This window comes from Synergistaceae bacterium (assembly GCA_031272035.1).
Lineage (GTDB): Bacteria > Synergistota > Synergistia > Synergistales > Aminobacteriaceae > JAISSA01.
Genome location: JAISUO010000121.1, coordinates 1 through 50,407, shown reverse-complemented (window position 1 = coordinate 50,407; position 50,407 = coordinate 1). Strand labels below are relative to the sequence as shown.

The window sequence follows — 50,407 nt, the reverse complement described above, 5'->3', positions numbered from 1 at the left end:
GCATTGGAGGTGCCGGAAATGAATCAGGCAGTCGAAGCGTACCGCGCCACGGTGGTCAGGCCGGAATTCAAAGAACTGGAACGTTTGCGTTCGCTTGCGCGTCATAATGAAGCCTCGGCACTCGAACACGCCCGTCAGCAGGAACGCGCCAGGTGGGAGAGCGTTGTCGCCGACAAAGAGGCAGAGAACACCACGCTTCGCGCGCGTATTGCCGAACTGGAGGCGCAACTTGACGGAAACAAATAATCCAGCGTACCGCGCCACGATAGTCAGGCTGCATGAGGACATTATCACAGACGAATAACGGGCAGGCATACGAGGCTTGACAGTTTCCCCTGAGGAGTGATATAACCGGTATCGTTTTGTCAGGAAACGCGATGAAGGGACAAAGGGGCAGGAAATACGCGTTCCACAGAGAGAGGGGTTCACCGGCTGAAAGACCCCTTGGAGGGCGTCCATGTCTCACCGACCTGGAGCGGGCATCGAGCTTTTTGCGGCGCGTGGCTTCAAAAGGGTAAGATGCAGGGGAGCGCCCCGAACAGCGCATAACAAGGCGCCGTTCTTTCCGGTTGGAGCAGACCCGGAGGCAGAGAACGGAATTGGAGTGGAAACGCGGGATGAATGAATCTCGTCTCCTGAGAAATATGGGGGCGAGATTTTTTTTACTTCATATTTTCAAGTTATTTTCGATATTTTATCAATATTTATATTTTTAATTAAATGCGAAGTTTTGCTTAAATAATGCAGAGTTTTTATTTAAATGCCAGGTTTTTATTTAAATGTGGAAGGGATTGGGTTTCGCATGGGAATTCTCGCTCGTTACGCGCCTCTGTTGCCTCTGACGGCATCGACGCCTTCGGTGAACCTCGAAGAAGGAAACACGCCTTTGATTCCTCTGCCCCGCGTGGGTGAGCGGCTGGAAATCGAACTGTGGGGAAAATTCGAGGGCTGCAATCCTTCCGGTTCCTTTAAGGATCGAGGTATGGTCCTGGCTGTGGCCAAAGCTCTGGAGGCAGGGGCCAGGGCCCTGATCTGCGCCTCCACAGGAAACACGTCGGCCTCTGCCGCGGCCTATGCCGCCGCGGTCGGGCTTCCCTGTTACGTCCTGCTGCCCGCGGGCAGGGTCGCTCTGGGGAAACTGGCTCAGGCCCTCATCTACGGAGCCACGGTTATCGCGGTGCGGGGAAATTTTGACAAAGCTCTGGAGCTTGCCCGGGAAGCGGCCGAGATGCGGGGGTTTGCCATCGTCAATTCCGTCAATCCCTATCGCCTCATCGGACAGCGCACGGGGGCCTGGGAGGTCTGCGAAGTCCTGAAGGACGCGCCGGACTGGCACGCCATCCCCGTGGGCAACGCGGGCAATGTCAGCGCCTGCTGGGCGGGTTATACGGAATACCGCCGGCTGGGCAGAATATCGAAAACGCCGCGCATGATGGGCTTCCAGGCGGCGGGGGCCGCGCCTCTCGTCACGGGACAGCCCTGCCCGAACCCTGAAACGATTGCCACGGCCATACGCATAGGCAATCCCGTCAGCGCGGATCTTGCCCGAGAAGCGATTTCCGCCTCTGGAGGAGAATTCAACTCCGTCACGGACGACGAAATTCTCAGCGCCCAGCGACTGTTGGCCTCAAAGGGGGGAGTGTTCGCGGAACCCGCGTCCTGCGCTCCTCTGGCCGGCCTCGTAAAACTGAAGGAACTCGGCCGGCTTCCCCGAAACATCCGAGTGGTCATGGTCCTCACGGGGAACGGCCTGAAGGACCCGGATACGGCAATGAAGCAGGTGACCGCTCCTGTGGAGATCGGAGACACCCTCGACGAGCTCCTGCGGGTCCTGAAACCGGGAAGTCTGACGCGATGAACGGCCCGCTGATTTCCATTCGCGTTCCCGCGACCAGCGCGAACCTGGGCGCGGGCTTTGATTCCCTGGGCATGGCGCTGTCGCTTTACAACGTGTTCAACGTCATGAAGCTCCAGCCCTGCGGCTTGTTTTCCTGCGACGTGGTGGGCGAGGGGTTCAGCGAGAGCGAGCTGACCAGCGCCCGGAGCAACATGGTGATCCGAAGCTATATTCGGGCCTGTGAAATCTGGAACGTTTCACCGCGAGGCTTTGTGCTGGAATGTCACAACGTCATCCCCCTTTGCAGAGGGCTTGGGAGTTCCTCCACGGCGGTGGTGGCGGGGGTCGTTCTGGCCAACCTGATCTCGGGCCGTCATGCTCCGGAGTCCGAGCTGCTGCGGGTGATGACGGTCATTGAAGGACATCCGGACAACGTCGTGCCCTGCTACCTGGGTGGAATGACGGTCTGTTGCTGGGACGGCATGGATCTGCGTCATGTCAAACTTCCTCCGCTGCCGGAAGACATCCACGTCGTCGCCGCTGTTCCCGACGTTCAGGTTCGGACCCCCGATGCCCGCAACAGTTTGCCCCGTGAAGTTCCCTTTGGCGACGCCGTATTCAACCTTGGAAGAGCCGCGCTTCTCAGCGCCGCCTGGGCCACGGGACAGTGGGATCTGCTGTCCTGGGGAATGGAGGACCGGCTGCATCAGCCCTACCGATCCCGTCTTTTCCCCGGAGGCGAGGTGATTATGGACCGCGTCCGGTCGCTGCCGGGATGTTTCGGCGTGGCCATCAGCGGCTCCGGTCCCACCATCGTCGCCCTCGTCCGGGGCGCTCCCGGCTCCGTGGCCTCCACCCTGTGCCGTACCTTCTCGGAGTACGGCGTCACCTCCCGTTTCTTCGTCCTGCAGGGCTCCGCCGGAGGCTGCCGGTTTACGGTCCGGCGCCCTTCTTCAGAAGAGGAATCGGATTACCTGATCGCCATGTAAAATGAGTAAAATATGATGATAATGCAGGAAAGGACAGAAAAATCATGAAGGATTTGATTGTGCTGAATTCTCCATCAGCAAAGGAAAAGGTCGTGGAGGACGTTCGCAGCGATCACTCCGCGGCGCGTATTGTCCTGCTGGGTGTTCCCGACGTTCCGGGGGTGGCCGCGAAGGTTTTTTCCGCGCTGGCGGAGCAGCAGGTTGGAGCCGCCATGATCGTCCAGAACAACATGAGAGGCGGCATGACGGACATTGGCTTTCTGGTGCGAAAGGAACGCCTGGACGCCGCCATCGTCGTTTGCCGGAAGGTCGCGGCGGAGGTGGGAGCTCAGGGGGTCTCCTTCAACACGGAGGTGGCCCGGGTGTCCGTCTGCGGCCGGAATCTGGGGGACAATCCCGAGGTTCCCGCGAAAATGTTTTCCGCTCTGGCAAAAGCCGGAGTGAACATCGAAATGATCGTCTCCAATGCTCTGGACATCACCTGCGTCGTCGCCGAACCCAGCGCCTCGGCCGCTGTCGAAGCCCTGCAAAAGGCCTTTCCGGAGGATCTGGAGGTTTAGACCGCATGAAATCCCGCCCCGGGAGAAATGCGTTCCCGTAAAGTCATATTCTTCTGTTAATATAATCGCGTCAACGTGAAATTATCCCGGAGGAACGGGAAGCCTCTTCTTCCGGAGTGCAAAAGATTACAGGAGGTCGGCTTTATGGAGCCCAACAAGAAACGAACGCAGTTCTCTCTCGCCTATTTCATCCTGATGATCTTCATCATATGGATTTTCAACGACATGATTTTCCGTCCCTACATCGCCCAGGAACGTGAAGTTTCCTACAAAACCTTCCTGGACTTCCTTGCGAAGGGACAGGTGGAACGAGTCGCGCTGGGAACGGACAGAATCACGTTTACCCTGAAGGGCGGCCAGCCTGTCGCGCCGGGACAGCCGGCGTCGGTCCTCCAGTCCCACAACGTGGTTCGGGTGGAGGATCCGAAACTCGTCGATCGCCTGATGGAGGCGGGGGTCGATTTCGCGGAAGTGAAACAGACGGAGAACCTTCTGAACGCCCTCATGGGTTGGGTCGTGGCGTTTCTTCCCCTCTTCCTGATCTGGTACTTCCTGTACAGAAAAATGTCCGGCATGGGCAACAGCGTGCTCTCCTTCGGCAAGAACAACACCCAGGCGATACAGGGAGAGCTGACCGGCGTGAAGTTCGCGGATGTGGGAGGTGTCGGCGAGGCCGAGGTGGAGCTTCGGGAGATTATCGACTATCTCAAAACTCCGGCCCGCTTCAGCCGGCTGGGGGCCAAACTTCCCAAGGGAGTGCTCCTGGTGGGGCCTCCCGGAACGGGTAAAACCCTTCTGGCGAAAGCGACGGCAGGGGAGGCCGGTGTTCCGTTCTTCTCTCTCACCGGCTCCAGCTTCGTGGAGATGTTCGTCGGCGTCGGCGCGGCGAGGGTGCGGGACCTTTTCGACCAGGCGAAGAAAAAGGCTCCCTGCATTATTTTCATCGACGAAATCGACGCCATCGGTCAGGCCCGTTCCAATCTGGCGGCCATGAGCGGCAACAGTGAGCGGGAAAATACCCTGAATCAGCTTCTGGCCGAGATGGACGGCTTCAAAGCCAATACGGGAGTGGTGATCATGGCGGCCACGAACCGCCCGGAGATTCTGGACCAGGCCCTTGTGCGTCCCGGCCGGTTCGACCGGCAGGTGCAGGTGACGCTGCCCACGGAGGAAGGACGTCTGGGCATTCTCAAAATACACACCCGTGAGGTGCCGCTGGAGAACGAGGCCGACCTGGAGAACATCGCCAAAGTCACGCCGGGATTTTCCGGGGCGGAGCTCGCCAATATCGTCAACGAGGCATCCCTTCTGGCCGTTCGCCGGAACGCGGACAAGGTGGGGTTCCGTGATTTCGACATGGCGATCGAGCGGGTCGTCGCCGGACTTCAGAAGAAAACACCCCTGTCGCCGGAGGTGCGAAAGAAGGTCGCCTATCACGAAACGGGACACGCGCTCACGGCGTTCTATCTCACAGGCGCAGACCCCGTGCACAAGATAAGCATCATCCCCACGTCGAAGGGGGCCCTCGGTTACACGATGCAGCTTCCCACGGAAGATCAGTACCTGAGGGGAGAAAATGAGCTTCGCGCCAGGCTGGCTGTGATGCTGGGAGGCAGAGCGGCGGAGCTGCTCATTTTCGGCATAGCGACCACAGGGGCCGCCAACGACCTCGAAGTAGCCTCCATGCTTGCCCGCAGGATGGTGACGGAGTTTGGCATGTCGAAGAACCTGGGCCCCGTCCGGTACTCGAACCCGGAGGGGGCGTACCTTGCCACGCCGGCCTCGAACAGGAGCGACATCTCTCAGGAGACGACGGCCTCCATTGACAGAGAAATTCGCGATATTTTGACCCAGGCTCAGGAAAAATCCATGGAAATTCTGGAATCTCATCGGGTCGTGCTGGACAAAATCGCAAACGTCCTTCAGGAAAACGAAATCATCATGGGAGACGAAATGAAGCAAATTATCGAGTCAACGAAAAACTGATACCAGTTTGAAGTAAAAGTTTGAATTTGGACTTCTGATTTGCATTTTTGAGGTTGAAACGCCGCAGGAGAAAACGAAATTGAAAAATTTTCTCCGGCTGGTGTTTCAACCTTTTCATATTGAGCCGCGCCCCGCCGGAACCGAACTCCGCTGAATTTTTGATTTAAATTTTACCTGTCCTTTCACTGGAATTCTTTTCATTATTTTTACCGAAGCATTTAATTTAGTTCATTGCTTATAACTTTTGTACTTTAATAAACTAATATGCATAAAATATATTGATAGAGTAGATTTATAAATATAAATACGAAGAAATACTGTTGTTTTAAAAGAAATGTATGTTAAAAATTTGATCAGAATTTCCGAAACAGAGAAATCAGGCAAAAAAATTCCGGAAGGAAAATTCCGAAAAGTTGCCGGCACGGAAGTGGAATGTCTGCGCATCGCTCATCCTGATTTTTTAAAGGTGAAACTGGACGGAAGGCGCTTCGCCATGAGGTGTTTTCCGTTTCAGAACAGTAAAGGGGAGATTTCGTTTTCTCTCCGAAATAAGGAGGTCGCAGCTTTGAACGATAATAGCGTGCAACAACGGGAGCATTGGGGCAGTCGTATAGGTTTTATTCTCGCTGCAGCGGGATCGGCAATTGGTTTGGGCAATATCTGGCGTTTCCCCTATCTGGTGGGGAAAAACGGCGGCGCTGCCTTTGTTCTGGTCTATCTGATCATCACTGTTTTCATAGGGCTTCCCGTCGTTCTCGTGGAGTTTGCCGTCGGTCGCGCGGCACAGAAGGCGCCGGTGGCCGCTTTCAGCGCCATTGGAGCTCATCCCTTCTGGTCTTTGATCGGCTGGCTGGGAACCATTGCCGGAGGCTTTCTGACGCTTTCCTTTTATAACGTGGTTGGAGGCTGGACGATCAAGTACATGATCGAGAGCCTGGGCGTTCTCATGCCCGTCGCCGCATCGGGGGGAACCAGCGAGTTCTTCGGCGCGTTCGTGGGATATTCCTGGCAGGTTGTGCTGTTCCAGGCTGTTTTTATGATTTTGACCATGCTGATCGTGCTGGGAGGTATCGGAAAAGGAATTGAGAGGGCCTGCAAGGTCATGATGCCGACGCTTTTCGTGATCCTTCTCGTTCTGATTGTCCGTTCCGTCACCCTGCCGGGAGCCGAGGCGGGAATCGAGTTCTACCTGAAACCCGACTTCAGCAAACTGACCGGAGCAACGATGCTGGACGCGCTGGGGCAAAGTTTCTTCTCACTGTCCCTGGGCCTGGGCGTCATGATCACCTACGGAAGTTACCTCGGCAGGGAGGAACGTATTCCCTCGGCGGCCGTGTGGACGGCTTCTCTGGATACTCTTGTGGCTCTTTTGGCGGGACTGGCCATTTTCCCCGCGGTTTTCGCCATGGGGCTGGAGCCGGCCCAGGGGGCGGGGCTTTCCTTCGTGACGCTGCCGGCGGTGTTCGCTAAAATGCCCGCTGGTATGCTCTTCTCGTTCCTCTTTTTCCTGCTTCTGTTTTTTGCTGCCGTGACGTCGTCCATGTCTCTCATGGAGGTGGCGACGGCCTTTGCCATGGAACGATTCGGCCTGAAGCGCTCCAAAGCCGCCATCAGCATGGGAATTATCATTCTGCTGCTGGGCGTTCCGTCCGCCCTCTCCCTGAGCGGCAGCCCGGCTATTCATGGCAAGATTTTCTTCGACGCCGTGGAATATGTCTGCAACAATATCCTTCTGCCTCTCGGTTCTCTGCTGGCCTGTATCTTTGTGGGATGGATCTGGCTCGACAAAGCCTGCAGCGAGCTGACCAACGAAGGAAAAATCTCATTTGGGCTGATGAAGGCTTGGATCTGGTGTGTGCGTATTCTTTCCCCTCTGGCCATTCTTTATATTTTCGCAACAGGCCTGAAATGGTAGAAGGTCTGAAATACCTGAAGGATTTGAATCTGAGCTGATTTGGAGCCGGTGGTGGAGATCGGGCTGTGTTTGTCTCCATCGCCGGCTCTTTGTATGGTAAACTATGCCATAGCTGAAATTGAGAAGGGTCGAGGATTGAGATGACGTTTCGGCAGGGGCAACATGGAAACCGCTGGAGATTCCCGCGGGGAAAATTTTCTGGCGGCGGCCTGTTGGTGGCGGTGGTCGTTGCCGTTTCGGTCTGCGCTTCCCTCAGAGCCTGTGCCGAAGATCTTCTCAAAACCGAAATCATCGCCCGTTTTGCGGAGGAGAAACCCCGTTTCTGGGGCATGGACCTGGAAGGGATAACCACGCGCCTTCCCACCGAAGAAAAAATTCTGGCCCTCACTTTCGACGCCTGCGACGGACGCCCCGATGGTTATGACCAGGAATTGATCGAGTTTCTGATAAAAAACAAAATTCCAGCAACGCTCTTTGTCAGCGGGCAATGGATCGAAGCCCATAAAGACGTCTTTTCAATGCTGGCCGCCAATCCCCTTTTTGAGATCGGCAGCCACGGAATGCGACACAGGCCCCTGTCTGTTACGGGGAGATTCGCTTATAACCTTCGGGGAACGGAGAGCGTCGCCGCGGCTTTCGACGAGGTCGAGGAGGGCGTGAGTAAAATAGAAACCCTGACGGGGCGGCGTCCGGCATTTTTCCGCGCGGGAGGCGCTCATTACGATGACGTGGCGGTTCGTCTCGTGAAAACCCTGGGCTGTAAAATCGCGGGATTTTCACTCAACGGCGACTTCGGGGCCACGGCCTCGGCCGATCAGGTCGAAAAAACGTTTCGCTCCGCCAGAGGCGGAGAAATCGTTCTCATGCACATGAATCGCCCTGGTTCGGGGACGCTGCCCGGGCTGAAACGCTCCTTGCCCTTTTTGCGGGAGCGGGACTTTCGATTTGTCAGACTGTCAGAATGTTTTACTGAGAAAGAGGCAGAGTGATTTGGCCATTGTCCTGTTCAAGCTTGTTCTGATTCCGTCTCTGGTGGCAGTTCTGACGCTGATTTCAAGACGCTGGGGGCCGGATGTGGGCGGCTGGTTCGTGGGACTTCCCCTGATTTCCGGTCCGGTGTCCGCCTTTCTCCTGATGGAACGGGGCAGGGATTTTGCCCTTGCTTCAGCGCGCAGCACGCTCCACGGGATTATTGCCGTGGCTGCTTTCAGTCTCGCTTATGAACGCGTTTCCCGTTTTTGTCGATGGCCACTGACCGTCGTCGCGGGATTGACGGCGTATTTTGCGGTTGTCGCGCTGTTTTCAGGAGCGTCGCTACCCTTCGGAGTGTCGCTGTTTCTGGTCCTGAGCGTCATCGCCTTCGGCTGTCGCGCCCTGCCCGCCTGCACCGAAGCGGTGTCCACCGCGGCGGCTCCTTCCTGGGATTTGCCCTTCCGCATGATCGCCGCCACGGCTATCGTCGTCGTCCTGACCGCCGTATCGAGCTTTCTGGGTCCTCAATTGAGCGGCCTTCTTTCAACTTTTCCCGTCTCGATCTCAGTCATGTCGACTTTTTCGCACCGTCTGTACGGGCGTCTGGCCGTTTGCCGGCTGGAACGAGGAGTCCTCGTCGGCTCTTACTCCTGCGTCGGTTTTTATGTCGTCGCCGTTTTGACCCTCCCGACCTGGCATCCCGCGGTTATCTATTCACTGGCCACGGCCTGCGCTTTGGGGATAAACATTTTTGTTTTTTACGCGATGTCGGGAAAATGGAACAGGGAACGCCGGCATCCGTGAAAATTCAGCTTTCTTAAATTCAGTTTTCTTCCAAAAATCGACGCCAGAATTTTTTTAAACGGGCGGCGATATTTTGTTCATACCCCAGCGAGCCGGGATAGTAGTAGCGACGGGGTGACTCCATATACTGCTGGGGCAGCCAGTGGCGGGGGTCGTCGTGAGGGTAGAGGTATCCGCTTCCATCGGGTTTCAGGTGATGGGGAACGGCCTGGAGCACGCCCTTTTCGATTTCGGCGGAGGCCCGATCCACCGCGAGGTAAGCGCTGTTGCTCTTGGGGGCGGCAGCCAGATAGATCACGGCTTCGGAGAGGATGATTCGGGCCTCCGGCAGGCCGGTCATGTCGGCGGCAAAGGTGGCGGCCGCGGCGATTTGAAGGGCCGCGGGATCCGCAAGACCGATGTCCTCCGCCGCGGAGATCAGGATCCGGCGGCAGATGAACCGAATGTCCTCGCCTCCGGCCAGAAGGCGGGCCAGCCAGTAGACCGCGGCGTCGGGGTCGGAGCCGCGAATGCTCTTGATCATGGCGGAGATGATCGAATAGTGGTCGTCTCCTTTTCTGTCAAAACGGACACTGGCGCTTCCCACGGTCTGTTCGACGGCCTCGGAGGTGAGAGTGGTTCCTCCGGTCGCGGCTATGAAGGAAACCGAGGCTTCGAGGCGGGTCAGGGCCTGTCGCACGTCCCCACCGGAGGCGGTCGCGATGCCCAGCAGAATTTCGTCCGACGCCCGAACCTCCAGATCGCCCAGCCCCCGTGTTTTGTCCTCCATCGCCCGGCGCAGAAGAGGTAGAAGTTCCTCCGGCGTCAGAGGTTTCAGGTCGAAGATGATCATGCGGGAAAGCAGGGTTTTGTTGATTTCGTAACGGGGATTTTCCGTGGTCGTCCCAATGAGAATCAGGTCTCCCTTTTCTACGGAAGGGAGCAGGACGTTCTGCTGGGAGCTGTTGAAATGATACAGTTCATCGATGAAAGCCAGAGCCGACGTCCCTCCGCCCATGATCTTCAGGCGTTTTGCCTCCTCCACCAGATCCCGAAGCTCCGCCACTTTCGCCGTGACCGCGTTGATTTCCAGAAGGCTGCGTTGAGTGGCCCTGGCGATCAGACGCACCAGCGTGGTCTTTCCCACCCCCGGCGGTCCGTACAGAACACAACTGGGCACCCGACCCGTTTCGATCAGCCTGCGAAGGGGGGCGTTTTCGCCCATCAGATGGGGCTGTCCGCAGTACTCCTCCAGGGTCAGGGGGCGCATTCTTTCGGCGAGGGGCGTCTCGGAAAGGATCATTATGTTTTTGCCGTCCACTTCAGAGAGTCGATGAAAAAATTTTCAAGTTCCGCGCCTTGAAGCGACGGAGGAACCTCCTGGACGCGATGGGAGGGCTCTCGATCCTGAGTTTCCGGAGGGACGAACTGCACACAGGGCCAGTGGGCCGCCATAAGGTCCTCCAAAAGGGGAGACAGGGGCATGTCGATGGCCTGGGCGGGAAATGTGGAGTCCTTCCAGTCGGAGAGGCCCAGCTTTGCCTCCTCGGGGATGCTGAAACGAAAGGCCCCCAGCCTGGCCAGGGTACGAACCTGCAGGCAAACTCCATCCGCTCCGCTCAGCCGGTAGATATTTCGGGCGGCCGCTTTGAGGTGTTCCGTTCCGTATTTTCGCGTCAGGTCATGATACTCCCAGGGGACCAGAGGCGAGGGATGGGCAAGGGCATGGGCAAATTCTTCGACCGTGGGCCAGGCGGCGTCGGCCAGATGGGACCATTCCGTTTCCCCTCGCTGGACCAGAACGGCTCGAATGGCAGCGCGGCGCGCCCCTAAAATGTCGTAGATGAAATCTCCCGTCATGACGCAGTCGGCCAGGCGGACCTTCATCTTTTTTGCCGCCAGGGCCAGAGCTTCGGGCGCGGGTTTCACGTGGGGATCTTCCCGGCTGAGCAGAACGGGAGGAAGCGTTATTCCGCATCGCTCCGCCGCCAGCAGGATGGAATCCCGGCAGTTTCTCGATACCACCGCCCAGGGTTTGCCGGAATCGTTGAGCCAGGCGATGAGGTCCCGGGCGCCCTTCACGGGCACGGCCTTTTCCGCGCCCTCCATTTCAATTCTGCGAATCTCCGCCTTCACTTCGTCTCGGACGGACTCCGGCAGCCGGTCCGCGGCCTCGATCAGAGGGACGATTTTCCCCTCGAAATATTTTTGACGCAGAGGGCCGAAGTCCAACCGGGTGTCGGCCAGCACCCCGTCCCAGTCGAGAATGAAAGCCCCCGAACACGCGGGGTGCCAGAAGGGCGGAGAAATAGTCTGCTGCATTTGGAGTCCTCCTCGATTCGGGTGATACCGTCAGTTTCCCCGTACAACTTTTCGAGCGCCTTTTTTGACGAACCAGTCTCGCGCAGGGTCGGGAATGTCCCCTGCAGGACGATGCCGTTTTCCTTTTTTCAGAAGGAGTATAACGCTCTTTTACCCGGAAGATAAAGCGTAAAGAAGTGGATTTTCTCATATTCTCCGTCTTTTGAGGCCTGAAATTGAATCGACCGCTGTTCATTTGCCCGCGGGAAACGTGTACAATAAGAAAGATATGTCATTTGGAGGGAATTATGATGTGTTTGGCTGTGCCCTATACGATAGTGGAAATTTTCGATGATGGATCGGCCCGGGCTGAATCCGGCGGCGTCGAAGTTGAAATTCGCCTGGACCTGATCGAAGATCCGGCGGTGGGGGATACCGTCCTTGTTCACGCCGGTTTCGCGATTCAGAAGCTGGACAGGGGAGAATCCGAGGAAATGATCGCCCTCTGGAAGGAGCTCAATGAAGCGGCGGAGGCCTCCGTTGCCCGAGTCTGACCTGAAAGCGCCCCGTGAGGGGCCAGCGAATATCGAAGCCCTGCGGGGAAAACTGAGCGAATATCTGGAGTGTGCGGGGCGTCCTCTCACGTTTATGGAGGTCTGCGGCACCCATACCGTGGCCATTTTTCGATCGGGGCTGCGTTCCCTGCTGCCGGAGGGGCTTCGTGTGCTTTCCGGGCCGGGCTGTCCGGTCTGCGTCACCGATCAGTCGGAGATCGACATGGCCCTGTCTCTGGCGAAAAGGGACTGCGTCGTTCTCACTTATGGCGACATGCTGCGGGTTCCCGGCTCTTCCGGATCCCTGCTGAAGATGAAGGGAGAGGGGGCGGCGGTGGAGGTCGTGACGTCAGCCATCCAGTCCATGGAGATCGCCCGAAAAAATCCGGAGCGGGAGGTGGTCTTTCTCGGAGTCGGCTTCGAAACCACGGCCCCCGCGACGGCTGTGACCCTGCAGCAGGCCCGTCGAAACGGCCTCGATAATTTTTCCGTTCTCTGTCTGCACAAAACGGTTCCGGCGGCCCTGTCCGCCCTTTGTTCCAATCCTGACCTGAGAATCGACGGATTTATTCTGCCCGGACACGTGACGGTGGTCACCGGGCTCGACGAATACGCCTTTCTGACGAAAAAACTTCGCAGAGCCGCCGCTGTCGCCGGGTTCGAGCCGGAGGAAATTCTGGCCTGCATGACAGACCTTGCCAGACAGGTGGCCGAACGGGATTTTCGCCTGAGCGTCTGGCGGCTGAAGGACGTCCCCATTGAGGGAAATCCAGCCGCCCGCCGGATTCTGTCGGAGGTGTTCGAGCCCTGCGACGCCCGATGGAGGGGGCTGGGAGTCATTGCCGGTTCCGGCTGTCGCATCGCGGAGCCTTACGGGGAGTTCGACGCCGTGAGAAAATTCGGTCTCGACCCCGCCGAAGATGTCGTCGATAACGGATGTCGCTGCGGCGAAGTGCTTTCAGGACTGATTTCGCCGCCTGAATGTGAACTTTTCGGCAGGGTCTGTACGCCCCTTGCCCCGGTGGGGCCCTGCATGGTTTCCAGTGAAGGGACGTGTGGAGCGTGGTACAGGTATCATCAATGAAGGAGGACGCCGTAACCTCAGGACACGGAAGCGGAGGCCGTCTGACTCAGAAGCTGACGGAGCGCATTCTCTCCCGTTTCGAGACGGAGGGATTCGAGATGGAGGATTGCGCCTTTCTCGATAAAGGCGGGAACGATGCGGATATTGCCGTCACAATGGACGGATTTACCGTTTCGCCCCAGGATTTTCCCGGGGGCGACATCGGGAAACTGGCCGTCTGCGGTTCCTCCAACGATCTGGCGGTTCGAGGCGTGGAGCCCCGCTGGCTGACGCTTTCCCTGATTATCGAAGAGGGGCTGGAGTTCTCTCTCCTGGACCGCTACATGGAAAGCGCGGCCCGCACGGCAAAAGAGGGAAATATCCGGCTGATCGCGGGAGACACCAAGGTCGTGCCCCACGGCATGGCGGACAAAATTTTTATCGCGGCCTGCGCCATGGGGAAAAAAATGTCTTCCCGAACTCTCCAGACCTCGAATCTTCGGCAGGGGGATGTTTTGATTCTTTCCACGTCCCCCGGCCGTCATGGAGCGGCTCTGGCCGCCGCCCGCTTCAACATTGCCGCTCCGGGGCTGACCAGCGACTGCGCCCTTTTGTGGCCGTCCCTGAAGCCTCTGATGGCTCTTGATGGGTTGCGCTGCATGAGGGACTGCACGCGAGGCGGTCTGGGGACGGTGCTTTGCGAATGGGCGGAAGGGGCTTCCCTGGGGGTCGAGCTGGTGGAAACGAACCTGCCCGCCAACAGGGAGACAAACGCGATCTGCGACATTCTGGGATTCGATCCCCTGTATCTGGCCTCTGAGGGCTGTGCGGTCGTCGCCGTCGCCCCGGAGCAGGCGGAAGGATGTCTGGACCTGCTTCGTCAAAATTCGATCTCCAGGGACGCGGCGGTCATCGGACGCATTGTCGCCGACCACCCCCGCATGGTCGGAATGAAAACACGGATCGGAGGGATGCGCTGCGTGGACATGCCCGTTGGGGAGATTCTGCCCAGAATCTGCTGAAACCGTTTGACTTCAAAAAACGCAGGAGGAAAAACTCATGTTATTGGGACGCAAAAAAATCTCTTTTCTGAACCTTCCCACGCCGATGGAGTATCTGTCCGGCATCTCCGGAGAGCTGGGGATCAAGTTCTATCTGAAACGCGACGATCTGACGAACCTGGGCGTGGGGGGCAACAAGCTGCGCAAACTGGAATATTTGCTGAAGGACGCTATGGATCAGGGCGCGACAATGCTGATGACCGTCGGCGGCGCGCAAACCAACCACGGACGCCTGACCGCGGCGGTGGCCGCGAAATACGGCCTGAAATGCGTCATCGCCTGTATCGATAATTACCCCGGTGAAATTTCCGCCAACATCCTGCTGGATCGCCTCATGGGCAGCGAGGTCGTTCTCAAAAAGGACGACGGACGCGGTGAAGACGAGCAATTGGAGGAGCTGACCGCCCAGCTTGCCCGGAAATACGAAGCGCAGGGCGAAAAAGTCTATCGCATTCCCATGGGGGGCTCCAACGACCTCGGCGCTCTGGGATATTACGAATGCGCCGTGGAAACCACCCTCCAGGCTCACGGAATGGGCCTCGACGACGCGCGCGTTTTCGTCCCCGTGGGCAGTCTCGGCACGTACATGGGCTTATGCTGCGGCCTGAAAAACGAACACTCTCCCCTGCGCTGCACCGGCGTTGCCATCTCTCCTTTTCGAGAAGCAAAAGAAAAGCGCCTCATGGATTACTTCCACAGCGTCAAAAACACCTTCGGTCTGAAAATCGACGCGACGCGCGCCGACTTCGACGTCGAAACCGGTTATACGCGGGGCGCTTACAACAATCCCAGCCGGGAGGTCCGCGAGGCGATTTATTTCATGGCCCGCAAAGAGGGCGTCATCCTGGACCCCTGTTACACCGGCAAATGCTTCGCCGGCATCCTTGACATGGCGCGCGAAGGAAAAATCCGGCGGGGAGAAAAAATCATCATGGTCCACACGGGCGGTCTGCCGGGCATCTACACCCTTCATCATCGCGTCGAATTTGAAAAGGAACTGCGGAACGGTGTGAACGAAATCTAATATTGATGATCACTCTCGAATGAGAACGGCTGTTTTTTCGTCTTTCAGAGCCCAGGCGACACGGGCGCTTTCCTCCAGCTCTTCAAGACTGTGGAAGGCGGACATCAGATTTTTGTCCCCGACTACCGGGCCGTGATTGGCCAACAAATAACCGTCGCTTTTTTCGACCCGCTCGCCAAAGAGCCGGAAGAGCTCCTGAGAACCCGGCGGCGCATAGGGGATGATCCCAACAGTTCCCAGACGATTTTTCAGATAAGGCGTCCAGGAGGGGATCACGTCCGTCGGATTGTCGTGAGCCAGACAGGACCAGAGAACCGAGTGAAAGCTGTGGGTGTGGATGACTGCGCCTGTTTTGGGTTTTTTATTGTAGAGCGCGAGATGGAGGGGCATTTCCTTGCTGGGAGGCAGCCCTTCCAGCAGGTTCCCCGACCGGTCCACCGCCGCAAAGGAATCTCGCGTCAGCGTGCCGAAACAGGTGCCGGTTCCGGTGATGTATATCCGGTCGTCATGGAGAAAACTCATGTTCGCGGAAGCCCCGGCGGTCTTTCCTCGTTCAAACAGGCTCTTTCCGATCCAGATCGCCAGTTCGATTTTTTCCAGCAGTTCGAGAGTATTGCTCATCGTCTCATTCCTCGCCTTTTTTCTATTTTTATACCAATTTAAAGTAAAAGGCCTAAAGAGGGTTTTTTATCGGCCCGTCATTTCCAGCGCCCGGGCAAAGAAATCCGGCTGGCCGAAATTGCCCGATTTCAGAGCCAGACGAACGTCCCGGCGCTGAACGGGAACCATGACAGGAACCCCCGGCGCGATGCTTTGACCGATCAGGAAAGCGTCAAACCCCAAAGCGAGCATAACCGCTCCGGAGGTTTCTCCACCCGCAACTACGATACGGGTGTAACCCCTTTCGAAAGCGCGTCGGCCGATTTGGGACATGGTTTTTTCCAAAATTCGGGAAGCTTTTTCCGAGTCCGCCTCCGGCTCCCGTTTTCCATCGGGCTCGGCCCCCGCGCTGTAGATCAGGGGATTGTCATGCTCCTGGGCGAAACTCCAGATCTCGTCCACCGTCTGAGTCCCGTCCAGCAAACGGTCGGGACTCACGGCAAGGGCGGGGCCTCCCGCTTTCCGATACGTTTGAATTTGTTCCCGCGTGGCTTTGGAGCAGCTCCCTGAAAGAAGAATCCCCGGCCCCGAGGTTTTGCTCTCCACGGAAAACTCTCGCGGAGCGCCGTACTCCCTCCTGCAGCGGTTCGCCAGAGGGCCCAGAAGACCGGAACCTCCCGTCAGGAAACGGAGAGAACCGAAAATTTCTACGATTCTTCGTCCCTGTTCGTCATTTTCATAATCTGGCACCACGTAAAAGCGGGGGTGTCTCTCACCGAAAAGTTTCACTTCTCTGAGGGCCGCTCCCGCAGGGTCATTGAGCATCCCGGCGTTCAGAACCAGAGAGGGATATTTTCCCTGATCTTTCATCAGTGTGGGGATGAAGCTGTCCCACATGGGGTTGAGGGGGTGATTTTTCATGGGACTTTCGTTCAGAGGCACACCCTCCACATAAAGATGTCCGTCTCTCACCTGCCTTTTATTCACCGGCAGGGAGGGACACAGCAGGGTATAAGGCAGATTCAGCTCATCCAGCATGGCATCCGTGACGGGGCCGATGTTGCCTGTGGATGTGGAGTCGAAAGTGGAACAATATTTACTGTAAAGCTGCTTTGCGCCATTCTCCACAAGAAAACGAAAGGCCTCGCGGCTGTCTTTCACCGCCTCGCTGACCGGGGCGCTGCGGCTTTTGAGCGCGATAACCGCTGCGGCGCAGTTTTCCAGTCCCTCCGCGTTTTTGGGAATTCCATTGTACAGCAGGACGGGCAGACCTTCATTCACCAAAAAAGATGCGGCGTCGCTGGCTCCTGTAAAATCGTCGGCCACACAACCGAGAAACAGCGTCTGTTTTTTGCCGGTGTTCTCACTCATGCCCTACACTCCAAACTTTAAATATACCTTTTTGAATTGATATTATTATAGTCTATGGATACAAAAAACCCCCCGCTGTCTTCGGGAGGTCTGGAAAAACGACGATATTCAATTATTTGCGCGATTAACCGTCAGTGAGGGGTCACCTCGGGAGGGATGGCGCAGTGATATTTGTTGTCGGCAGTGCGGACGCGAAACTCTTCTTTCGCCTTTTCGATCAGGTCGGGGTTTTGCAGCAGTTCCGCGCCGGTCAGAGCCAGAGTTTTCCCTGCCAAAAGCATTCCCTTATGACAAATTCCGGATTTTCCTGTGGCCACCCACTGCCAGGAATGTTCCACGGTTCCGTTGGGGAAACAGGCGACGCCAATCTGCCCCGTGGGCACGTTGAAACTCACGTCTCCCACGTCTGTGGAGCCGGGAAGAGCCGCTTCCGTGGCATGAAACGGCAGAATATCGTTAGCCACCGCTTTGGCGGAAATTCTCCTGGCCTCCTCCGTGAACGAAGGGCCATAGGTCTGAATAAGACTGCTGAAGGCCCGCTCTCGGTCCTGATCGCTCAATGTTTCCACAAAACGTTTTGCATAGGCCTCTTCTTCGGGAGTTACAGGATAAGGTCCAAGCTCCATCATTTTTTCATGGGCCAGTCGAGCCAGCGTTTCGTTGGGGATGAGCTCCGCGCAGGCGCTGTCCCATTCGATGGTCAGCTCCGTCCCCGTCATCAAAGCGGCTCCTTTTGCAACGTCCTTCACTCGGGCGAAAATTTCCCGGACCTGAGTGGTTTTGGGCGCCCGGATAAAATAGAGGGAGGTGGCGCGGGGCTGCACCACATTCGGGGCGTCCCCTCCGGCGTCGATCGTGGCGTAGTGAATTCGAGCCTCCTGAATGACGTGTTCTCGAAGATAGTTGATGCCGACGTTCATGAGCTCCACGGCGTCCAGCGCGCTGCGCCCCAGGTGAGGGGCGGCGGCTGCATGAGCGGCGATTCCCTTAAAATGAAAATAAATCTGATAATTTGCCAGGCTGCTCATGGAGAGAGGCCGGCAGACGGCGTAGGGATGCCAGGTGAGAGCCGCGTCCAAATCGCTGAACAGTCCGGCCCGGGCCATGTAGGCCTTGCCCGAACCGCTCTCTTCTCCGGGACAGCCGTAATAACGCACCGTTCCCTTCAGACCGTTTTCCCGCATATAATCCTTCAGGGTTACGGCAGCGGCCAGAGCTCCGGCACCCAGCGCCTGATGACCACAGCCGTGTCCCGGTCGGCCTTCGTCTTTCGGGGTTCGAGTGGCGGAGTTCTCCATCTGGCTGAGTCCGGCCAGTGCATCGTACTCGCCCAGGTATCCGATACAGGGCCCCGGGCCGTTGGACCAGGCGGCGATAAAGGCGTGGGACATTCCCGCAAGTCCGCGTTCGACCTGAAATCCTTCGCTTTCCAGAACTTTGCAGAAAGCGTCGGCGGAGTGGGGGAGGTCAAAACGAATTTCCGCGCAATCCCAAATTTTGTCGCTGAGCGCAATAAAAGTATCCCGTTTGTTCTCCACCAGCATGGAAATTTTATCTTTGAGCGCTGTCATCTTTCAAGGCTCCTCTTTTTATATAAAATCCAGGCAACAAAAACGCTGATCACCATAACCAGCGGCATGATGAAACTCTGACTGCGCTGAACGCCGACAGGGCCCAGAATGAAGCACATCGCGACGGCGATGATCAGTGGAGCGGCGCTCAGCTTCCTGTCTCTGAAGAAAAAAGGAACGGACAGAGCTCCCATCAGAGCGGGCATGACGTTGTCGAACCCGGGTTTCAGGACGGGAGATTCAAGCCAGGGGGCCAAAAAGCCAATTCCCAGCATACCGATGAAGAGGATGACCGCCGTCGTAATGGAAGAAATCGCTATGCAGAGGATGGAGATGACTTCTCCTTCCTTGCTGCCCGGGTTGACCCCGGCGATGTTCATTCCCGAAACGGAAGCCGGCAGCTTCATGTTCAGGATATTTCCGGTTATGCAGCTGAGATAGAGACCGCCTGCCCCGAGAACAGGATAATATGAGATATTTTCGATACAGCAGACGGGAATGAAGACCACAGCCACGTTAAATATGGCGGTGAATATCTTCCCTGTATCCGGAGAGATTCCCACGGCCCAGGTGATATACAGGGGAGCCGCCGCCATGAAAAGAAGCGCTGCGATACTGGAGATTTTTCCCAGCCTGTTGACCGCGAGATCGAAAGAACGATCCTGATCCAATATAAACACCTCCAAATTTTTTGAAATGGCTAACGGAACAGGGGAGTCGTCAAAACAGCGGCGGACATGCCGATAAGAAGGCTGATGGGGAAAGAAAATTCCCGAAGAACTCTGATGTCCCTTTTACGCGCTATTTTTTCCATGATGAGCGCGGCCGCCGCTGCCGCGCAAAAACTCAAGATTCCCGTTTTGTTCCTGGTGTTGGTGATATAAGGGGCGGACATAACGGCCAGCATACCCATAAAGAGGGCCGTACTGGCGTATTGTATAAACCCTCCGCCTTTTTCCTGAAGGTTTTTGGCTTTTTTGTCCAGCGTTCCCAGGAAAAAAATATTGAACACGATTCCCCAGATGATGCCGACGCTCATGACCCAGAAAGCCGCCACATAGATTTCCGGAGAAAAGGCAGGATCCTTGAGCCCGGTCAGCCCGTAGGATTTAGCGGTAATGTCGGCGGCCATGTTTTCATAGGCCGCCGAGCCAATGACGGACAGACGGAGCCAGGGGAAATAGCGTCCAAAGGTCTGGGTCAGCACCATGAGCATAATGACGATGGGCAGCGAGGGAATGATGGAAAAAACCGCGCTGTTCGTCATGGCCTGACGCATGGTTCGTTCTTCCAGACCAAGTTCTCCTCCCCGGCGCCAGGCGAGACGGATGAACAGAAGAGCCTGGATCGTCACGTAAATGATAATGACGCCGCACACGAGAAAAAGGATGTTGCCGTTCAGTATCTCACTCATAGATTCAGACAACGGGAATACCTCCTAACCAATAAAAACCGAAAATACTTAGCAACGGACAATTGAACATAAAGAACGAATGCCGGGGAAAACGATTTGTCACAGACCTCTCAGACGCATTTCCCGGGACAGCCAGGTCAGGGCCCTCATCCCCGCAATGGAGTTGCCCTTCGTGTTAATGCCCGGGGAGAAAACCGCCAGTCCCATCTGGCCTGGAACTACCGCGAGAATCCCTCCGGAAACTCCACTTTTGGCGGGGATTCCGGCCCGGACGGCAAATTCTCCCGATTCGTCGTAAAGTCCGCAGGTTGCCATGAGTCCGAGAAGGGCGCAGGCTGTGTCCTGGCTCAGCACTCTTCTGCCTGTGGCGGGGTTGATACCGCCTCTGGCAATGGTCGCTCCCATAAAGGAAAGGTCCTCTGTGTGAATTTCTGTGCTGCAAAGGCTGAAATAAAGAGCAAGCGTCTCCTCCACATCGCAGGCGAGAGTTCCGCTGCCATGCATGAAGTAAGCCAGCGATCTGTTGCGGTCGGCTGTGGTGGCTTCGGATTCGTAGATCTTTTGATTGACGGAAAGGACAGGACGTTTCCCTCCCTGTTCCCGAAGAATCAGAAAGGAAATGAACTCCAGCACATCCTGGAGGGCGTTGACTCCGTGCCGGTTGAGAATGAGCGAGCAAATGGAGATGGCCCCCGCGTTGATAAAGGGGTTCATGGGTATGGAGGATCTGGTTTCCAGTTTCAGGATGGAGTTGAACGCCTCCGCGCAGGGCTCCATGCCCGTATATCTGAATACGCAGTCCGCGCCGTAATGTTCAAGAGCGAAAGCAAGGGCGACGACTTTCGATATGGACTGCATCGAAAAAAGATAGTCGCTGTCTCCCGCCGAAAAGCTCTTTCCCTCCATCGTCGTCATGGACAGAGCAAAAAGCGAAGGATCTACGGATGCCAGCTCCGGAATATAAGACGCGATGCCGCCCTCGCCTGGCTGAGCACGACAGGATCTGAGGGCGCTGACAAGCAATTCCTGAGTGGGATGTTTCGCGTTCCAGTTCATCATTTCAGTTTTTTTCTGTTGAGATTCGGGCCCGGCGAAGCGGGCCGCAAATGATCGACAGCGCCGTTTCCGGACAGCGGTTCTGAAAAGGTATCCATCGTTGCATAGTCTCAACTCTCCTTTAGGGTCATACGCCAACGTTCACTCTGTCTCAAGTCTTTCCCGCTCACAGGAGTGTTTGCCGGAAGGATATTGAAATCATGAATTGTTTTACTGCAGTCTAATATACGAATGAAAGGATGGCATCAGTCAAATTGCTCGTAAAAACAGTGATTTTGACAGTAAACGATGAACAATACAAAAAAAGGAGAGGCAGGGCCCCTCCTTTTCAAATGAGATGTGATCACCCGCGCCCTTATGCCTGAATGTTGATCTGCTGCCCCACACCGAGGGACTGCAGAAGGATAGAAAGGGCCTCTTTCTGAGTGTCCATGACGTTCTTCAGCACTGCCGTCTGTGCTTCCGTAGCAACTTTGACCAGAGACATGGTCATCGAAGCCTGCGCAATGCCCGTAGTAATATCCATGGCCGTCACCTCCTTCGCATCTCAGTTTCAGTATCGGCTTCCGGAAGCATGTTCCTGAGTTCGCCTGGCCTGATTCAGTATAACCCGCTGTCAGGGCAGGGGAGGGACGGGATCGGACGACTCGGGGACGATGATGTAGATTCGTTCGCCGGGAAAAGCCAGATTGTACTCTTCCCGGGCCAGATGGGCGATTCCCTCTTTCGTTTTGTAGAACTCGACCTTTTCCCGATATTCGTTTACACTGCGTTCTTTTTCGTCCAGCCGGACAAGTTTTTTCGCCACGTCGGCCTTCAAATCGCCGATTCTGCGAAATTCAAAAAAATAGACCGTGCCTGCGATAAAAATGGCCAGAAGCGCGACGGCAGTGATGATGACCCAACGCAGACGCGGCACGAATTTTACATCCTTTCCGGAGCGGAGACTCCAAGAAGTTTCAGGCAGCGGACCAGAACGACGCGAACGGCTTCCGCCACCAGAAGACGCGCTCCTTCCACATCCGGAGCTTCTCCCAGGATGCGGTTCGTATTGTAGAAGGAATGAAAACATCCCGCCAGGTTATAGGCGCAGGTCGTGATCGCATGGGGGGCCGTCTCCAGCGACGCGTTTTCAATCTCCTGAGGGAAGAACGCCAGAGCGTTTAGCAGTCTGCGGGTTTCCTCTCCATCCAGCACCTCTTTCACGCTGTCGGGATTCAGGGCTGTCAGTTCGGGCATCCTGCCGCCCCGTTCGGTCAGTTCCCGACAGATGCTACAGATGCGGGCATGAGCGTACTGAACATAGTAGACCGGATTGTCGTTGCTTTGACGTTTGGCCAGCTCCAGGTCGAAGTCCAGCTGACTGTCGCTGCGGCGGGTCAGAAAGAAGTACCGGGTGGCGTCCACTCCCACCTCCTCCACCACGTCGTGCAGGGTGACGAACTGCCCCGATCTCGTGGACATGGGGACCTGGACTCCATCCCGAACCAGATTGACGAACTGGATCAGCAGAACGCACAGGTCGTCGGGAGAACGTCCAATGGCCTCCACGCCCGCCTTCATGCGGGGAACGTATCCGTGATGATCGGCCCCCCAGATGTCGATGACCCTGTCGAACCCTCGGTCAAATTTTTCCTTGTGGTAGGCGATGTCCGAGGCGAAATAGGTGGGCACTCCATTCGTGCGGATCAGGACGCGGTCTTTTTCGTCCGTGAAGTCCGAGGATTTGAACCACAGAGCCCCGTCCGACTCAAAGGCGTAACCCCGGCTTTTCAGATGCTCCATGGCCTGAGGCACCAGGTTGCGGGTGTAAAGGGTGCTTTCAGAAAACCATACGTCGAAGATGACGCCGAAATTCGCCAGGTCTGATTTGATCTCCCCGAGAATCGTGTCTCCCGCAAAACGCTTGAACCAGGGCAGGCTTTCGGAAAGCGGCATGGAGAGAAATCGCTCCTTCTCCTGGGAAATGACGGTCTTCGCCAGGTCGTAAATATAATCGCCCTTGTAGCCGTCGTCAGGAAAGGGAGCCTTCTCCGGACATCCCAGAACCTCAAAATAGCGGGCCTGAGTGGAACGCCCCAGAATTTCCATTTGGAGCCCCGCATCGTTGATGTAGTATTCCCGCTCCACCTTCCAGCCGGTGAAGGCCAGAAGATTGGCCAAAGCGTCTCCTACGGCCGCCCCGCGACCGTGCCCGATGTGCAGGGGACCGGTTGGGTTGGCGCTGACGAATTCCACCTGTACCCGACGTCCCTGCCCCAGATTGGAGGCTCCATAGTTTTCCCCCTCGTTCAGGACATCCTCCAGAACGGCGTACAGCCAGTTTTTGGACAAAAAGAAATTGATGAAGCCCGGCCCGGCGACTTCGATTTTTTCTACAAGATCGGCTTTTCCCGCCGCGGCCAGTTCCTTTTGCATCATGGCCGTTATTTTTACGGCCAAATCCCGGGGGGAAACGCCAAAGGATTTCGCCAGCTGCAGCGCCGCGCTGGTGGCGCGATCGCCCTGTCCTTCCCGTTTGGGGCGTTCAATCTCAAAGTCCAAATCCTTGGGAAGAGCTTTGTTTTCCGCTCTGGCAAGATTTTCAATCGTCTTCAGCAAAATCGTTTTCAGATCGACCTCAATGGAATTTCTCATTTTTACACCGTTTTTGTTCCCCGTCTGAGGCACGCGAACCCCTCCAATATGTATATCCTAAATTATAAATTGTTCAGGAAGTGAACTTTCACTTTTTAAGTTTGACCTGCACAGGGAAGTTCCTGGTCATGAAGAGACTCCACCCCTGGAGAGCCGCGTTGAGGCTCGCCGCGGTATCGTCCGCAACCTCGGTTGTGGAAACGTACAAAGATGCTTCCCCATGAAGCGTCTTTTTTTTGATCAGTTTGCAGGAGCTCGTGTATTTTATCTTTCCGGCGGCGTTACGCCCCATGTCCTGCGGAAGCAGAACGTTCATGGTTTCGGCCGGCAGTTTCACCGTTATTTTTACGTCCATGCGAAAGGGAAAATGGAGCGTCCAGGGGTAGGGTCCCCTGCTCAGGACTTCGAACCAGGACGGAATCAGCGGAGGCAGGGAAAAGAGGATATTGGTCCGACCGCTTTCCTGATGGTTTTCCGTGATGGCCTGGGTCTCCGTCAGGGAGAGGACGGCCTCCAGTTCGCCGTTCCGCTTTTCCTTTACGGTCACGTCGTCGCAGCGGAGGGCTCGTGGAAACAGGGAGGTCAGAGCCGAGGTCACATCTTCGTCGGAGGGGGACCCTGGAAAGAGAAGTTCCCGCCAGCCCCTGCGAAACTGCAGAGTGATCTTTCCGCCAAACATGCCTTTATCGTTGAGCCACAGGTTAAAGTCGGCGTTCAGTCGGTTTTCAGAAGCGGAGGACTCGGAAATTTTACGTTCTTCCAAAATCAGAAGGCTGGCGGAAGAAGGCGAACAGATGGTTTGTCCCTGGAGGGTCACCGAAGTTCTTCCAAGGATCGGCAGGGATTCCATATCGCAGTAGAACGCGGATTTTTTCGAGTCCGGGGAGAGAATTTCCAGCACCGGCATCGCGGCTTCAGCCTCCGGAACCGGCCGATCCCTTCCGGGTCTCCAGGGCAGCTTCCAGAAAAGGCGGGTCTCCGCTCCCGCCTGTTTCAGCCAGGCGCAGGCCAGAGAGACCTTTTCTTCTTTTGTCCAGGGGGCGGTCTCCGGAACAGCCGCGCGAAAGACTCCTTCCTCAAATCGAATTTCAGGCTGCCGGTAAAGCCACTGCAGGACGTTCTCGATGCCTTTCGTCTCCAGTTTTTTCGTCATGTTCCGAAGGGCATCGGGCATGAGAGGAACGGGACGGGCCGCAAACTTTCTGAGAACCAGGACGGTGGCCTCCCTTCCCTCCCTGGAACCGAAGGCGATATATCCCCGGTCCTCCATTCTGGGGGTGTTTCGGGGAATGGCGGAAAGGTTGATGAGCTGCCATTCATGGATTTTGCGGCCGTTCTTCTCGTATTCCCTGGGGGCCGTTTCCGGAGAAGAAATATGAAAGAAGGAATATTCGGCCGGAACCGCGACGCCCACCAGCTGCTCCCACACGGGGAGAGATTCGCCGGTCCAGAGAAAATCGTCCAGCGTCAGGCGGTCGGGGAAAAACTCTCTGTAAGAAATCACCAGAATGAACGTGTCCGGAAGATCCGCGAAGGTCACGCCGGAACCGCCGCCCTGTTCAAAGGGGGCGGGAGAAACGTCCATGATTTTTTGGCCCGCAGTCGTGGACCACACCGACGCCTCCAGAAACTCGGCCTCGCCTCCGAGTGGGACAGGAAGGTTCCAGGACAGCCATCGGCGATCCAGCCCGCTTCTTCCCAGCAGGATCCACTGACTTCTTCGCTCGATTCCTCCGTTGGGAGCCGGAACGTAGAAGAATTTTTTCAGCCAGATCACCCCGTCCGTTCCCGGATACGTGGAAAAATCGGGGTTCAGTCGGAGCATCGACGGAATGTCGTAGCTGAAATCGGCGCTTTCCAGGTTTTCTGTTTCCTCATCTGCGCCGTCGGAGGCCGCGGCGAAAGCCGCCCCGCGGAAAAACGCCGTGCAAAAAAGCACCGCGATCAGTAAAAGGGCAGCCGTCCACGTCCTTCTCGAAAATTTTCTCATCGTCTCACAGTCTCCTCTTAAATTGCACAATTTACGCGTTTTTACCACAACAGTGCTTGTATTTTTTGCCGCTTCCGCAGGGGCAGGGGTCATTACGCCCCACCCGGACGCCTTTTCTGACGGGCTCGGGCTTTTCTTCGCCGACGGAGGGTAAAGCGTCTCCCATGTCCTCCGATCGTCCGGAGAAGAGCACAGGCAGCTGGAAATCCCGGTTCTCGGAAAGTTTCCGGTCCCGATGCCGCGAGTCCTCCGTGACCACCCGCACCCTGAAGAACTGCTCGGAAAAAGACTCCCGCACCCGCTGCATCATGCTCTCGAAGAGATTATACGACTCGAACTGATACTCCAGCAGAGGATCTTTCTGGCCGATGGCGCGAAGTCCAATGCCCCGCCGCAGCTCGTCCATGGCCAGGAGGTGGTCCCGCCAGGCGTCGTCCAGCGTGTTCAGAAGGACGTAACGCACCAGGCCTCCAGCCACCTCCGGGGTGAGTTCTCCGGTTTTTTTCCGGTAGCGGGATTCCATTTCCGAAACGATCTCCTCCCGCACGATCTGGAGGCCGGCGCGGCTGTCCAGCTTTGCGATGACGTCTCCGCTTCCGGGACCGAATATTCCCCTCACACGGGAAGCGGCCCGCTCCGGATCGGGTTCTTCTTCCTCGGGGAAGTAGCGATCCAGCACTTCTTCGAGAACCCGGTGGAGAACACCCCATCCGTAATCAAGGATGTCCTCCTCGTTGAGAATGGTGCGTCTCTCGGAGTAGACCGTCTCACGCTGCATGTTCATCACGTTGTCATAGGACAGAAGCTGTTTTCTGATGTCGAAGTGCATCTGTTCCACCTTGTGCTGGGAGGACTCGATGACACGGGAGAGCATGGAGGACTCGATGGCCTCTCCGTCGGTCATGCCCAGTTTTCCCATGAGCCCCTGAATTTTCTCGGAGCCGAAAAGTCGCAGCAGATCGTCCTCCAGCGACAGATAGAAACGGCTTCTGCCGGGATCTCCCTGCCGTCCGGCACGGCCCCGAAGCTGGTTGTCGATGCGCCGGGCCTCGTGCCGCTCCGTCCCCACGATAGCCAGCCCTCCCAGTGCCGTAACCTGATCGTGTTCCGCCTGACATTTTTCCTGGAAGGACGAAAGATACTCCGCGTAGGCGTCCCGAATCCGGACAAAGACGCCGTTTAGAAATTCGGGCCACGCCCCGCCGGCATCCGGATTCAGATGCCGGTCATGCAGATAGTTTCGGGTGAGGTCTTCGGGAAGCACGTTGGTGTACTGCACGAAATAGTTGTAGACGTCGTCCTGATCCAGAGCTTTAACCGTCCAGTCGATGGGGGGGCGCTGGGACAAAAGTTTTTCCTTTGCCAGAAATTCGGGGTTGCCGCCCAGCATGATGTCCGTTCCGCGGCCCGCCATGTTGGTGGCCACGGTGACGGCGCCGAGATGTCCCGCCTGGGCCACGATCCAGGCCTCTTTTTCATGGTGTTTCGCGTTGAGGACGTGGTGGGGGACTTTGCGGGCCTTCAGGAGCTTGCTCACCCGCTCCGAGTTCTCAATGGAGGTCGTTCCCACCAGAACCGGCTGGCCGCGGCCGTTGGCCTCCTGCACCTCGTCCGCCACGGCGTTGAATTTTTCCATGACCGTTCCGAAAATCACGTCGGGATTGTCCTCGCGAATCATTTCTTTGTGGGTGGGGATCGTGACCACCTGCAGGCCGTAGATCTCCCGAAACTCCTCCGCTTCGGTGGCGGCGGTTCCCGTCATTCCCGCCAGCTTCTCGTACATGCGGAAGTAGTTCTGCAGCGTCACCGTGGCCAGGGTCTGACTTTCACGCCCCACCCGAACCCGTTCCTTCGCCTCGATGGCCTGATGCAGCCCGTCGGAGTAGCGTCTGCCCACCATCAGGCGTCCGGTGAACTCGTCCACAATCACGATCTCTCCGTTGTTGACCACGTAGTCCACGTCCCGCTGGAAAAGCCGGTGGGCTTTCACGGCCTGAACGATGTGGTGGGCCAGCTCGGACTTGGCGGCGTCGGAAAACAGGTCGGGCATCTTCATCAGGTTCTCGCACTTCGCGATGCCGGTTTCCGTGATGGCGATGTTGCGCTCTTTTTCATCCTTTTCGTAGTCCTGTCCCTCTTTGAGCAGACGGGCCACTCCGTCGGCCTTCATGTAGACTTCCACGTTGTCGTCCGAGGGGCCCGAAATGATCAGGGGCGTTCGGGCCTCGTCGATCAGGATGGAGTCCACTTCGTCCACTATGCAGTAGGCGTGAGAGCGCTGAACCACCTGTTCTTTGTGCATCACCATGTTGTCCCGCAGGTAGTCGAAGCCGAACTCGCTGTTGGTGCCGTATGTGATGTCCGCCCGGTAGGCCTCCCATCGCTCTTCCGCCGGCATGTAGGGGTAGATGACCCCCACGGAAAGTCCCATAAAGTTGTAAATTGGTCCCATCCAGGCCGCGTCCCGACGGGCTAGGTAGTCGTTGACCGTGATCAGGTGGACGCCGTTTCCCCCCAGGGCATTCAGCACCACCGCCAGAGTGGCCACGAGGGTTTTTCCCTCGCCGGTTCGCATTTCCGCGATGCGACCGTCGTGGAGGGCTATGCCGCCGATGATCTGCACGTCGTAATGTCTCAGGCCGATGGTGCGTTTCGAGGCCTCCCGCACGGTCGCGAAAGTTTCCGGCAGCAGGTCGTCCAGAGATTCTCCGTCCATCGCCCGTTCTTTCAGTTTTGCCCCGAAGGCCCGCAGGTCGTCGTCCGGCAGGCTTTCCATTTTGGGAGCGAAGGAGTTCACGATCTCCACAATCTCCCGGTATTTGTCCAAAGCCCGTTCGTTGGGATCCAGCCCCAGCATTTTCTTTATACTGTTCCACATTGTTCTTCGTTCACCTCGGGCACTCGTCTTTCACATCGTTTTTACGTTCACATCATTTTCACATTCATGCCATTTTCACAGGCGGAACGGACAAAAAACATCCGAATAACGATCCATTATTATAACGCAGACCGAACCCCGTCTCCGACCGGATCGCTACAGGGACGTCCAGCTCTTGAAACCCCGTCCCAGGACCTCCGACGCGTCACAGATGGAGACGAAGGCGCGGGGATCCTTTTCCCTCAAAAACTGTTTGAGCTGCACCACGTGCCGCGGCTCCAGAAGAGAGATGAGAATGGGACGGACTTCTCCCGTATAGGCGCCTTTCCCCTCGATCTTCGTTACCCCCTTGCCTTTGGACGTTATGAAGGCGCAGACCTCGTCGGGAATGTTCGTGATGATGAAGGCCTGCTTCCGTCGATTGAACTGCTGGGTCACGTTGTCCATGACGATTCCAAAAACGTAGAGGCCCGCCACGCCGTAGACCACGGAATCCAACCCCACAACTCCCAGAGAAAACAGCAGAATGAACATATTGATAAAAACGGAGAACTGCCCCGCCTCGATCCCGTAGCGCCGCCGCATGACCATCGCAATGATGTCGGTGCCTCCGGTCGATCCTCCCACGTTGAAAATCACGCCTGTGGCCAGCCCCTTCAGCACCCCCGTGATCAGCGTCGCCATAAATTTGTCGTCAGGCAGAGGCAGGGGGAACATCTGAAAGACCGGCATGAAAAACGAAAAAACGCCGATGGAATAGATCGTGAGCCACAGAAAACGCGTGTTCAGGTTCCGCCGCCCCCAAAGCAGCAAAAGGGCGTTGCCGATGACGATGATCCAGATCGGGGAAATGCCGAACATGTAGTGGGACAGCACCGCCACCCCGGAGATGCCCATGTCGGGAAACCGGTAGGGCAGAGTGAAGTTGATCACCGCAAAGGCGAACACCGCGTTCCCCAGCGTAGTCACTAAAATGGATCTCCATTCCTTTTTCAACTGTTTCATCAGTTCGTTTTTCAGCCAAAGCCCCGCCTGGGTCTCTCTGTCTGTTAAAGCGAATTTCAAAACGAAACACCTTTCTTTCTTTGTGTAATTCTGTAATTCCTCTTTCTGTAATTCTTCTTTATTGCCCCTGATTCTTCGCGCTGAACGCCAAAAACTGTTATAATTAATAAATGATTGCGGCAAGGCGCGGGCGGCTCCAAAACCGTGAAAACGCGCGTTGCTCGGATTGTTATGATAACATCAATATCCGATCGGGCAATATCCGTGTGAGATTTCCCGCCGCGATTCTGTCGAATATCGACAGTTCCGTTTAATTTGCATCAAAAAGGGCTCAGGCGGCAATTGGAGTTTACAGGCTGTATTTTTATAGAAGGACAGGAACAGAATGGAGAGATCGGAAACAATGCGTGGAGGAAGAGGATGACCGACAGCGGCGCGTCCGGATACAATGCCGGAAGCATACAGGTTCTGGAGGGGCTGGAAGCCGTACGCAAACGGCCCGGTATGTATATTGGGGACACGGGAGCCCGGGGACTTCACCATCTCGTCTACGAGGTTGTGGATAACTCCGTGGACGAAGCCATCGGCGGATACTGTTCCCTCATCGAAGTCATCATTGAAGAAGACGAGAGTATTTCCGTCCGGGACGACGGGCGGGGCATCCCCACGGATCCCCACCCTTACAACGGACGTCCCACCTGCGAGGTTGTGCTCACCGTGCTGCACGCCGGGGGCAAGTTCGGAGGCGGCGCATACAAGGTCTCGGGAGGGCTGCACGGCGTGGGCGTGTCCGTGGTCAACGCCCTTTCCGAGTGGCTGGAAGTCACCATAGCCCGTGACGGCATGGAGCGGACTCAGCGTTTCGAGCGGGGCGCTCCCGTCACGGATTTGTCGGAGCCCGTTCCGGCCGACTGGAAGGGAACGCGGATTCGTTACAAACCCGACGCGCTCATCTTCGACGAAATTCAGCACTCGCTGGATACGCTGAAAAGCCGTCTGCGGGAGCTGGCCTTTCTGACGCCGGGTCTGCATATTTCCATTGAGGATCGACGGACCGGAGAAAAAAAGGACTACTGTTTCGATGGAGGGATAAAGGCCTTCGTGGAGTATCTCGACCGGGGCAAAACTCCAATTTTCCCGAATCCGGTCATTCTGTCGGGAGAAAAGGACGACGTCGTGGTGGACGTGGGCTTTCAATACAACGACACCTACCTGGAGCGCATCTTTTCCTTCGCCAACCTCATTCATACCATCGAAGGAGGAACCCACGTTTCGGGACTTCGCAGCGCCATGACCCGGGCCATCAACGAGGCGGGGCGCAACGCCAAAATTCTGAAGGAGAAGGACGAAAACCTTTCGGGAGACGATCTGAAAGAGGGACTGACCTGCGTGATCTCCGTCCGGCTGGCGGAGCCTCAGTTCGAGGGACAGACCAAGACCAAACTGGGCAACAGCGAGGTTCGGGGAATCGTGGACTCCTTCGTCTACGAAGGGCTCATGGCATGGTTCGAGGAGAACCCGGAGGCGATAAAACCTCTCGTGGAGAAGGCGATTCGGGCCCGTCAGGCCAGAGACGCGGCGAAGAAGGCGCGGGATCTCATTCGAAAATCGCCCATGTCGGGAATGAGCCTGCCGGGGAAACTGGCGGACTGCTCCTCCCGCACCCCGGAAAACACGGAGCTCTACATCGTGGAGGGAGACAGCGCCGGCGGCAGCGCCAAACAGGGACGGGACCGCTCGTTTCAGGCCATTCTCGCGCTGAGGGGCAAGATTTTGAACGTAGAAAAAGCGCGTCTCGACAAAATGCTGGGCAATAACGAAATACGGACGATCATTCAGGCCCTGGGCTGCGGAATCGGCAACGATTTCGACTCGGATAAGCTGCGTTACCACAAAATTATCATCATGACGGACGCCGACGTGGACGGAGCCCACATCAGCACCCTTCTCCTGACGTTTTTTTATCGCCATATGCCCGAGCTGATCAGTCAGGGCTACCTTTACCTGGCCCAGCCTCCGCTTTACAGGGTACAGAAGGGCAAACAGGTGAACTACTGCTATACGGAGCGGGAACTGCGGCAGCACGTGGACGGAGCGGGGGAAGCGAAGGTGGGGGTACAGCGCTACAAGGGGCTGGGTGAAATGAACCCCTCTCAGCTTTGGGAGACGACCATGGATCCCGCAAACAGAGTCCTCAAGAGAGTCGATATCGACGACGACGTTCTGGCGGACGAGTATTTTGATATTCTGATGGGAGACAGGGTGGAGCCGCGACGTGATTTCATCACCTCCAACGCTCACACCGTCAGGAATTTAGACGTGTAGACATACGGATTTTGCGCTTATGATTCGGATCGTTATGGGCGCAGGATATTAACAGGACAAAATAAATAACCTTTTGAGGAGGGGTGTTATGAGTTTGTCTGCTGGAGAAATGAGACAAAAAGTTCTGGAAATCATAGCTCCGTGGAAAGGTCGCAGGGGAGGGCTGATTCCGATATTGCAGGCGCTTCAGGGACTGATGGGCTATGTGGCCGAGCCCGCGGTGAAGATCGTGTCGGAAGAACTTAAAATCCCCATGTCGGAAATCTACGGAGTAGCCACGTTTTACGCGCAGTTTCATTTGACGCCGAGGGGACGTCATATTATCAGGGTCTGTCGGGGGACGGCCTGTCACGTCCGGGGCAGCCTCAAAATTTTGGAAGCGGTCAAGGAACAGACGGGGTGCCCCGAAAACGGAACCACCGAGGATCTTCGTTTTTCGCTGGAACCGGTGGCCTGTCTGGGAGCCTGCGGACTGGCGCCCGTTATGCTGGTGGACAGTCAGACCTTCGGTCGTCTGACGCCTGAGGGGGTAAGCGGCATTCTGGCTCAGTTCGTCTGAGCACCGCATTCTGAAAAAACTTTGTTCCATTCTTCACAAACTTCACGAAGTTGAGGGTTCAACCCCGGCGTCCTGAGGACGCGGGGATCGGAAATCTGGTCGTTGGATGGAGGAGGGGAATTGATGCCGATATATCGTGCGCACGTACTGGTTTGCAACGGGACGGGGTGTTCGTCCAACCACGCGGGAGCCGTTACGGCTAAACTGAAAACTGAACTGGAACGGCAGCATTTGTCGAACGAGGTGCTGGTCGTTCCCACGGGGTGCCATGGCATGTGCGAAATGGGCCCCGTCGTGGTGGTTTATCCTGAAGGAACATTCTACTGTCAGGTGAAGGAAGACGATGTCCCGAAACTGGTGGAGGAGCATCTCCTGAAGGGACGTCCCGTGGATGCCCTGATGTACAAGGGAAAGGAAACCACCGCGGTTCCAAATTACAAAGACATTCCATTTTATGGCAAGCAAAATCGTATTGCCCTTCAGAACTGTGGTTACATCAATCCTGAAAATATTGAAGAATATATCGCCAGAGACGGTTATGTGGGTCTGGCCAAAGCTCTCGGGGAAATGAGCCCCCAGCAGGTCATTGACGAGGTCAAAAAGTCTGGCCTGCGCGGTCGTGGAGGCGGGGGATTCCCCACGGGCACCAAATGGAGCTTCTGCGCGGCCTCGCCGGGTCCCAAAAAGTACGTCATCTGCAACGCGGACGAGGGCGACCCCGGCGCGTTCATGGACCGCTCCATCCTGGAAGGGGATCCCCACGCCGTGCTGGAGGGGATGGCAATCGGAGCCTACGCCATGGGTGCGGACGAGGGTTATATCTACTGCCGGGCGGAGTATCCTCTGGCGATTGTGCGTCTGCACCAGGCCATCAACAAAGCCGAAGAATATGGCCTGCTGGGACAAAATATCCTTAACTCCGGTTTCAATTTCACCCTTCATATAAAGGAAGGCGCGGGCGCCTTTGTCTGCGGCGAGGAAACGGCGCTGATGGCTTCCATCGAGGGTCAGAGGGGAATGCCCCGTCCGAGGCCGCCCTTCCCGGCGGTGTCCGGTCTCTGGGCAAAACCCAGCAATATCAACAACGTCGAGACATGGGCCAACGTTCCCCAGATCCTGAGCAAGGGCGGAGACTGGTACGCCTCGCTGGGCACGGAAAAATCCAAGGGGACGAAAGTATTCGCTCTCACGGGCAAGGTCAAGCACACGGGGCTCGTGGAAGTTCCCATGGGAATCAAACTGCGGGAGATCATTTTCGACATCGGAGGCGGCATTCTGAACGACAGGGAATTCAAGGCCGTACAGATCGGCGGACCCAGCGGCGGCTGCCTGACGAAGGATCAGCTCGACACGCCGATCACCTACGAATCTCTGCCTCCCCTGGGAGCCATCATGGGCTCCGGCGGACTCGTCGTCATGGACGAGGATAACTGCATGGTGGACATCGCCCGTTTCTTCCTGGAGTTCACCCAGAGAGAGTCCTGCGGAAAATGCACGCCCTGCCGCGAGGGAACGAAACAGATGCTGCTGCTTCTGGAAAAAATCTGTTCCGGAAAAGGCGAAATGAAGGATATAGACCTGCTGGAAGAACTGGGCAACATGGTGAAAAACATGTCCCTTTGCGGACTGGGACAGACCGCTCCCAACCCGGTTCTCACCACGCTGCGTTATTTCAGGCATGAGTACGAAGCGCATATCAAAGAGCACCGCTGCCCGGCCGGAGCCTGTCAGGCGCTGCTGTCCTACACTATCGTCCAGACCGCCTGCAAAAAGTGCGGACTGTGCGCAAAGAACTGCCCCGTTCAGTGCATCCCCGGAGGCAGAACCGAAGGCTACACGATCGACGCCGAAAAATGCATTAAATGCGGCACCTGCTTCACGAAATGCCCGTTTAACGCGATCTCCAAAGGCTAGGGGAGGGTGGAGTCATGTCTGAAACCAAAATTAAGATGTTCATCGACGGAAAGGAATGCGTGGGTGTCAAAGGCGACACCATCCTCGAAGTCGCGAAAAAGAACGATATCACGTCCATACCCACTCTGTGCTGGATGAAGGGCCTTACCAGCATCGGAGCATGCCGCATGTGCGTCGTGGAGCCGGAGGGGGGCGGGCGTATGCTGACGGCCTGCACGTCGCCGGCGGAGGAGGGCTTACGCATCAGCACCGCCACAGAGAGGCTGGTGGCGTACCGTCGTCAGGTGCTGGAGCTGCTTTTCGCCGGGCGCAACCATTTCTGCATGTTCTGCTCCCAGAGCGGCGACTGCGAGCTTCAGACTCTGGCCATTGAGCACGGCATGGACAGCGTGCGTTATCCCTACCTGTACGCGCCCTTCGAGAACGACACCACCGATGCCCGTATACAGGCGGATCACAACCGCTGTATTCTGTGCCAGCGGTGCGTGCGCACCTGCTCGGAAAAGGTGGGAGCCTGCACTCTGGGCATGAAAAAACGCGGCTGGAGCATGACCATTGAGGCCGATTTCGGCAGCACCATCGGGCAGAGCGACACCTGCGTGGGCTGCGGCGCCTGCGCCCAGGCCTGTCCCACGGGGACCATCACCCTGCGGGATCTGGTTTACCGGGGACGCAGAAAGGACTGCGACGCCGTTGTGGATACAGTATGTCCAATCTGCTCCATGGGCTGTTCGATAAAAGCCTACGTTCGCACGGGCAGCATTGTCCGGGTGGAGGGAACGAACCTGGAGGGTCCCGATGGAGGACAGCTCTGCGCGGAGGGACGCTTCTCCCTGCCCCACTCCAGTGAGCGCCCGCGGGTGGTCCGTCCCATGATTCGCACAGGGTCCACCTTCCGGGAGGCCTCCTGGGAAGAGGCTCTGGAACTCGTGGGATCGAAGCTGAAGGCAACCCGAAAATCGGGAAAAACAGGAGCGTTGATCTCCTCTCTCGCCACAGATGAGGAACTGGCCGCCTTTGCCGGGTTCCGGGACGCCGCGGGGATTCGTACCTCCGCTTACAGCGACGACAGCCTGCGGGGATTTCGAGAGGGAGTGGAGCCCTTCGTGAAACAGGGAGTTCGTCCCTTCACGGCGGCCCACAATATTCTGAAAGCCGACAGGGTGATTCTGGTCGAGGCCGATCCTCAGAAGATTCTGCCCATCGCGGCCAGTTACGTGAGAGTCGCCGTTCTCCACAGGGGAGCGGAGCTCGTTCACGTGGGCAAAAACGCCACGCCCTTCCCCGGCATCACCGATCTGGAGGCGCAGACCCTTCAGGATTCGAAGGTGGAGGAGAAGCTGAGATGCGCTCAGAAGCCCGTTTTCATCCTGGGACCCTCCGTGCTTTCCAGCGCCCTGGCCGTGACGAAGGTCCTGAATTTCGCCATTGAGCATCGGGCCTTCTTCGAGGACGGCATTGGCGTCGTTCCCCTGCTGGGAGAGAGCAATGTCCTCGGGGCGATGAACGCCCTGGGAGATCAGGGCGGCTGGCTGGAGGAAGAACAGGATTTCCTCTACGTGTACTCCACGGGGCTGGTTCCGGAGAGCGCGAAGGCGCTGAACGCCATGTCCCGTTCGGGTTTCACCGCCATTCAGACGCCCTTCCTGACGCCGCCTCTCAGCAACCTGGCCGACGTCCTCCTGCCGGCTCCCGCCTGGTTCGAACGGGAGGGGCATTTCTTCACTCTGGAGGGAGAACGCCGCACGCTTTCAAAAATCATGGACCCCGATCCGGGACAGAAGGGATTCACTGAAATTTTGCAGACGATCTGCGAGAAGGCGGGAGTTAAAATGACCGATTCCTCCGCAGCGCCCTTTGAAAACGTATTCAGCTCTAAAATATCCGCCGACCTGGCAAAACAGGTACAGGTCAGGGAGGTGTAACGAATGACGAAGCCGAAAGTAGCATCTGTATGGCTGGAAGCCTGCGCCGGATGTCACATGTCCTTCCTCGACATGGACGAACGCCTGGTGGATCTTTTCAGCAGGGTGGAGATCACGGCCACGCCAATCAGCGACATCAAGGTGATTCCCGAGGTGACGGTGGGAGTGATTGAGGGCGGCCTCGGAAACGAAGAGGAGCTGCATATCGCCAAAGACCTCCGCGAAAAATGCAAGATTCTCATCGCCTGGGGAGATTGCGCCGTATTCGGAGGCATCAACTGCATGCGCAATTTCATCAAACCAGAGGATATGCTCCGCGAGGCCTACACGGACACGGCGTCCACGGTGAACCCCACGGGCGTTCTGCCTCATGTGGACATTCCGGCGCTTCTGCCGGAGGCCATTCCCGTGGATCGGGCTGTAAAGGTAGACGTGTACGTTCCGGGGTGTCCTCCGGACGCGGATACCATAGCCTATGTCTTCAACGAAATCCTGGAAGGGCGTATCCCCAAAGTCCCATCTCCGATGATGCGGTACGATTAAGGAGGGTATACAGAGATGGAAAACACTGCAACCAATACAATTGTCGTCAATCCCGTGACGCGCATCGAAGGCCACGGGAAAATAACGGTGCGGCTGAAGGACGACGGCAGCGTCGACAGCGCCCGAATGCACGTCACGCAGTTCCGGGGGTTCGAAATCTTTTCGAAGGGACGGGATTTTCGCGAGATGCCCGTCATCACGCCCCGAACCTGCGGAATTTGCCCGGTGAGTCACCACCTTGCGGCAGCGAAGGCCTGCGACGCCATTCTGGGAGTGAAACTCACTCCTTCAGCCCACAAACTGCGCGATTTGATGCACATGGGGCAGATTGTGCAGTCCCACGCGCTGTCCTTTTTCCACCTTTCCAGCCCCGACCTGCTGTTCGGTTTCGACTCCGACCCCGCCACCCGCAACATCGTGGGAGTGGTCAATTCCTATCCGGACCTGGCGAAACTGGGGATTGGAATCCGCAAATTCGGACAGGAGATCATCAAAACCCTGGGAGACAAGAAAATTCATCCCTGGCACAGCATTCCCGGCGGCGTCAACCGCTCGATCAGACAGGAAGAGCGGGATCGTTACCTCAAAGAACTGCCGGATATCATCAAAGGGCTTCAGCAGGCCATTGAGCTGGTCAAAAAATACCTGAGCGAGAACGCGAAGGTGGCATCGGAGTTTGCCACCCTCAGCACGCCTTATCTGGGGCTGGTCAAAGACGGCGATCTGGAGCTCTACGATGGGATTCTTCGCCTGGTAAGCCCCAAAGGACGCATCATCGAGGAGTTCGCCTGCGAGGACTACTACAAAAAGATCGGGGAGTACGTTCTGGACTGGAGCTACCTGAAATTCCCCTTTTACAGGGACATCGGATTCCCCGAGGGCAGCTACCGGGTGGGACCTCTGGGACGGGTCAACGCCTGCGACAAAATCTCCACCCCTCTGGCCAACGCTGAGCTTCAGATTTTCCGGCAGGCGGGGGACGGCAGAATCGTCCACAAGACCCTGTACTACCATTATGCCCGTCTGATCGAGGCCCTCTACGGAGCGGAGCGCATCGGCGTGCTTCTGAACGACCCCGACATTATGGGCAGTGATCTGCGTACGCCCTCTTCCGGGCTGAACCACGAAGGAGTGGGCGTGGTAGAGGCGCCCCGGGGCACTCTCATCCACCACTACGAAGTCGACGAGCGCGGCGCCGTCACGAAAGCCAACATGATCGTGGCCACGGGGCACAATAACTGGGCTATCAACCGGGGCGTGGAGCAGGTGGCGAAGCAGTACATCACCGACGGCAAAAACGTTCCGGAAGGCGCTCTCAACCGCATGGAACACGTCATCCGCTGCTACGACCCCTGCCTGTCCTGCTCGACTCACGCGGTGGGAAAAATGCCTCTGGAAGTGGAGCTTCTGGACTGTATGGGAAATAAAATCGCGTCCGTTTTCAAATAGCTTCAGGACTTCTCTTTCATAATATCTGCCCGATGTCCCTGCCAGAAAAAAACGGACATCGGGCAATTCTTTGTTACAATATCCCTTGTATGCGATTTACAGGCTCGTGTTGACTGTGAATCGTAAATCTGTAAATTGCAAAGGGGAAGGGCCTTTGTCGCTTTTCGGCAAAAGGTCTTTCATTGACAATAAGGAGTTGTTTGAAAGGTGCGCAATGATATGCCGGTTCTAAGGCTGGGTAAACATGAACCTCGTTATCCTCTGATACAGGGAGGTATGGGCGTCGGAATTTCCGGACCGAGGCTTGCGGGAAACGTGGCGAAGTACGGAGCGGTAGGGACGATTGCCAGTGTGGGGCTCAGTCATAATTCCTCCTATTACGTGGAGGAAAAAATGAATTATTTCGACTCCAACGAGATCGTGATAAAGGAAACGGTGCGGCAGGCCCGGGCCATCGCGGGGCCGGATGCCATTTTGGCCGTGAACTGTATGGTGGCGCTGACGGATTACGACCGCGAGACGCGCGCCGCGGCCGAAGGGGGCGCAAACGTCATCATTTCAGGAGCGGGGCTTCCCCTGCGTCTTCCGGAGTACACAAAGGACTTTCCGGACGTGGCGCTGGTCCCCATCGTCAGTTCCCCCAAGGCGGCCAGCCTGATCACACGGCGATGGGAAAAACAGTACCACCGTCAGCCCGACGGCTTTGTGGTGGAGACACCCGCAGCGGCGGGCGGGCATTTGGGCGCCATGACCATGGAGCAGGTGTATGATCCCGCTCTGTCGCTGCCGGTTGCTCTGCCGGGTGTTGTGGCCTTTGTACGGGACGAAATGAAGTCAGACATTCCGGTGATCGCGGCGGGCGGCATATGGGACCGCGAGGACATGCTGAAAGCCTTCGAAATGGGGGCCAAAGGCGTTCAGGTCGGGACCCGCTTCGCCTGTACGGAGGAGGGCGACGCCTCCGACCGCTTCAAACAGGCCTACGTCGATGCGAAAGAAGAAGACGTCGTTCTGATTCAAAGTCCGGCGGGGCTTCCGGGCAGAGCCATAAAAAATCCCTTTGTCGCTCAGTATCTGGAAGGTCATGTGACAAGCAGCCCCTGTTTCGCCAACTGCCTCACTCACTGCCGTTATCGCAGGGAGAATGAAACGTTCTGCATTGCCAAAGCACTGGTGGACGCGTTCAACGGCGACTGGGAAAAAGGGCTTTTCTTCTGTGGAAGCAATGTTACGAAAGTGGACAAAGTGAGTACGGTGAAAGAAGTCCTTTCCGACTTTTTCCCTGAACTGGCTTAGTCCGGTCCTCGGTGGAATCGCCGGGAGAAACTGCTCTGCCGATATTCGGCGGCGCGCTCCACGGCGAGGTCCGCCGGCGGTTCGAAGTCTCTCCGCTGTATTATCCCTGATACCTCTTTCAGAACGCCTCTTTTCACGATTTTTTCGTCCGCTGTCTCTCAAAATTTCGGAGCGATAATGATAATATTGGGGACGGAAAGCGGGAAAAAATACGTGTAAATGGGAAATCAAGGGAAATCAATGGAGGACGGAAACGATGAAAACGGAGATTCAGACGGTCCGCAGGGAAGATCAGAGCGTAAGCGCCTGGTCCGGGGGAACCACCACCCAGCTTGCCATATGGCCCCCGGACGCGGATTACAAACAGCGCAACTTCAAATGGCGTCTCAGCTCTGCCCGGGTAGACCTGGAGGAATCCACTTTCACTTCTCTGCCGGGGATTCATCGCCTGATCATGATTCTGGAAGGGCAGGTCCGACTCGTTCACGAGGGACACCGAGAAATCACGCTGAATGCCTTTGAGCAGGACTCTTTCGAAGGGGACTGGAAAACGACCTCCTTTGGGAAGTGCGTCGATTTCAACCTCATGACGGCGGAGGGCTGCCAGGGGTGTATAGAGCCGCTGAAGGGGCACGCCGAAAGAGTTCTTTTTGACCTTCCGCGGCGCGGCGGCGAAAGTTACGAAGGTTTTTACTGTCTTTCGCCAAAGGGAACAGAGGTCGCCCTTCGCGAAGCAAAACCGGATGGAACCAGGGAAACCTTTCAAACGAAACTCGAACGGGGAGATTTTATCCTGTTTCTGCAGAGAGAGCCCTTTCCGGAAGTGGTTACTCTGTCCCTGAAGAATCTTTCGGAAGACCGCGTTTTGGGCGTTTACGCCTCCATTCGCTGAAACTATGCCAACAGAGCAGAAATTCGACACGAAAACCCATCCCCTGGCGACGGAGAACATCGGAAAGCTGCTGCTGTCTTTTGCGATTCCCAGCACTATAGCCATGCTTGTGGGGTCGGTCTACAACATTGTCGACCAGATCTTCATCGGCCGGGGAGTTGGAATTTTGGGCAACGCGGCCACAAACGTGGCGTTTCCTCTTATGGCGGTGTGCATGTCCATGTCGCTGATGCTGGCCATCGGCGGAGCGTCGAACTTCAACCTCGCGCTGGGGCGGGGCCAGCGGGAAAAGGCGGGGCGGATCGTCGCGAACGCCATCACCTGGTCCGTTCTGTTCGGCATTACCGTCTCGGTGGTGGTGCTTCTTTTTCTCCGGGTGGTCCTGCGAGCCTTCGGCGCCACGCCGGATGTCATGCCTTATGCCGTCACCTACACCGGTATTGTGGCCCTGGGCACGCCCTTCATGGTCATGTCCGTCTGCGGAAGCCACCTCATTCGCGCGGACGGCAGCCCCCGTTACTCCATGTGCTGCAACTTGGCGGGGGCGCTGCTCAACGTGGCGCTGGACCCGCTTTTCATCTTCACCTTCCACATGGGCATCGCCGGCGCGGCCTGGGCCACCGTCGCTTCCATCCTGGTGAGTTGGGGGATGGTGGTGTATTACTACCTCGTCCGTTTCAAAAGCGTCGCCCTGAGAAAAGAATATTTCGTTCCCCGTCTGAGGGAGCTGAAATCCATCTCCGCCCTGGGGGTGTCGGCGTGTTTCAACCAGCTTTCCATCATGTGCGTGCAGATCACTCTCAACAACGCCCTGACGCACTACGGCGCTTTTTCCGTCTACGGCGCGAACATTCCGCTGGCGGCGTCCGGCATCATCACCAAGGTCAACATGATTTTCATGTCGCTGGTTATCGGCCTGGCTCAGGGGGGACAGCCCATCATCGGCTTCAACTACGGAGCGGGAAACTACGCCAGGGTGCGGGGAACGTTCCGCTACACCCTGAGCATCGCCACGGGCCTGTCCATTGTGGCCTTCACCATCTTTCAGATTTTTCCAAGAGAGATTATCAATTTCTTCGGGGAAACGAACGAGCAGTATTATCAGTTTGTCGAGAGGTATTTCCGGATCTTTCTCTTTATGACCTTCATCAATGGAATCCAGCCTGTGACGGCCAATTTTTTCACGTCCATCGGACACGCGGTGCGGGGGCTCTTCATTTCTCTGGCCCGTCAAATCCTCATTCTGATCCCCCTCATTCTCATTTTCCCGATTTATTTCGGCATCGACGGAATCATGTACGCCGGCCCCATCTCCGATTTTGTCGCGGCGCTCGTCGCGGCTGTTTTCATCCTGCAGGAAATTCGGGACATGAAAAAAATGGAGCAGAGAGCCCGTCAGACTTCGATCCAGTTTAATAATAGTAATTAAATTATCACTTGAAGATTATTTTAAAAGTTATATACTAATCTAAAAATTTATTTAAAATTAAAATAAGAGATAATATTTTTTTGCGCATGGGAGGTTGGGAAACATTTTCTGAAGCAGCGATTTTCCTGTTGATGTGGAAGAAGAAAAGAGGATGGCAGCTATGAATAAAACATCTCAAAAACCTCTGAGATCCACCAGAGGAAAGAGGAGGCGGCGGGGCAGACGAATCAGGTTATTTTTTTCCCTTTTTAGCATGATCGGTATTTTTGCGTTTTTGTATTTTATGACGACAAAAATATTGCAGGTGACGGTGTATATCGAATATCCTGCGATGCGGAAGGGTGTCACGGACTGGGAAGCCAAATCGCTGGATTCCACCAGGGTCTATGCGGGCGAAAACCGTGCGGTTGCAATGGGAGTAGGGCGGATAACAGAAAACACCATGACGGGAAGACAGAAGGCCAGAGAAGCCGCGTTGGCGGATGCCCGAAGCAATCTTCTGGTATTGAGGCGTAAATTCAGAAGAGATATTCGGCCTGCTGCTGTCAATGCCGCAGAAGAGGACGTTCCTGTCATTGTGGAAGAAGTTCAGGACGAGCATGTTCAGGGAGATCTGTATTTCGTCGAAATCGAGGTGGAGTTCGATCAGTTTTTGAACGCCGAATTTGATGAAAGACGTTTCATTTCTCTGTGAGCTGTTTGATCTGAGAGCCGTTTGAGCTGAACGATTTGGTCGTAAGGAGGATTTCGCGGGGATAAAAAAGCGACGCAGACAGAAAGACACACTGGAGTTCACAAAAAAACGCATTAAGGGAGATGCGCGGGAGAAGTTTTTCTGCTGTCCTGTTCCTCTCCGAAAAACGGCAGCCCCCTCAAACGTTACGCGCCTTCGTGGCCATTCCTTTCAACAGCAGTAGCAACATCAAACCAATAAATCGACATCAATATAAAATATATATAAAGGCAGTGCCGGAGTCCGTCACGGCGTCTACAGAGTTATAATTTTGTCGGCTTTGTTGAGAACCTCTAAAATTTCGAACATATTGGAAACAGTTCCGGCCCCGATTTTGTCCCCGATGTTGAAGTGATTCACGCAGGTTCCGCAGACAAGAATGGTGGTTCCCTTCTTTTCCAGGTTTTTCAGATGATCGCAGGTTGAAGAATCATAAAGCGACAGCTTCACGCCCTCATTCATGAGAGCCACAGCCGTTGGAGGAGTGTCGATTTGCGCCAGAGTTCCCAAAAAACTCTTTATCAGAACTTCACCCAGCTGCGCGTCGCCGCGCCCCAGCGTGCTGCAGGTGATCAGGACGGAGAAGGTCTGGTTCGACGGAGGAAGGGGAACGGGGGAGGAGGCGCTCTCGGAAGATGTTTTGGGGGCCGTCTGAGGCTGAGAAATTTCCGGCGTTCCCGTCTCTTTTTTATGGGCCGACAGGGTCAGCATACCTTCATCGTCCTTCAGCAGAACGCTGTAACCCCGACTTTCGAGAAACCGCCTGACGTTCGTCGCCGAAGTGGGGTTGTCCAAAAGGACTTCGACTTCCTTTTCGCCCCGGTCGACCACGGCTTTCGTCATGATGACGGGCTCAGGGCAAACTTTTCCTCTCGCGTTGATCGTTTTCATTTTTCAGGTCCTCCGCAATTATTATTGAGAGCTTCAGCTCGTTTTTATTATAGAATGATTCTTAATAGAACGGTATATATTCAGGAACGAGGGACACCATGATTGACGAAATCAAAATGAAAATGCGGGCGATTCCCGGAATGGACGTTCTTCTGGAGCAGGAATGGGCCCGACGATGGCAGCCGAACCTGGGGCGCGAGACGGTCAAGCAGGTATTCAATGGAGAACTGACGCGGATTCGGCGCAGGATCCTGGAGGGAGAAAACGTGGACCTTTCCCCGGAGGGACTGCGGCAGGTTCTCGAATCTCTCCTGAAAACCGAGGGGAGACGGCGGCTGCGGCCCGTCATCAACGCCACGGGCGTGGTGATTCATACAAACCTGGGGCGCTCCTGCCTGGCGGACGAAGCGCTGGAGGCGGTGGCGGAGGTTGCTTCCGGCTACAGCAACCTGGAATACGACCTGGAGAAGGGAACGAGGGGACAGCGCAACGCTCACGTGGAAAACGCGCTCTGCGCTCTCACCGGAGCGGAGGCGGCCCTTGTGGTGAACAACAACGCCGGGGCGGTTCTGCTCTGCCTTTCCGCGCTGGCGAAGGGAACGGAGGTTCTCGTCTCCCGGGGAGAGCTGGTGGAGATCGGCGGGTCCTTTCGCATTCCCGACATCATGGCTTACTCCGGAGCGGAGCTCGTGGAAGTGGGCACCACCAACCGCACCCACCTGAGGGATTACTCCGGGGCCGTCACGGAAAAAACCTCCATGCTGCTGAAAGTTCACCCCTCGAACTTCAGAATCGAGGGTTTTACCACCACTCCCGAGCGGACCGATCTGGCCCTTCTGGCCAGGGAAAAAGGTCTGATTTTCATGGAGGACGCGGGCAGCGGCCTTCTGGTGGAAGGGCACAGGCTGGGACTGGAAGGGGAGACCACCGTTCGGGCGTCCCTTGAAGCGGGGGTCGATATCGTTACCTTTTCGGGAGATAAAATGCTGGGAGGCCCTCAAATCGGAGTGATCGCCGGAAAAAAATCCCTGGTGGACCGTCTGCGGGGTTATCCGATCCTGCGGGCCCTGAGGGTGGACAAAATGACGCTGGCGGCGTTCGAGGTCACCATGCGTCTGTATTTAAAAGAAGATTACGACGCCATTCCCACCCTTGCCATGCTGCGCCGGACGGGAGATTCCATGAAAAACCAGGCGGCCCGGCTGGCGGCCCGGCTGCGACGGGTGACCTGCGCCAAAATCTCCGTTCTGGAGGTGGAGGACGCGGTTGGCGGAGGAAGTTATCCCGCCCTTCCCCTGAAGGGATGGGGAGTTTCCGTCACCGACCACCCTCTGGGCGGAGCCGGCAGACTGCAGACGATTCTGCGGAGCCGGGATTTGCCCGTACTCTGCGGGGCGCGGCGTTCTCTGGGAGTTGACGACGCTCTGGTGCTTCACCTGCGCACTCTGCGGCCCGGAGATGACAAAGAACTGATTCGGGCTTTCGAAGAACTGGAAAAAATGAATAAAACCGGAAAAGATGAATAAAAATGAGCGCTGCCAATAACATGAATCAAACGGCAAAAGAGCGTGAAATCTCGCTGGTCATCGGTACCGCCGGGCACATCGACCACGGCAAGACAAAACTCGTGGCCGCTCTGACGGGGGTGGACTGTGACCGCCTTCTGGAGGAGAAAAAACGCGGCATCACGATCGAACTGGGGTTCGCCCCTCTGCGCCTGGAGGACGGTCGGGTGGTGAGCATCATCGACGTGCCGGGTCATGAGCGTTTCATCCGGCAGATGGTGGCGGGAGCGTCGGGCGTGGACGCCGTCATGCTCATCGTTGCGGCGGACGAAAGCGTTATGCCCCAAACCCGCGAACATCTGGCCATTCTGGAGCTCCTGGGAGTCGGCGACGGGCTCGTCGTCATCACCAAAACGGACCGGATCGAACCCGGCCTGCTGGAACTGGTGGAGGAGGACGTCAGAGCCTTTGTTCGGGGCACGTTTCTGGAGGGGAAAGCGGTCGTGCCCGTTTCGGCGCTGACGGGGGAGAACATCGACTCCCTCCGGAGAGAGCTGACGGCCCTTGTGGATCGGGTGCGGCCCCGCTCCCGCAAAGGCGCGTTTTTCCTGCCTGTGGACCGGGCGTTTCCCATCGCGGGATTCGGTACGGTGGTAACCGGGACGGCCTACCGGGGCATCGCGCGGCCGGGAGACGAGGTGGAGATTTTTCCCGCCGGCCGGGAGGGGAAGATCCGAACGCTGCAGGTTCACAGCCGCACGGTGGAGGAGGCCTTTGCCGGACAGAGGGTGGCGGTGAACCTTGCCGGGATTTCGGTGGATGAACTTTCCCGTGGGGACGTGGTGTGCTATCGGGGTGTTTACGCCAGCACCCGGTGCTTCGACGCCATGGTGAAACTGCTGGCTTCCGCTCCGGACCCCCTGAAGCACTGGCAGCGGGTTCATCTTTGCATCGGAACCTCCGATGTCCTGGCGCGGATCTCCCTGACGGAAAGCCGCAGTATTCCGCCGGGAGGGGAGGCTCCAGCCCAGGTCGTCATTGAAGAGCCCATCGTCTGCACGGCGGGACAGCGTTTTATCCTTCGATTTTACAGCCCTCTGATCACCCTGGGGGGAGGCCGGGTCGTTTTTCCCTACGCTCACAAGCCCAGAGGAGCGGATATGCGTCGGGCAGCCGCGGAGCGTATTCGCGCCCTTTCCACCCTCCTCTCCGCCGGAGAGCGTTTCGCGTTTTTGGTGGAACAGGCGGGGATGCTGCCTTTCAACGAGGCCTCCAGGGCCATTCAGGCGGTTCCCTCGGAGCTGTCTGCACTGGCCGCCGACAGGATCGAAAAAGGACAAATTCTGGAACTGAAGGGAGACCGGCCCGTTTATCTGTCTCAGGCCTGTTTCGGGGAGCTCGCCCGCAACGTGAAAAAAACCCTGAAGACGTATCATAACGCTCACCCTTCGGAGGCGGGGATGTCCCTGGACGAACTGGCCCGGGCGGCTCTGAAAACGCTGGACGGCAAGGCGGCTCGTTCGCTTCTGACGCTTCTCGCGGAGAAGAAGGAAATCATTGCGGAGGAGGGCAGGGCTCGTCTTTCGGATTTCACTCCGGGGGGCGACGACGTCTTTCAAAAGAACAGCGATGCCCTTTTCGCCCTGTGCCGTCAGAGGGGGTATCAGCCCCCCACGCTGGAGGAAACGCGAGCGGAGCTGGGCATGGACCCCCGCGCCTTCGCAAATCTGATTCAGAGCCTGAAAAACTCCCGGCGTCTCGTCCTGCTTTCGGGGGAATACCTGCTTACGGACGAAATGGAAAACGGGATGATGAACGTCCTTGAGAGAATTGGAGGCGACGTCACTCTGGCCGCCGTCCGGGACGCCACGAACAGCAGCCGTAAATTCATTCTGCCCATACTGGAATATTTTGACTCCAAAGGATACACGCGTCGGGTGGGGGATGTGCGCGTCGTACGAAAGGCCGTGAAATGAATGCTGATCTTCAGAGGCGACAAACTTTTGGTTCAGAAGGACGTTTACGAATTTGAAAAGGAGCCGGAACACACGCTGAACTCCTCTCAGACGCTTCCTCCGGTGTGGCGGGAGCAGGAGATTCCCCTCTGGTGTGAAGTGGAGGACTCCTGGACTTTGGAGGACGGAGAATGGCTGGATCTGCGGGCGGTGTGGCAGCGGTACGGAGAGGAGGCCTTCCTCCGGGCCGGTACGGCCTGGCAGTACATGAACTGGCTCAAACACGCCCGATTTTGCTCCGTCTGCGGCGCTCCGCTGAAGCCGAAGCAGGAAGACAGGGGAATGACCTGCGTCAAATGCGGTTACACGTCCTACGCGCCCCTGCATCCCGCGATCATTGTGGCGGTGGAACGGGACGGGAAACTTCTGCTTGCGCACAACACCCGAATGCCCGCCGGTCGTTACAGCGTTATCGCGGGTTTTGTGGAGCCCGGAGAAACGCTGGAACAGACCGTGAGGCGCGAGATCCGGGAAGAAGTCTCCATCGAAGTGGAGGACATTCGTTATTTCGGCAGCCAGCCCTGGCCCTTTCCCTGTTCTCTGATGCTGGGGTTCACCGCGCGGTGGAAGAGCGGAGAACTCTCCCCCGACGGAACGGAAATCAACGACGCGGGCTGGTATCTGCCCAACGCTCTGCCGGATATTCCCGCCCCCGTCAGCATCTCGCGAAGGCTGATCGACGACTTTGTGCGACGAAAAAAAGAAAAAAAGGAATCGGCACAGGACCGCGTCATTTCCGAGGGGAACGCCCGCGGCCTGTGATTTTGTTGTTACATGTTGTTACATTCTGAAATGGAGGGGAATAAAAATGATATTCAGCGCAGACAGTCTGGAAAAAGTAACAATGGAGAAGCCGCGGGGTGGAGAAGGTTCGATGAATTGTCGTTTCGCTTTTCAAATGGGGAAGGCTCCCGGGGGGAGTCCTTTCCAGGTCGTGGCGCATCAGACGCTTCCGCCGGGCAGTTCTCTTGGATACCACCAGCACACGGACAATGAGGAACTTTACGTGATTCTCTCCGGAAAAGGGACCTTCTACGACGAAGGAAAAGTCGCCAAAACGGTGGGTCCCGGAGATATGACCCTGACGCTGAAGGGCCAGTCTCACGGTCTGGTCAACACGGGCTCCGAGCCTCTGGTGTTCCTGGCGGTCATCGCAACAAAGGGATAATTAAAATAAGGTTCCGGCGGAGCCCTCCTGGTTTCGCCGGAAAAATTTTCAGATTAAAATCGCTTTATCAGCTTCTTCAAAAGCCGGAAGCGGAGAATTTCGAGAGCCGCAGCGCCGCGTTTTCACGGATATTCGCGAAATAGAACGCGAAATCGTATAAATGGTAGCTCTCGGGGCCGAACAGTTTGGCGGCGGGAATCGCGTAGAGGTCAGGGCTGACTGTGGAGCAGATCACGGAGCCTCGTTGGAGGTCGATTTTGGCGTCCGCAATACCCGGCGTCACCAGCGTGTAAGTTTTCATATCGCTGCTGAGCAGAAGGCTTCCCTTATTTTCCAGGATTCCGGCGGGAGTTTCGTCCCGTTTCCAGTTGAGGGGGTTGATGCAGACCGCATTCTGCGGCACGACGGCGTTGTGCTTTCCAACGTTTCGCGGCCCCTCGGTATTCCACGAGATGATAACGCCCGTGTCCTCCGCTCCCTCCGCCATTTTGACGTGAGGGTTCGCCGCAAGCCATTCCTTTGTGGGAGCGAAGCCCACCATATAGGCGGCCACCATGTTTTTATAATATTCGGGATGGGCTTTCATCCAGGTGTCCAGGACAATGGTGATCAACGCCGCCCCCTGAGAGTGTCCCACCAGGAAAAAAGGCCGGCCTTTGTTGAAATTCTCGAAATAATAATCCAGAGCCGCGGCGACGTCCAGGGCAGGAACTCCCCGCTGCGTTTTCTGCCGTTCCTCGTCGGGCATACTCAACACCTGTACCGCATCCGCCTGCCTGTAAAACGGCGCGTAAATGTCGGCGCAGGTTTCAAACGCGGCGGCCTGAGTTTGATAAGTTTCCCGCGCTCCTTTTCTCATGCCGCTGTCTTCAATGTCGCAGAAAAGAGCTCCACCCTGCGCCCGGGTGGTGGGGTAGATATAAATCGCGTCCGCCCTGTGGGACAGCTCTGCGGGTTTCGTGAGCCATTTGTCCGGATTCGCGTAATCCGGCGCGGTATAAGCGGGGTTCTCCGCCCTGACGGCAGTTGCTCCGGGAAACAAAACGAACAGGGCCAACAAAAAAATTCTGACCGCAAAATGACGTTTCATCGTTAAAATACTCCTTTTATCTTCCAGGGACCTCTGGGGGGACAGCCGGGGATGACGGTTTCGAAGCCTCCGGCGCATTCGCCGTAGCCGATTCCCTTTCCCTGAACGCCTTTAAATCCCTGTCCGATATGAATTTTTTCCTTCAGGTTCTTCAATTCGCCCCGTTCATCCATGCGGAAAAGGGCGTGAATGAGTCCGGCGTAACAGATGGAACAGGCATCCTTAGCCTCCACGCAGCGGGCGAGGTGCCGCGTTGCCCGGGGCAGAACCTCCGGTCGGGCGAGCGTTGTATCCCGGTTCGTTTCGATAACGGTGTCCGGCAGAATTTCAGAGGAGCCGACTCCCATCCGACCGGCAAGGATGAGATGTTCCACCTCCGACGGAGGAATACCCAGCAGGGAAGCTCCGTATGTGTCGATCTTCACGGGATCGCAGCCCAGAATGACGCGATTCATCTCCAGCGGGTTGCCGCCCTCCTCGAAAGTGACGTCTCCGCAGAGGGCATCGACCAGAATCAGGTGGGGATGGATAACGGTGTTCAGCGCGGCGATGGGGCGATGGAGGCCGGTGCTGTGAAAACGGCGTTTTTCCCTGTCGGGGAGGCAGCCCTTCAGGTTTTTGAGGGCGCAGGTCATCACCGTCTGACAATGTCCCTTCAGGACGGGAAGATTGACGAGACGGTCCACCTCCAGAGGGGAGGCGCAGACCTCTATTTTCGTGCCGGCGGCCTGAACGCTGAGCGTTCGATCGTCCTTGAGGTCTTGGAGCCTCACGCCGTATTGTTTTTCGAGTTCCCGATAGCCGCAGGTCTGCCAGGCCCGGACCGTGCTGTCTCCGGCCCAGGAGCCCTCCATAATCGTAATGTCCTTCACGCCGCATTCCTTCAGAAACTCAATGACCCCTGCCACGACTTGCGGGGAGGTGGTGGCTCCGGTGGAAGCCGGTTTCGCCACCACAAGGTTGGGTTTGAGCCCCACCGACATGCCGGGGGCAAACAGTTCCGCCGCTCCGGATGCCTCCAGAACCCGGCGGGCTCCCTCGAAACCGTCCGAACCACAGGCCACGAAAATTTTATCCTTCTGCATCGATAAGCGATCCTTTCCTGC

Annotated in this window: 43 protein-coding genes; 26 read left to right on the top strand and 17 right to left on the bottom strand. The window is 56.7% G+C overall.

The window, feature by feature from the left end:
- The 8 genes from LBR61_14275 to LBR61_14240 form a co-directional block, all read left to right on the top strand.
- On the top strand, positions 1-246 hold a 246-nt coding region (locus tag LBR61_14275; protein ID MDR1733249.1), incomplete at its 5' end, for a hypothetical protein.
- A gap of 556 nt (positions 247-802) precedes the next feature.
- Entirely contained in the window at positions 803-1,858 is a 1,056-nt protein-coding gene (thrC, locus tag LBR61_14270) for a threonine synthase (GenBank protein ID MDR1733248.1), read from the top strand.
- Positions 1,855-2,826: a homoserine kinase gene (gene thrB, locus LBR61_14265; protein ID MDR1733247.1), complete on the top strand. Its 972-nt coding sequence runs from the start codon at positions 1,855-1,857 to the stop codon at positions 2,824-2,826. Before thrC ends, thrB begins: the two co-directional genes overlap by 4 nt.
- Positions 2,827-2,870: 44 nt before the next feature.
- Positions 2,871-3,386, top strand: coding sequence for an ACT domain-containing protein (locus LBR61_14260; protein MDR1733246.1), 516 nt, complete (start codon positions 2,871-2,873; stop codon positions 3,384-3,386).
- A 144-nt stretch (positions 3,387-3,530) separates the two neighbouring features.
- Positions 3,531-5,372, top strand: a complete 1,842-nt coding sequence (ftsH, locus tag LBR61_14255) for an ATP-dependent zinc metalloprotease FtsH (GenBank protein MDR1733245.1) — start codon at positions 3,531-3,533, stop codon at positions 5,370-5,372.
- 565 nt (positions 5,373-5,937) lie between these two features.
- On the top strand, positions 5,938-7,287 hold the full coding sequence (locus LBR61_14250; protein ID MDR1733244.1) for a sodium-dependent transporter: 1,350 nt from the start codon (positions 5,938-5,940) through the stop codon (positions 7,285-7,287).
- 140 nt (positions 7,288-7,427) lie between these two features.
- On the top strand, positions 7,428-8,276 hold the full coding sequence (locus tag LBR61_14245; protein ID MDR1733243.1) for a polysaccharide deacetylase family protein: 849 nt from the start codon (positions 7,428-7,430) through the stop codon (positions 8,274-8,276).
- Position 8,277: 1 nt separating this feature from the next.
- The gene (locus tag LBR61_14240) at positions 8,278-9,063 is read left to right on the top strand and encodes a hypothetical protein (GenBank protein MDR1733242.1); all 786 of its coding nucleotides are present in this window, start codon (positions 8,278-8,280) and stop codon (positions 9,061-9,063) included.
- A gap of 19 nt (positions 9,064-9,082) precedes the next feature.
- Here the strand turns inward: LBR61_14240 and LBR61_14235 are convergent, their stop codons facing one another.
- Both LBR61_14235 and LBR61_14230 read right to left on the bottom strand, forming a co-directional pair.
- On the bottom strand, positions 9,083-10,345 hold the full coding sequence (locus tag LBR61_14235; GenBank protein ID MDR1733241.1) for a replication-associated recombination protein A: 1,263 nt from the start codon (positions 10,343-10,345) through the stop codon (positions 9,083-9,085).
- Positions 10,345-11,364, bottom strand: a complete 1,020-nt coding sequence (locus tag LBR61_14230; protein MDR1733240.1) for an HAD-IA family hydrolase — start codon at positions 11,362-11,364, stop codon at positions 10,345-10,347. Before LBR61_14230 ends, LBR61_14235 begins: the two co-directional genes overlap by 1 nt.
- Before the next feature lie 287 nt (positions 11,365-11,651).
- On the opposite strand from LBR61_14230, the gene LBR61_14225 reads away from it, so the two are divergent.
- From LBR61_14225 to LBR61_14210, 4 genes are read left to right on the top strand one after another with little or no spacing between them, the layout of a single operon-like run.
- The gene (locus LBR61_14225; GenBank protein MDR1733239.1) at positions 11,652-11,897 is read left to right on the top strand and encodes a HypC/HybG/HupF family hydrogenase formation chaperone; all 246 of its coding nucleotides are present in this window, start codon (positions 11,652-11,654) and stop codon (positions 11,895-11,897) included.
- Positions 11,884-12,981, top strand: coding sequence for a hydrogenase formation protein HypD (gene hypD, locus LBR61_14220; GenBank protein ID MDR1733238.1), 1,098 nt, complete (start codon positions 11,884-11,886; stop codon positions 12,979-12,981). The genes LBR61_14225 and hypD overlap by 14 nt, the downstream gene beginning before the upstream one ends.
- Positions 12,960-13,982: a hydrogenase expression/formation protein HypE gene (gene hypE, locus LBR61_14215; GenBank protein ID MDR1733237.1), complete on the top strand. Its 1,023-nt coding sequence runs from the start codon at positions 12,960-12,962 to the stop codon at positions 13,980-13,982. The genes hypD and hypE overlap by 22 nt, the downstream gene beginning before the upstream one ends.
- A 37-nt stretch (positions 13,983-14,019) precedes the next feature.
- Entirely contained in the window at positions 14,020-15,045 is a 1,026-nt protein-coding gene (locus tag LBR61_14210) for a D-cysteine desulfhydrase family protein (GenBank protein ID MDR1733236.1), read from the top strand.
- 9 nt (positions 15,046-15,054) lie between these two features.
- Here LBR61_14210 and LBR61_14205 read toward each other — a convergent pair whose 3' ends face one another.
- From LBR61_14205 to LBR61_14150, 12 genes are all read right to left on the bottom strand, one after another.
- Positions 15,055-15,666, bottom strand: a complete 612-nt coding sequence (locus LBR61_14205) for a class II aldolase/adducin family protein (GenBank protein ID MDR1733235.1) — start codon at positions 15,664-15,666, stop codon at positions 15,055-15,057.
- A 66-nt stretch (positions 15,667-15,732) separates the two neighbouring features.
- Entirely contained in the window at positions 15,733-17,016 is a 1,284-nt protein-coding gene (locus LBR61_14200; GenBank protein MDR1733234.1) for a four-carbon acid sugar kinase family protein, read from the bottom strand.
- 131 nt (positions 17,017-17,147) lie between these two features.
- Positions 17,148-18,587 carry an amidohydrolase gene (locus LBR61_14195; protein ID MDR1733233.1) on the bottom strand — a complete coding sequence of 480 codons (1,440 nt, stop codon included), beginning with the start codon at positions 18,585-18,587 and terminating at the stop codon, positions 17,148-17,150.
- Entirely contained in the window at positions 18,584-19,258 is a 675-nt protein-coding gene (locus LBR61_14190) for a hypothetical protein (GenBank protein ID MDR1733232.1), read from the bottom strand. Before LBR61_14190 ends, LBR61_14195 begins: the two co-directional genes overlap by 4 nt.
- Before the next feature lie 29 nt (positions 19,259-19,287).
- Positions 19,288-20,013, bottom strand: a complete 726-nt coding sequence (locus LBR61_14185) for a DUF5058 family protein (protein ID MDR1733231.1) — start codon at positions 20,011-20,013, stop codon at positions 19,288-19,290.
- 87 nt (positions 20,014-20,100) lie between these two features.
- Positions 20,101-21,060, bottom strand: coding sequence for a glutaminase A (glsA, locus tag LBR61_14180; GenBank protein MDR1733230.1), 960 nt, complete (start codon positions 21,058-21,060; stop codon positions 20,101-20,103).
- 352 nt (positions 21,061-21,412) lie between these two features.
- On the bottom strand, positions 21,413-21,583 hold the full coding sequence (locus LBR61_14175; GenBank protein ID MDR1733229.1) for a YjfB family protein: 171 nt from the start codon (positions 21,581-21,583) through the stop codon (positions 21,413-21,415).
- Between the two features lie 90 nt (positions 21,584-21,673).
- Complete coding sequence (locus LBR61_14170) at positions 21,674-21,976, bottom strand: septum formation initiator family protein (protein ID MDR1733228.1); 303 nt, start codon at positions 21,974-21,976, stop codon at positions 21,674-21,676.
- Between the two features lie 5 nt (positions 21,977-21,981).
- Positions 21,982-23,694: an arginine--tRNA ligase gene (argS, locus tag LBR61_14165; protein MDR1733227.1), complete on the bottom strand. Its 1,713-nt coding sequence runs from the start codon at positions 23,692-23,694 to the stop codon at positions 21,982-21,984.
- Positions 23,695-23,782: 88 nt separating this feature from the next.
- Positions 23,783-25,684 carry a hypothetical protein gene (locus LBR61_14160; GenBank protein MDR1733226.1) on the bottom strand — a complete coding sequence of 634 codons (1,902 nt, stop codon included), beginning with the start codon at positions 25,682-25,684 and terminating at the stop codon, positions 23,783-23,785.
- A 31-nt stretch (positions 25,685-25,715) separates the two neighbouring features.
- Positions 25,716-28,562: a preprotein translocase subunit SecA gene (secA, locus tag LBR61_14155; protein MDR1733225.1), complete on the bottom strand. Its 2,847-nt coding sequence runs from the start codon at positions 28,560-28,562 to the stop codon at positions 25,716-25,718.
- Between the two features lie 156 nt (positions 28,563-28,718).
- Positions 28,719-29,567 (bottom strand): YitT family protein, encoded by an 849-nt coding sequence (locus tag LBR61_14150; protein ID MDR1733224.1) that lies wholly within the window; start codon positions 29,565-29,567, stop codon positions 28,719-28,721.
- Positions 29,568-29,987: 420 nt separating this feature from the next.
- On the opposite strand from LBR61_14150, the gene gyrB reads away from it, so the two are divergent.
- From gyrB to LBR61_14100, 10 genes are all read left to right on the top strand, one after another.
- Positions 29,988-31,892, top strand: a complete 1,905-nt coding sequence (gene gyrB / locus LBR61_14145; protein MDR1733223.1) for a DNA topoisomerase (ATP-hydrolyzing) subunit B — start codon at positions 29,988-29,990, stop codon at positions 31,890-31,892.
- Between the two features lie 88 nt (positions 31,893-31,980).
- Entirely contained in the window at positions 31,981-32,451 is a 471-nt protein-coding gene (gene nuoE / locus LBR61_14140) for an NADH-quinone oxidoreductase subunit NuoE (protein ID MDR1733222.1), read from the top strand.
- 123 nt (positions 32,452-32,574) lie between these two features.
- Complete coding sequence (gene nuoF, locus LBR61_14135; protein MDR1733221.1) at positions 32,575-34,365, top strand: NADH-quinone oxidoreductase subunit NuoF; 1,791 nt, start codon at positions 32,575-32,577, stop codon at positions 34,363-34,365.
- 14 nt (positions 34,366-34,379) lie between these two features.
- Entirely contained in the window at positions 34,380-36,290 is a 1,911-nt protein-coding gene (locus LBR61_14130; GenBank protein MDR1733220.1) for a molybdopterin-dependent oxidoreductase, read from the top strand.
- Between the two features lie 3 nt (positions 36,291-36,293).
- The gene (locus LBR61_14125) at positions 36,294-36,833 is read left to right on the top strand and encodes an NADP oxidoreductase (protein ID MDR1733219.1); all 540 of its coding nucleotides are present in this window, start codon (positions 36,294-36,296) and stop codon (positions 36,831-36,833) included.
- A gap of 15 nt (positions 36,834-36,848) precedes the next feature.
- The gene (locus tag LBR61_14120; GenBank protein ID MDR1733218.1) at positions 36,849-38,282 is read left to right on the top strand and encodes a Ni/Fe hydrogenase subunit alpha; all 1,434 of its coding nucleotides are present in this window, start codon (positions 36,849-36,851) and stop codon (positions 38,280-38,282) included.
- Positions 38,283-38,501: 219 nt separating this feature from the next.
- Positions 38,502-39,578 carry a nitronate monooxygenase family protein gene (locus tag LBR61_14115; GenBank protein MDR1733217.1) on the top strand — a complete coding sequence of 359 codons (1,077 nt, stop codon included), beginning with the start codon at positions 38,502-38,504 and terminating at the stop codon, positions 39,576-39,578.
- 256 nt (positions 39,579-39,834) lie between these two features.
- The gene (locus LBR61_14110; GenBank protein MDR1733216.1) at positions 39,835-40,470 is read left to right on the top strand and encodes a HutD family protein; all 636 of its coding nucleotides are present in this window, start codon (positions 39,835-39,837) and stop codon (positions 40,468-40,470) included.
- 4 nt (positions 40,471-40,474) lie between these two features.
- Positions 40,475-41,899 carry an MATE family efflux transporter gene (locus LBR61_14105; GenBank protein ID MDR1733215.1) on the top strand — a complete coding sequence of 475 codons (1,425 nt, stop codon included), beginning with the start codon at positions 40,475-40,477 and terminating at the stop codon, positions 41,897-41,899.
- Between the two features lie 283 nt (positions 41,900-42,182).
- Positions 42,183-42,593: a hypothetical protein gene (locus LBR61_14100; protein ID MDR1733214.1), complete on the top strand. Its 411-nt coding sequence runs from the start codon at positions 42,183-42,185 to the stop codon at positions 42,591-42,593.
- A gap of 294 nt (positions 42,594-42,887) precedes the next feature.
- On the opposite strand, the gene yedF is transcribed toward LBR61_14100, so the two are convergent.
- Positions 42,888-43,523 carry a sulfurtransferase-like selenium metabolism protein YedF gene (gene yedF / locus LBR61_14095; GenBank protein MDR1733213.1) on the bottom strand — a complete coding sequence of 212 codons (636 nt, stop codon included), beginning with the start codon at positions 43,521-43,523 and terminating at the stop codon, positions 42,888-42,890.
- A gap of 98 nt (positions 43,524-43,621) precedes the next feature.
- On the opposite strand from yedF, the gene selA reads away from it, so the two are divergent.
- The 4 genes from selA (at position 43,622) to LBR61_14075 (ending at position 48,211) form a co-directional block, all read left to right on the top strand.
- Entirely contained in the window at positions 43,622-45,049 is a 1,428-nt protein-coding gene (gene selA, locus LBR61_14090; GenBank protein MDR1733212.1) for an L-seryl-tRNA(Sec) selenium transferase, read from the top strand.
- Positions 45,050-45,051: 2 nt separating this feature from the next.
- Positions 45,052-47,004 (top strand): selenocysteine-specific translation elongation factor, encoded by a 1,953-nt coding sequence (gene selB / locus LBR61_14085; protein ID MDR1733211.1) that lies wholly within the window; start codon positions 45,052-45,054, stop codon positions 47,002-47,004.
- On the top strand, positions 47,005-47,805 hold the full coding sequence (gene nudC / locus LBR61_14080) for an NAD(+) diphosphatase (protein ID MDR1733210.1): 801 nt from the start codon (positions 47,005-47,007) through the stop codon (positions 47,803-47,805).
- 112 nt (positions 47,806-47,917) lie between these two features.
- Positions 47,918-48,211 carry a cupin domain-containing protein gene (locus LBR61_14075; GenBank protein ID MDR1733209.1) on the top strand — a complete coding sequence of 98 codons (294 nt, stop codon included), beginning with the start codon at positions 47,918-47,920 and terminating at the stop codon, positions 48,209-48,211.
- Between the two features lie 76 nt (positions 48,212-48,287).
- Here LBR61_14075 and LBR61_14070 read toward each other — a convergent pair whose 3' ends face one another.
- Both LBR61_14070 and LBR61_14065 read right to left on the bottom strand, forming a co-directional pair.
- A complete protein-coding gene (locus tag LBR61_14070) occupies positions 48,288-49,301 on the bottom strand; it encodes a DUF3089 domain-containing protein (protein MDR1733208.1) in 1,014 nt (337 codons plus the stop codon).
- A gap of 2 nt (positions 49,302-49,303) precedes the next feature.
- Positions 49,304-50,407 (bottom strand): DUF362 domain-containing protein (locus tag LBR61_14065; protein ID MDR1733207.1); only part of this gene is annotated, 1,104 nt, incomplete at its 5' end.

Bases quoted from the DNA above. Each gene is read 5' to 3' on its own strand.
- LBR61_14125 (MDR1733219.1), top strand. From the start codon at position 36,294: ATGACGAAGCCGAAAGTAGCATCTGTATGGCTGGAAGCCTGCGCCGGA.
- LBR61_14210 (MDR1733236.1), top strand. From the start codon at position 14,020: ATGTTATTGGGACGCAAAAAAATCTCTTTTCTGAACCTTCCCACGCCG.
- LBR61_14235 (MDR1733241.1), bottom strand. From the start codon at position 10,345: ATGATCCTTTCCGAGACGCCCCTCGCCGAAAGAATGCGCCCCCTGACC.
- glsA (MDR1733230.1), bottom strand. From the start codon at position 21,060: ATGATGAACTGGAACGCGAAACATCCCACTCAGGAATTGCTTGTCAGC.
- selB (MDR1733211.1), top strand. From the start codon at position 45,052: ATGAGCGCTGCCAATAACATGAATCAAACGGCAAAAGAGCGTGAAATC.
- yedF (MDR1733213.1), bottom strand. From the start codon at position 43,523: ATGAAAACGATCAACGCGAGAGGAAAAGTTTGCCCTGAGCCCGTCATC.
- LBR61_14260 (MDR1733246.1), top strand. From the start codon at position 2,871: ATGAAGGATTTGATTGTGCTGAATTCTCCATCAGCAAAGGAAAAGGTC.
- nuoE (MDR1733222.1), top strand. From the start codon at position 31,981: ATGAGTTTGTCTGCTGGAGAAATGAGACAAAAAGTTCTGGAAATCATA.
- LBR61_14105 (MDR1733215.1), top strand. From the start codon at position 40,475: ATGCCAACAGAGCAGAAATTCGACACGAAAACCCATCCCCTGGCGACG.
- LBR61_14200 (MDR1733234.1), bottom strand. From the start codon at position 17,016: ATGAGTGAGAACACCGGCAAAAAACAGACGCTGTTTCTCGGTTGTGTG.
- ftsH (MDR1733245.1), top strand. From the start codon at position 3,531: ATGGAGCCCAACAAGAAACGAACGCAGTTCTCTCTCGCCTATTTCATC.
- LBR61_14245 (MDR1733243.1), top strand. From the start codon at position 7,428: ATGACGTTTCGGCAGGGGCAACATGGAAACCGCTGGAGATTCCCGCGG.
- nuoF (MDR1733221.1), top strand. From the start codon at position 32,575: ATGCCGATATATCGTGCGCACGTACTGGTTTGCAACGGGACGGGGTGT.
- argS (MDR1733227.1), bottom strand. From the start codon at position 23,694: ATGAGAAATTCCATTGAGGTCGATCTGAAAACGATTTTGCTGAAGACG.
- thrB (MDR1733247.1), top strand. From the start codon at position 1,855: ATGAACGGCCCGCTGATTTCCATTCGCGTTCCCGCGACCAGCGCGAAC.
- LBR61_14070 (MDR1733208.1), bottom strand. From the start codon at position 49,301: ATGAAACGTCATTTTGCGGTCAGAATTTTTTTGTTGGCCCTGTTCGTT.
- selA (MDR1733212.1), top strand. From the start codon at position 43,622: ATGATTGACGAAATCAAAATGAAAATGCGGGCGATTCCCGGAATGGAC.
- LBR61_14175 (MDR1733229.1), bottom strand. From the start codon at position 21,583: ATGGATATTACTACGGGCATTGCGCAGGCTTCGATGACCATGTCTCTG.
- LBR61_14150 (MDR1733224.1), bottom strand. From the start codon at position 29,567: ATGAAACAGTTGAAAAAGGAATGGAGATCCATTTTAGTGACTACGCTG.
- gyrB (MDR1733223.1), top strand. From the start codon at position 29,988: ATGACCGACAGCGGCGCGTCCGGATACAATGCCGGAAGCATACAGGTT.
- LBR61_14115 (MDR1733217.1), top strand. From the start codon at position 38,502: ATGCCGGTTCTAAGGCTGGGTAAACATGAACCTCGTTATCCTCTGATA.
- LBR61_14160 (MDR1733226.1), bottom strand. From the start codon at position 25,684: ATGAGAAAATTTTCGAGAAGGACGTGGACGGCTGCCCTTTTACTGATC.
- LBR61_14130 (MDR1733220.1), top strand. From the start codon at position 34,380: ATGTCTGAAACCAAAATTAAGATGTTCATCGACGGAAAGGAATGCGTG.
- LBR61_14110 (MDR1733216.1), top strand. From the start codon at position 39,835: ATGAAAACGGAGATTCAGACGGTCCGCAGGGAAGATCAGAGCGTAAGC.
- nudC (MDR1733210.1), top strand. From the start codon at position 47,005: ATGCTGATCTTCAGAGGCGACAAACTTTTGGTTCAGAAGGACGTTTAC.
- LBR61_14075 (MDR1733209.1), top strand. From the start codon at position 47,918: ATGAATTGTCGTTTCGCTTTTCAAATGGGGAAGGCTCCCGGGGGGAGT.
- thrC (MDR1733248.1), top strand. From the start codon at position 803: ATGGGAATTCTCGCTCGTTACGCGCCTCTGTTGCCTCTGACGGCATCG.
- LBR61_14100 (MDR1733214.1), top strand. From the start codon at position 42,183: ATGACGACAAAAATATTGCAGGTGACGGTGTATATCGAATATCCTGCG.
- LBR61_14120 (MDR1733218.1), top strand. From the start codon at position 36,849: ATGGAAAACACTGCAACCAATACAATTGTCGTCAATCCCGTGACGCGC.
- secA (MDR1733225.1), bottom strand. From the start codon at position 28,562: ATGTGGAACAGTATAAAGAAAATGCTGGGGCTGGATCCCAACGAACGG.
- LBR61_14225 (MDR1733239.1), top strand. From the start codon at position 11,652: ATGATGTGTTTGGCTGTGCCCTATACGATAGTGGAAATTTTCGATGAT.
- LBR61_14230 (MDR1733240.1), bottom strand. From the start codon at position 11,364: ATGCAGCAGACTATTTCTCCGCCCTTCTGGCACCCCGCGTGTTCGGGG.
- LBR61_14205 (MDR1733235.1), bottom strand. From the start codon at position 15,666: ATGAGCAATACTCTCGAACTGCTGGAAAAAATCGAACTGGCGATCTGG.
- LBR61_14195 (MDR1733233.1), bottom strand. From the start codon at position 18,587: ATGACAGCGCTCAAAGATAAAATTTCCATGCTGGTGGAGAACAAACGG.